Raw genomic sequence first — 57,671 nt, 5'->3', positions numbered from 1 at the left:
AAAATAATAACTAATTGGAAAGCCAATCAACCAATACGCAATAAACGTGATCAATGTTGGTATCTTAACATCTTGAAGTCCGCGTAAAGCACCTAATACCACTACTTGTATTCCATCAGAAATTTGAAAAAATGCAGCGATTAAAAGTAGCTTAGCGGCAATAAAAATCACCTCGGTATTATCCATTTGATTTATTACATCATCCACATCCAAATAAATAGTGGGCAACCAATGTCTTCCCAAAAGAAAGATTGCGGCAAAAACGATTTCCAACAACAGGGTGAGAAAAAAGATGGATTTTGCAATTCTTCTTAATTCGCTAAAGTTTTGCAAACCCTTCTGATTGCCAACTCTTACCATGGCAGCTACGCTCAGTCCCATTCCTACCATAAAGGTCATACTGCTTAAATTCAACGCAATCTGATTGGCAGCTTGTGCATTCTTGCCCAATACCCCACTCAACCAAATCGCCGCCGTAAATATGGCTACCTCAAAAAACATCTGTAATGCGGATGGAAAACCCAAACTGATAATTTTCCTTATTACTTTTTTCTCAATTAGCCTAAAATTAAAGCCGGTTATATATACCTTAAACTTTTCCTTTCGCTTTAACAGGAACCAAATGTATCCTACCATAATGAATCTGGAAACCAGTGTTCCAATAGCGGCACCCACAATTCCAAGTTTTGGAAATCCAAACGAACCAAAAATCAATAAATAGTTAATCGTAATGTTCACCACGTTTGCCAAAATAGTGGCATACATAGGGTATTTGGTTTGGGAAAGGCCTTCAGAAAACTGTTTAAATGCCTGAAAAATAATAAGGGGAACCAGGGAGAAAGCCACCAACTCCAAATACGGAATGGCCAATTCCACCACCTCGGGAGGTTGTTTCATCAAATACATAATTGGCTTACAGAGCAGTATTATCCCAAAAAGTGAGAGCCCCAATAGCGTACATAATACCAATCCATGTTTTAAAGCGCTTTTACCATTTGCAGTATTTCCAGCACCATCTGCTTCAGCTACCAATGGGGTTATTGCCGTTGAAAAACCAATACCTAAGGACATTGCGATAAAAACAAAACTGTTGCCCAAAGAAACCGCAGCCAACTCAGCAGTTCCCAACTGTCCAACCATAATATTATCTGCAAAGGCCACAAAAGTATGCCCCAACATTCCCAAAATTACCGGATAGGAAAGCCTTAAATTATATTTGAATTCTTTGGTGTACCTGCTGAACAAAGCTGAAATTTAAGAAGCGTAAAGATAGTTGGAATGGAAAGATTTAGGGGTTGTTTTTTGGCTTCTTTTTAAAAGGCAGTGAATCATTGTAAACCCTAATCCGTAACCTATAGATATCTATTTACCCTTGAATCTTAACTTAAATTTCCCGAACTTCTCTTATCAGTCGCTAAAGACAATTAAAACAGTCTTTAGTTAACGTTACCATCAATTAAAAAAATAACGCTAAAACTATACATGGTCTTTTGTTATATCTGGGTATAGTAGCATAGTAATATCAATGCTTAATTAATGGTATACAACATTAGATTTGACTAAATAGTCTTATGGTAAATCTATGATTTGTCTTGATTTATAAATCCGTACGCCTGAATTACAAATACAATCCAATCTTCATAATATTATCACGAATTTTCGCTAATAATATAAACAAAATGTGCACTTATCATTCTCTCTTAAAAAATAGACTTATTATTATCCTAGCGCTAACTTCTTTTTATGGAATGGCTCAAAAGCCCTTACACTCTTTGGACAAACAAATAGAAAACATATTTGAGGAGTGGGATAAACCAGGCAAACCAGGAGCATCAGTCGGAATAATTCAAAATGGTAAAATGGTCTATCTGAATAGATTTGGAAATGCCGATCTTGAAAATCCAACTCCTGTTACCAAGGATACAAAGTTTAAATTGATGGCGCTCCGCAATCAAATTGTTGCTTTTGCCGTATTGCTTCTTGAATCTGAAGGTAAGCTATCTATGAATGATGACATTCGGAAATATCTCCCCGAAATGCACGAATTTGAAAAGCCTATAAGAATTCACCATTTACTTACCCATACAAGCGGTCTACCAGATTTCATAATGCTTCAACGACTTACTGGCATGCAAAAGAAAGCTCAAAAAACAAGAGAACAAACACTCAAAATGCTTTATAACCTTACTAATAAAATTTTTAAGTCTGGTGATAAAGCTGACTATACGGATGCCGGAATTTTGTTAGCATCTGAAATTGTTGCAAAAATCGCCCAAACTCCATTTAAAGATTTTGTAACCTCCCGAATATTTAAACCTCTGGGCATGACGAATACTGTTTTTGGAGATATAGATGACACTATCATTCAAAACCGTGCCCAAATATATTCTAGAAATGGTGACACTTATAAAAATGAGAGCTTAAATTTCTATACCATTATTGATTTTGCCATATACTCAAATGGAGAAGATATGGCACGCTGGATGTTAAATTTCAGCAAACCGAAAATAGGAAATAGAACGCTTATAAATAAAATGTTCAAACAAACTAAACTAAACAATGGTCAAACTGTAGACATTGTGCCAGGTCAATACATGAGCAACTATAAAGGCCTTCAAAAGTTTCAGCAACATGGAAGGGTCTATGGAAATACAACCTATATCGCTCATTTTCCTGAACAGGATTTTGGAATAGTGGTATTGGGGAATGCATACGACTTCCGGGCAAAAGAAGCTGCATTGAAAATAGCCGATTTATTCTTGGAAAAAGAATTTAAACAAGCACCAATCACTAAAATAAATATAGAAAAAAAGAAAAGGGAAATTATAAAGTTGACCGATTCTAAACTAAAAAAATTCTGTGGTTATTATTGGAACGATGCTAGTTCCTATTCCAGAAAAATATACTTAAAAGATGGAAAATTATTCTATTTCCGTTCCGATGGAAATGAAAGTGAGCTTGCCCCAATCGGCAAAAACACTTTTGTTCTTACAGAAGACCCTGAAAGATATACCATAACATTTGAAAATCAATCTGGTAAAGAAGTAATGCTTTTTGCTGTTGGAGATGAGTATGAATATAGAAATGAAAAATATGCTCCTGTCGTCTACGATAGCAAACAATTATTGGAGTTTACGGGTTTGTTTTTGTGCAAAAACCTCAAAGCGGTATATAGGGTTGAAATGCAAAACGGAAAATTAATCGCTTCTACCAACAATAATAACGAAATTATTATTACCCCTTATAAAACAGATGCATTTACAAGTAAAATCAGTTACTTTAGCAATCTTGAATATAAAAGAAATGATAATGGTTCAATAATTGGTTTTATCGTTAAAACATCAAATGTTGGAAGTCAATTTTTTGAAAAAATTGATTAACACATTTAGATTTCCCCAGAAAACAGCTTATAAGTAATAACAACCAAATATGAACATTGATATTATCGGAGCAAGAATTGGAGGGTTAACTACTATTATTGTACTTGAGCAAATAACTGGTGGTAACAATGTGTATAATTCATTGCATTTTTGCCTCTTCCCAAAAAACATCCATTTCTGATAAGGTCATGTCTTTCAGGGGTTTTCCCACTTCCTTCGACTTCTTCTCTAAATACTGAAACCGTTTTATAAATTTCTTGTTGGTTCTTTCTAGAGCATTCTCAGGGTTGATATCCAAAAAACGGGCGTAGTTGATCATGGAAAAAAGCACATCGCCAAATTCAGATTCCAACCGATCTGGATTTCCTTGTTCCAATTCTTCCTGAAACTCGGACAATTCCTCTTTTACCTTTTCAAAAACCTGTTCGGGTTCTTCCCAATCAAATCCCACTCCTGCCACTTTTTCCTGAATCCTATTGGCCTTTACAAGGGCAGGCAAACTATTGGGAACGCCTTCCAAAACACTTTTTTTTCCTTCTCTTAGTTTGATGTTTTCCCAATTCTGTTTAACCTGTTCTTCATTATCAACCTTTACATCACCATAAATATGAGGGTGTCTATTGATAAGTTTTTCGCAAATTTCGTTGGCGACATCGGCAATATCAAAATCCTTGGTTTCTGAGCCTATTTTAGCATAGAACACAATATGCAACAACAAGTCTCCCAACTCCTTTTTAACTTCCACCAAATCATTCTCCAAAATGGCATCGCCCAATTCGTACGTTTCTTCAATGGTTAAATGGCGAAGTGATTGCATGGTCTGTTTTTTATCCCAAGGACACCCATTTCGCAACTCATCCATAATGGTCAAAAGTCGGTCAAAAGCCTTAAGCTGTTCCGGTCTTGAATTCATGCATCAAATTTTATCTAAAAGTACAAAGACCCATTAGTAAGGCATTATAGAATTTTAGGTAATTTTAGAAGACTATCAACCATTTTTCAACAGCATTCAAAACAATGAAACACTTTATGAAATATCTTTTGATAATTTCACTTTACTTTGCACCCATCAATAAAAATATTATGGCCCAGGAAAAAACCCTTGAGCAGAAAGTAGATGCATTGTTAGAGTCAATGACCCTTGAAGAAAAAGTAGGCCAAATGAACCAATATAACGGTTTTTGGGATGTGACCGGCCCTGCACCCGAAGGTGGTAATGCTGAAATTAAATACGAACATCTTAAAAAAGGGCTTGTTGGGTCCATGTTAAACGTGGTTGGTGCCGAAGAGGTAAGAAAACTTCAAAAACTGGTGGTTGAAGAAACTCGGTTAGGCATACCCTTATTATTCGGTTACGATGTTATCCACGGATATAAGACTTTAAGCCCCATTCCTCTCGCAGAAGCTGCCAGTTGGGATATGGAAGCCATTAAAAATTCGGCCCGAATTGCTGCCAATGAAGCATCTGCCGTTGGACTTAATTGGACTTTTGCACCTATGGTTGACATTTCAAGGGATGCGCGTTGGGGAAGGGTTATGGAAGGTGGCGGCGAGGATACATTTCTTGGTTCTCAAATTGCAAAAGCACGCGTAAAAGGCTTTCAAGGAGAAGATCTGTCCAAACCAAATACCATTGCCGCATGCTCCAAACATTTTGCAGCTTACGGGTTTGCAGAAGCGGGTCGTGACTACAACACAGTAGATATAGGAACCTCGACTTTGTACAATGTGGTGTTACCCCCTTTTAAAGCTACGGTCGATGTTGGTGTAAAAACCTTTATGAACGGGTTCAATATCCTGAATGGAGTTCCTGTAACTGGGGATAAAATACTGCAACGTGACATTTTGAAAGGAAAATGGGGTTTTGACGGTTTTGTACTTTCTGATTGGGCTTCCATTGGAGAAATGGTCCCTCATGGATTTGCCAAAGGCCTAAAACATGCTGCTGAATTGGGCGTCAAAGCCGGCTCGGATGTTGATATGGAATCTAGTGCATACGTGATGCATTTGGCCGAAAATGTAAGGGAAGGAAAAGTGAACGAAAGTTTACTGGATGATGCTGTCCGTCGCATTTTAAAAGTGAAATTTGAATTGGGACTGTTTGATGACCCCTACCGATATTGTAATGAAAAAAGAGAGGAAGAGCAATTGTACCATGAAGACCATAAAGCCGGTGTATTGGATATGGCAGTGAAGTCCATTGTACTCCTAAAAAACACAAATAGCATACTCCCACTAAAAAAAGACCAACAAAAAATAGCGGTAATTGGTGAACTCGCCAATGATAACAACAGTCCGCTTGGAAGTTGGAGATTGGGTTCAGATAATCATACCGCGGTTTCCTTTTTGGAAGGTTTAAAAAGTTACTCAGAAAACTACTCATATGTCCCAGGACCAAAGGTATTTAATGGAAATCCTAATTTCCTGAATGAAGTAGAAGTCAACACAACTGATACTTCAGGAATTGATGAAGCCGTAGCCCTAGCCAAAAACTCAGATGTTGTTCTAATGGTTTTGGGAGAACATGGTTTCCAGAGTGGTGAAGGACGCAGTAGAACGCAATTAGATTTACCTGGATTACAACTTGACCTATTGAAAGCCGTATATGAAGTCAATAAAAATATTGTATTGATTCTCATGAATGGCCGTCCACTTGCCATTAATTGGGAGGCTGAACATATTCCTGCAATTTTGGAAACATGGCAATTGGGTTCGCAAACGGGAAATGCAATTGCAAAAGTGCTGTTCGGGGATTATAATCCAAGCGGAAAACTACCCATGACTTTTCCTAGAAGTGTGGGTCAAGTTCCAATTTATTACAATCATTTTAGCACGGGAAGGCCCAATCCTGAATCAACCGTATTCTGGTCACATTACAGTGATGAAAAAAATGAACCTCTTTTTCCCTTTGGTTATGGATTGAGTTATACCTCATTCAATTATTCCTACCTACAAATCGATTCCTCCGATCAAGATAGTATTAAAGTTTCCGCAACCATTACAAATACTGGTGAATTAGCTGGTGAAGAAGTGGTTCAACTTTATATTCAGGACAAAGTAGCAAGCGTTGTAAGACCTGTGAAAGAGTTAAAAGGATTTAAGAAAATATATTTGGAAAAGGGTGCTTCCCAAAAAGTGGAATTCAATTTAACTGAAATGGAACTAGGTTTTTACAATCATAATTACGAGTTTACATGTGAGCCTGGGGAATTTGCAGTTATGATTGGCACCAATTCCCAAAGTGGCCTTTCCGGAAGTTTTGTGAAAAATTAAAATTACTGCTTATGAGATATCTATTGTTTCTTTTTTTTCTAACCGGGTTAGCATTGAATGCTCAAAATGTACACCCTTTCGCCAGCGAGGTTGAAGAAATACAAAAAAGGATGGATTCTATATGGGTTCCTTCAGAAGAAACTATAGTTTTTACAGGAAGTTCCAGCATTCGCATGTGGAATGACCTTCAAGAGCGGTTTCTCGATATTCAAATTGCCAATACAGGTTTTGGTGGCTCACAAGCAAAGGATTTAGAACTTTACCAAGATGAATTGATTCTCAACTATAATCCAAAAAAAGTCTTTATCTACGAAGGTGATAATGATATCAATGCCAAACAAAGACCTAAAGCAATTCTGGGGACATTCGAAAGGATTTTAGATAATCTGCATCAGAAAAATCCAGATTTGGAAATTGTGCTGATTTCGGCAAAACCCAGTATTTCTAGATGGCATTTAAGAGGTAAATACAAACGTTTTAATAAGAAATTGAACAAACTGGCCGCTGAAAGAACAAAAGTATCTTATACCGATGTTTGGAATATAATGCTCAATAAAAGGAAGTTAAAAAAAGAACTTTTTATTGAAGATGGCCTTCATATGAACAAGAAAGGTTACGATCTTTGGTATAGCGTATTGAAAGATAGCGTAAATACAAAATAAATTATGAAACAATCTGTAAAAGTGCTTACTCTTTTTTTTGCTATAATTTCAGTGGCTTCTTGCCAATGGACAAAAAAAGAACTGGTTTTTCCAAAAACCAACCTTTCTGAAGCCCCATTGATTCCAAAGCCCTTAAAAACAATAGCTACACATAGTGCTTTTGGATTAGCCGAAAACACAATTATTTATACCTCACAGGTTGACCCGAAATTTGAACAAGTAGGTCATTTTTTAGCCGAAAAGATAAAATCAAAAACTGGATTAGGGATTTCCGTCAATGCATCTAATGGTAAAAATTCTACAGAACGGTTTATTTACATCAATAAATCTGACAGTGTTGAGTTAAAAACTTCGGAATCTTATCAACTTTATATAAAAAAGGATTCCATTTTTTTAAACGCAAAAACTGCAGCCGGTGCATTCAGGGGAATACAGACCTTGCGTCAGCTTATTCCTGAAAAAAGCAATGATACCATTACTGATTATCCTTTATGGCTCATTCCGACAGGGAAAATATTCGACGAGCCCAAATTTGAGTATCGTGGTACAATGCTAGACGTATCCCGACATTTTTTTAGTGTTGACGAGGTCAAAAAATACTTGGACATTATTGCTTATTATAAATTCAATGTACTTCACTTGCACCTCTCAGATGATCAAGGATGGCGTATTGAGATAAAATCATGGCCTAAACTAACTGAAGTTGGTGGCAAAACCGAAGTAGGTGGTGGAGTTGGAGGTTATTACACTCAAGAAGATTTTAAGGAATTGGTAGCATATGCTGCAGAAAGACATATCACCATTGTTCCAGAAATAGACATGCCCGGTCATACAAACGCAGCATCGGTAAGTTATCCTTTTCTAAATGGCAACGGTAAAGTTGTAAAACCATACACGGGTACCAGAGTTGGTTTCAGCACTTTTGATGCCCAAAAGGATCCTGTTTATGCTTTTTTGGATGATGTTATCCGGGAAATTGCTTCAATATCTCCAGGTCCCTATTTTCATATTGGTGGTGATGAAAGTCATGTAACCAAAAAGAAGGATTATATCCATTTTGTTGAAAAAGTTGAAAAAATCGTTCAAAAACACGGCAAACAAATGGTGGGTTGGGATGAAATTGTAGCGGCAAAAATTAGCCCTACCAGCATTGCACAGCATTGGCACACTACGAAAAATGCATTAAAGGGATCAGCTAACGGCAACAAAATAATCCTCTCTCCAGCTAAAAAAGCGTATTTGGATATGAAATACGATTCACTATCCAAGCATGGACTAAACTGGTCGGGGTGCATTCCTGTTGATGTTGCCTATAATTGGAATCCGGAAACTTATGTTCAAGGTTTGCCAAAGGAGACTATTTTAGGGATTGAAGCTCCACTTTGGTCAGAAACCATTTCAAATAGCGCGGAACTGGAATATTTGGCATTTCCTCGTGCCATAGGATATGCTGAATTAGGTTGGTCAACATCAGAAAACTGTGATTGGGAAGATTATAGGAATCGTTTGGCCAAACAAGTGCCATTCCTAAATCGAATGAACATCAATTATTATCCTTCTGAATTGATTGATTGGGAATAAGGTTTATTCTTCCTCAGCGGGGGCGGAAGCTGCGTCTTCGTCATCAGATTCGGAAAAATCAGTGATTTTGTTGTCCAATAAGATGTTATACCATTGTATAATTTTCTTTATGTCACTGGCATACACCCTATCTTCATCGTAATTGGGTAAAACTTCAAAAAAATATTCTTCCAGCTGAATTTTTTCAGCCTTATGGCTAATGGCCGTTTTTTTTCCACCTTCTTTATCTTTCATTTTTTGAAAGACCTCTCTTAGCGGTACTTCTTCTTCTAGGGTATAAATCGCTATTTCGGACAATACGCTTACATTGCTACGCATTCCCACAGTAACGCGCTTTCCATCCAACAATGATTCACCCACAAAACCACTCCTTGTTTGGGTCAATAATCTAAAAAGTCCTGGTTTACCACCAATTGATAAAATCTTGTCCAGTGCCATTTGTTTTATTTTTATGCGCGCAAAAATATACTTTTATCCCAAACGCAGTTTTTTTTAACGTCCTTTTTTGATATTGGGAAATCTCATTTTATAATCCACACTGATTTTTCCCTTGGAAATCTTATCCAATCTACTCTTTAAAAGCCTTTTTTTAAGCGATGATAGTTTATCGGTAAATAGAATTCCTTCAATATGATCGTATTCGTGTTGAATTACCCTTGCCAAAAGTCCATCATACGTTTCGGTATGTTCTTTAAAATTTTCATCGAAATAGGAAATGGTAATTGTAGGTTTTCTTTTTACATCTTCCCTTATATCTGGAATACTCAAACAACCCTCATTAAAATCCCATTCATTACCACTCTCCTCTTCAATCTTTGCATTGATAAAGACTTTCTTGAACCCGTTTAAAGCTTCTTGATCTTCTTTACTTAGTTCTTCATCATCAGAAAAAGGGGTTGTGTCCACTAAAAACAAACGGATGGGAAGGCCTATCTGTGGTGCCGCTAAACCAACACCATGGGCATTGTACATGGTCTCCCACATATTGATGATCAATTCATCCAGTTTGGGATAATCTGTAGAAATATCTTTGGCTACTTTCCGCAAAACAGGTTCTCCGTAGGCAACAATGGGTAAAATCATAACTTTAAACTCTATTTAGATATGCTTGCAAAATTAGCGTGGCGCTTATTTCATCTACCAATGCCTTATTTTGTCTTTTTTTCTTTTTCATACCACTATCCAACATCGACTGAAATGCCATTTTGGAAGTAAATCTTTCGTCTTGGCGCTCCACCTGAACCGTTGGAAACTTAGTGGTCAGTTTTTTTAGAAAGGATTGTATCAATTCTTCGGATTCCGATGGAGTGTTGTCCATTTGTTTGGGAAGCCCCACTACAAACTTTTCCACGGTTTCTTTTTCAAGATACTCCGAAAGAAAAGTCATCAAATCATTTGTCCCAACGGTTGTTAACCCAGAAGCTATCAACTGAAGCTCATCAGTAACCGCTATTCCAGTTCTTACTTTTCCAAAATCCAAAGCCAAAATTCTCGCCAAGTCTAAATTTTTGGCAAAAATAAACCTAAAAATGTTATGCCATTAAAATATAGGGCAATATTCTAATTAGCCGATTATCTTTGTCAAAATTTCAAAAAAAATGACACAGCTTAAAGCACTTATAGAAAAGGCTTGGGATAATAGAGAATTGTTAAAGGAAGAGGAAACCCAAAATGCAATTAGGGAAGTAATCAACTTGATAGATTTAGGAAAGTTACGATGTGCAGAGCCTACGGAAGGTGGATGGCAAATAAATGAATGGGTCAAAAAAGGTGTAGTACTTTATTTTCCAATTCAAAAGATGGAGGTGTTGGAAGCTGGCATTTTTGAATATCATGATAAAATTCCATTAAAAAGAGGGTATAAGGAAAAGGGAGTTCGTGTGGTTCCCCATGCAGTGGCTAGACATGGAGCCTATATTTCCAAAGGAACCATTTTAATGCCCAGTTATGTAAATATCGGTGCTTATGTGGATGAAGGAACTATGGTGGATACATGGGCTACCGTGGGTAGTTGTGCACAAATAGGAAAAAATGTCCATCTAAGTGGTGGTGTTGGTATTGGTGGCGTTCTGGAACCGTTGCAGGCTGCTCCTGTAATTATTGAGGATAATGCCTTTATTGGTTCTAGATGTATTGTTGTAGAAGGTGTGCGTGTTGAAAAAGAGGCAGTTTTGGGAGCAAATGTAGTTTTGACCGCTTCTACCAAGATTATTGATGTAACCGGGAACGAACCTGTTGAGTTAAAAGGAAGGGTTCCTGCGAGATCAGTAGTTATTCCAGGCAGTTATACCAAAAAATTTGCAGCTGGAGAATTTCAAGTACCTTGTGCTTTAATAATTGGAAAAAGAAAAGAAAGTACCGACAAGAAAACCTCATTGAACACTGCCCTTAGAGAACATGATGTTGCAGTATAATTATCTCGTGTGAAGAAATTTTTGGTGATTCAACAAAAGATGATTGGGGATGTACTGACCAGTACCATCCTTTGTGAACATCTTAAAATCCATTTTCCTGAATCACAGGTGCATTTTGTAATCAATGAAAACACCCAAGCCGTTGTAAAAGGTAATCCACATATTGACGAAGTGGTTCTTTTTAAAGATCGATATAAGAAAAGTAAATTGGACTTCTATGGATTTCTTAAATCAATTAAAAAGGAAAACTACGATGTTGTCATAGATGTGTACTGCAAGTTTGAAAGTAATCTCATTAGCTATTTCTCCAAGGCAGCTATTAAGATTTCCTATAAAAAATGGTATTCAAAATTTATTTACACCCATTTATTTACGTATTCAAACAACCCAGACACCAAATTGGGTTTTGCCATTGAAAATAGACTTTTGTTGTTATCTCCGTTAATCCAAGAATTAGATGAAAAGGATTTGGCCCCAAAAATCTATCTTTCTGATTCGGAAATAACGCAAGCTGAAAAATTACTCAAGGAAAGTAAAGTTGATACCACGAAACCTGTTCTAATGATTGGGGTTATGGGTAGTGATTCCAGCAAAAGCTATCCTCTGGAATATTTGAGTCAAGTAATTGATTTCATTTCCAAAGATCTTGATGTCACATTTTTATTCAACTATATGCCCAGTCAAAAAGGTAAGGTAGAAGAATTGATTTCGTTGTGTTCCCAAAAGTCTAGAGATGCTATAAGGGAAGATATTTTTTGTCCCTCTTTGCGTTCTTTTTTAGGCTTATTAGGGCAATGCGATGGTTATGTGGGAAATGAAGGAGGGTCCAGCAACATGTCTAAGGCACTTGGAATACCCAATTTCTCCATTTTTTCTCCTTGGATATCAAAAAAAGCTTGGCTTACCTTCAATGATGACAAGTCCAACCAAGCTGTGCATTTATCTGATTTTAATCCTGAGATTTTAACTATTTCTAAAAAGGAACGAAAAAAAAATGCGCTGGAATTCTATAAGTCCTTGAAGCCACAGCTTTTTGAGGAACAATTAAGAAGTTTCGTTGAGGATGAGATTTTCACGAACAAGTAACACCTGATAAGATTCGATCAGTATTTTCCATCCCCGCTCTAACATATATGCAATGACCAACTTTCCCTTACCTCCATTAGGCAGATCGCAATCGTCTATAAGAACAATTGTAGTATCATGTAATTGTCCTTCTATTCTTTTGAACTCTTCCAAATGGTGCTTTTGACTTTTTTTCTGAACTTCTACATCGCTGCTATAATCGTAGCTATCCAGATATAATAAATCTACTTTTTCATTAAAATTTTCAAGAAATGCAAGAGAATCTGACTGATGTATTTGTACAAATTTTTCTAATCCTTGTCGATCAACTTCTTCCTGTGCATTTTTTACAGATTCCTCACTGATATCAACGGAATGCATGAAAGCCCCATTTTCTTTGGTCCATTTGCCAAAAACTATAGTGGCCGCACCATTACTTTTGGCTCCCCTAAGTCCCTCGCGTGAAGTTCCAGTCTCAACAATAATCTTTGCCCCAAACCTTTTCATTAACTCCATTGTTTTAAGAAAAGTGTCCCGTCTTTTTCTAAAATCATGTTTGAAGGGCATAAATGGATATAGGGATTTGTGCTTTATGAACTTTCCAATAAAAAAACCTACAATACCAATAAGGAGGGTAATTCCGATAATTTTCATGTATGGGGTTATGATTTTTTTCAAATATAAAGCAACCTTTTATCTTTTCGCTATCTGAGAAGTACGAAACAACCTAAATTCTGAAAAACGAAAGGGAAAATCTGAAAAGTTGACAAATCTTCTTTTGTAGGAAAATTTGACCTCCAAAACAATTTTCTCCTCGCTTTTTTGTTATAGTTTTATAGTTACAAACTCGCATACCAATAAATATGTCTGAATTGCACACCCCAAGGCAAAAAATATCGGCATTGATTATAACCTACAATGAAATGGGTTATATTGAAAAATGTATTGACTCAGTTTCATTTGCAGATGAAATAATTGTGGTTGATTCCTTCAGTACTGATGGCACTTACGAATATTTGCAAAAGCGCGACAAGGTCAATGTAATTCAAAACCCCTTTGAGAACTTTACCGCCCAGAAATCATTTGCCCTTAGACAAGCTTCTAATGATTGGATACTTTTTTTGGATGCAGATGAGGTTGTAAACACCAAACTTCAGGAGGAAATTGTTGAAACCGTAAACAATCCGAAGGCATGCGAAGCTTACTGGTTTTATCGCAAATTTATGTTTCAAAATACTAAACTAAATTTTAGTGGTTGGCAGACAGACAAAAATCATAGATTGTTTAGAAAAAGTAAGGCTAGATTTACGGACAAAAAGATTGTACATGAAACTCTGGAAGTTGATGGAAATTCTTGCATCCTAAAAGAAAAACTCACCCATTTTTGTTATAAAAATTACGAAGATTATAAAGGAAAGATGCTCCATTATGGAAGGTTAAAAGCAAAAGAAGCTTTTTATAAAGAGAAACATTTCAACTATCTCTTTATGATTGTAAAACCTTTTTGGAAATTTTTCAATCACTATATACTAAGGTTAGGGTTCTTAGATGGTAAAAAAGGAATAATTATCTGCTATCTAAATGCCTTAGGAGTTTTAGAAAGATACCGGGAGCTTAAACGTCTTGAAAAGAAAAATCAGCTTACGTATTACTTGGTTATGCCATAGTAGCTCCACACCGATCTGCTTTTTTTTGTATCCTTGCGTATTGCCAAATTTTTAGAGATGGACTCTGGTGTTTTATACCCTCTTTTATGATCCAGATGCACACAAACGGCACTATATCTTAATTGTTTGGACTTGAGTCCAAAATTAAACAGACGCTCTCCCAATTCACGATCCTGTCCTCCATACTGCATTCGCTCATCAAAACCATTCACGTTTACAATGTCACGTTTCCAACCCGAAGAGTTGTGCCCATTCCAACTGGCATTGGTTGGGGTAAATGCATTTAAAAACTTTGAGATAATACCACTGGCCGTAAGCTTATTGTTTTTAAAAGTTTTTGGAATTCCTTTTTCTTTTAACCAATTAATATTGAAACAATTTTGTTCTTCGATATCCTCTTTGGTTATCATTTGGGAAATATTCATAGGAAGCATGTAATACCCACCAGAAATAAAGTATCCTTCTTCTTTATTGATATAGTGTACTTCTACGAAATCTTCACGTGGAATACAATCTCCATCCGTCATTATAATATAGTCAGCTCTGCAGGCTTCCACAGCCTTATTCAATATCCTTGACTTCTGAAAACCATCATCCTCCTGCCAAACATGGATTATCTTGTAAAAAACCTCTTTAGAAATAGTCTTTAGTAGTTCTTTGGTCTTGGGACCCGAACCATCATCTGCAATTACTACTTCAAAATCCTTGAAAATCTGACAATTAAATCCCCAAAGCACTTTTTTAAGCCATTCTTCAGAGTTGTACGTGCTTACAATTACTGAAATCTTCGGTTGCTCAACCTGTGATGCTTTCATAAAGGCAAAAATATAAAAGTCTTAAGGTTTATCTCTACTGCTGACTGGTTTTTGACTCCCATTGTCAGAAAGACCAGATTTTTTCTTATTAAAATAACTATATCCACAATAGGCCCAAGTATTCACTAGCAAAGTATAATAATTTATTTAGTAAGCTTAAAAAAACCAAAAGTATAAGATCAAAAGGAGGTACTATCAACTAGGTTCCAAAGAAAAAGAACAATTACCTGTTCTTGTGGCTTTAAACCAGAATGGCTGTTAAAAATATTGACATATCTATTATCACTATAAACTACAACTCAACTGGGTATACCATCCGATGCATAGAGAGCATACTACAGAATACTACCAAAACATTAAACTATGAAGTTTTAGTGGTCGATAATGCTTCAGAGCTTAAAGACCTTCAAACTCTCGAACAGGGTATCAAAAGTTTAAATAATTCAAGAATAAAACTATTAAAAAGTAGAATTAATACAGGGTTTGGAGGGGGCAACATGTTTGGAGTACAGCACGCCCAGGGCAGATATTATGTCTTTTTGAATAATGACACCTTGTTAATTGATGATCCAATTCATAGATGTTACGAATTTATGGAACGTAGTACTCACGTGGCCATTAGTGGTCCACAAATTTACGATGAAAACCATAAAACCACTATTAGCTTCGATTATTTCACATCATTCGCTAGGGAAGTCTTTGGTCGCGAGTTAGTTTCATTTTTATGGAAAAAACCGAAAAGAAGATTTGATTACAAAGAACCCATTGAGATAGATTACGTAAATGGAAGTTTTATGTTCACAAGAGCGGAAGATTTCAATAGTGTTGGCGGATTTGACACCAATATTTTTCTATATTTTGAAGAAAGTGATCTTTGTCACAGGTTAAAAAAAATCGGAAAGCCAACCTATTTCCTGCCCTCAGCTTCTTACCTACATTTTCAAGATAGGAGTGTTAGGAAAAATACAACCTCTATTGCTAAAAAAATAGAATTAAAAACCTCAATGTTTTATGTTATTCGTAAAAACTATGGTTACTTCCATTATCAGGTGCTCCGCATGGTTTTTATATTTAGGTATGGTTGTACTTCATTGGTAAAACCAAAATACTTTGCTTTATTTAAGCATATTTTAATTGGTTTGCCCATTGGAAAATCCCTAAAGCACCAACAAGCAATTAAAAATTGAAAACGCCATATCTTTTGTTTAAGGTTTTAGTTGTATAGTGCCAATTTACTACTGTTTTTGTATTATTGACTAACCTCATTAACAGGCACTAGTTGTTATAAATGTCCTTTTCTTCTAAATTCATCTGGGCAAAAATAACAGAGTCTACAATTTAAAAGATAACTTTGTAAATAGGGTAATTCTTTCCTATATACTTTATGAAAAATGCCGTTCTTATTGAATTAAACTCTTATCATGACGAGTGTCTTTATTCCCAGATCAGATTTCTAAAAGATTCCAACTACACGGTAACGCTAATAATAAATTCCCAAATTTTTGAAAGAGCAGAAGAATATTTACATCTTGCCAAACATGTTATAATTTACGATCACAGGTCAGTAAAAAATTTCTTAAACAAAATCGTCTGGACCCTAAAACAATATTTGTATATAATAAAGAATGGGGCAGATATTGCAATTTTTAATACCGCAAGTTCAAGGCTAGAGGTAATTCTTTTGAGTACCCTACTAAAGCGAAAAGTCAAACTCTTTGGTATTCTTCATAATCTTAAAAAGGTCAATCATAGTTTGTCCCAAAAATTGATCAATAAAGCAATTAAAAAATATTTTGTCCTCAATGATTTTTTAGAAAATTCGGTATTGATAGAAGATAAATCCATTGAACTACAAAGTTTTTATCCTATTTTATTTCCAAAATACAATACAGTTAACCTCCTAAAGCCAAGAGATGAAATTTGGATTAGCATCCCCGGAAAGCTAGATTTTAATAGAAGGGATTATGATTTAATAGTGGAAGCGCTTCTTATGATGAATTCGAGGGAAAATCTAAAATTCGTGATTTTAGGAAATACCAACTCGGAAAATTTACGGAATAGTGTTTTTTTAAAGCAACTAAAAGTTAACAACATTCATGAGAATTTTATATTGTTCGATTACTTTATAGAAAATTCCCTCTTCCATGAATATATTGCTAAATCGGACTATATTTTGCTCCCATTAAAATCAGTTGGTGACAATTATGCAAAATATAAAATAATGGGAAGTTATAATTTAGCTTTTGCGTATAAGAAAAGTTTGATTTGCCCCAAAGGCCTTGAACATATAGACGATATTCATGAACACTCCACCTTTTATGAAAACGGAATCGAATTGTCTAAAATTCTGAACAATATCATTGATGATAGAGAAATTTATAAAACGAAATACGATTCTAAAAAATGGGAGTTCAAGGAACAACAAAATAAGTATATTGGATTTATAGAAAGTAAATAGCGCCAGGAATGACCCAAGAAATCAATAACTGCATAGAAGAGCTAAAAAAAGGCAATCTGATCTTATACCCTACGGATACTGTATGGGGAATAGGTTGTGATGCAACCAACCCAGATGCAGTAAAAAAAGTCTATGACCTAAAACGGAGAGAAGACACCAAAGCACTCATTTGCCTTGTAGCAAACCAAGCCATGCTAGAAAGACATGTGGAACAGGTGCCCGAGGTTGCTTATGATATCATGGATTTGGCAGAAAAACCAACAACAATTGTTTTTGATCAACCCAAAGGCATTGCCAAAAACCTTATCGAAGAGGACAACACACTCGCTATTAGAGTTGCATCGGATAAGTTCTGCCAATACTTGATCAATAAATTTGGAAAACCCATCGTGTCTACCTCTGCCAATATATCTGGAGAAACAACACCAAAACAATTCAAAGAGATCAGTCAAGAAATTTTAAAAGGAGTGGACTATGTGGTAAATTTGCCAGAAGAGAACAAAAACCCTTCACCTTCATCCATTATAAAGCTTAGCTACGATGGACAGGTAAAGGTTATTAGGGAATAAAATGACGCAGGAATTCCATAAAAAGGCAATACAGCATCCTATTTTTAAGCTTATTGGTGATACTTCAAAAGAATTGGGTGTTGAATCCTATGTCATAGGTGGATTTGTTCGTGATTATTTTTTAAAAAGGGGTACACCAAAAGATATTGATGTTGTAGCCATTGGGAGTGGAATTGAGCTCGCCAAAAAAGTCGCCTCAAAACTAAAAGGAAAACCGCAAGTGTCAATCTTTAAGAATTTTGGCACAGCAATGATCAAACACCAAGATCTGGAGTTGGAATTCGTGGGTGCAAGAAAGGAGAGTTATCATCGTGACAGCAGAAAACCTGTTGTTGAGGATGGTTCCTTGGAAGATGATCAAAATAGGAGGGATTTTACCATCAACGCAATGGCCCTAGCATTGAACCCAGAAAATTTCGGACTCCTTTTAGACCCCTTTGATGGATTGGATGATCTCGACAAAAAGCGTATAAAAACTCCATTGGAACCAAACATCACTTATTCCGATGATCCCCTTCGCATGATGCGTGCAATTCGTTTCGCAACCCAACTGGATTTTACCATTGAACCTAAATCCTTGACTGCCATTGCCGAAAACAAGGAACGGATCAAAATCATTTCCAAAGAACGTATTGTTGATGAGTTACATAAGATATTGCTAAGCAAAAAACCATCCATTGGTTTTAAGTTGATGCATCAAACCGGACTATTACCCCTAATTCTTCCAGAATTACATGCCTTGCAGGGAATAGAGGAAATTGAAGGGCAGCGACACAAAGATAATTTTTGGCATACACTGGAAGTGGTAGATAACATTTCGGAAAATACAGATGACGTTTGGCTTAGGTGGGCGGCCTTGCTCCATGATATTGGAAAAGCCCCAACCAAACGCTTCCATAAAAAAATAGGATGGACATTCCATGCGCACGAGTTTGTAGGATCCAAAATGGTCTTTAAACTCTTCAAAAGATTACGCATGCCATTGAACGATAAAATGAAGTTTGTCCAGAAAATGGTCTTGATGAGTTCCAGACCCATTATTCTCTCGGAAGATCATGTAACGGATTCTGCAGTGAGGCGTTTGGTTTTTGATGCCGGGGAAAATGTAGATGATTTAATGACGTTGTGCGAAGCGGACATTACCACCAAAAACCCAAAAAAGCAGAAAAAATATAAGAATAACTTTCAAATTGTCCGGCAAAAAATAAAAGAGGTAGAGGAGCGGGATCATATCCGGAATTTTCAACCCCCAGTTTCAGGAGAGGAAATCATGAAGGCCTTCAATCTAAGACCGTCAAAAGAAATAGGCATTATAAAAGAGGCCATAAAAGAAGCCATATTGGAAGGTGAAATTCCCAATGAACATGATGAAGCCTATCAATTTATGTTGGAAAAAGGAAAAAAAATGAACCTGAAACCTGAAAGTAACAAGTAATGAAAAATAGCAAATATGTCATTTATTGGTTACTTACTGGCTGTGCCCTTATTTTTATTATGGTACTGGTTGGCGGAATAACGCGACTGACCCATTCTGGACTCTCCATGTCCGATTATAAACTCATAAAAGGAACACTGCCCCCAATGAACGAACAAGAGTGGCATGATGCCTTTGAACTTTACAAACAATATCCGGAATATCAAAAACTCAATATCCATTTTGGGTTGGAAGATTTTAAAAGTATTTATTTCTGGGAATGGTTGCATCGGGTTATAGGAAGGTTTATCGGAATCGTTTTTATTATTCCTTTTCTATTCTTTTTGTTAAAAAAGAAACTGGATAAATCCACCATAAAAAAATGCCTCATTCTCCTGATAATGGGAGGGTTTCAAGGGTTTTTAGGTTGGTATATGGTAAAAAGTGGCTTGGTGGACCGACCAGATGTATCGCATTACAGGTTGGCAGCACACCTAACCACTGCCTTTTTGACCTTTGCTTATAGTCTTTGGGTGGCGTTGGACTTAATTTATCCATCAAAAAAGGAAGTTAATGCTGGCATCCGAAATATTATTCGTGTTGGGCTTTTCATTCTTATGATCCAGATTATTTGGGGTGCCTTTGTAGCTGGTCTGGATGCCGGATTTATCCACAATCACTGGCCTTTGATGAATGAAGGCAAGATAATCCATGAAACCGTCTATATAGAGCAACAGCCGTTTCTAAAAAACTTTTATGAAGGCAAAAGTGGAGTGCAATTCATACATCGATATCTTGCCTATATTGTTGTGGGCGTGGTACTTTTTATTTGGTACAGAACTCGAAAGCTAGTGTTGACTCCATTGCAGGATAAAGGAATTAAACTCCTTCTAATATTGGTGTCCTTACAATTTTTATTGGGTGTCCTTACAATAATCTACGCTGTACCTCTTTGGTTGGGGGTTACACACCAAATTGGAGCATTTTTTCTACTTGCCGCAATGACTTTTACTTTGCACAGGTTCACGAAATAAAACACTATTTATTGTAACTTTGCTCCCACTCTAAAAAAAATTGGATGATATATAAAATCAGGATAATACTTGATGCTGAGGAGGATATCTTTAGAGATATTGAAATTGAAGATAGCTGTACTTTAGAAGATTTTCATAATGCAATTACCCAAGCATTCGGTTTTGAAGGTGGAGAAATGGCTTCTTTCTACACATGTGATGAAGAATGGAACCAAGATGAGGAAATTGCCCTTTTTGATATGAGTGAAACGGGTTCCAATGTTAGGTTGATGAATGAAACCATCCTTGACGATATCATAACCGAAAAAAATCCAAAAATGATTTATGTCTACGACTTTTTCAGTATGTGGACGTTTTTTGTTGAGTTGGCGGATATTGTTCCCGAAGAAGACGGTATTACCTATCCAAATTTATTGTTCAGTTTTGGTGAATTACCCGATTCCCCACCTGAAAAAAAGTTTGAATCCAAACCATCCATCGATATTGATGACTCTTTTGACAATTATAACGATTTAGACTTTGATGAAAATTGGAACTGATAAAAAAGTTCAACCTCAAATCTTAAGTCAAAACCCAAGTATACTTAAAACGTGAACTTCAACATTTATACTTAAACCCTTTACTGAAAACTAAAAATGCTAAATCTATATCCTGCCCAAATTGAAAGTGTTTCTCTTCATCGAGTTGGTAATAAAAGTAAAAATGAGTCCATTTTTCTATCAGCAGAACCATTTTCATTGAATGATGAAATGTCTGGATTGTTAAAGGAATATTTTTTCAAGCCTTTCAGGGAAAAAGAAGAGAATTACTTTAAGTTTTCCAATGAGGTGGACGTTGAGTTCAATGAAGTTTATAAAGCGGTTACAGAACTTTTTGAAGACCCTTCAAAATCACATCAGATTTCAAAAAAAATTACAACGCACCTTTTTGAACAATCCAATCATCCGCATATAAAAAGCGGAGAAGTATATATTGTTCATTTTTCTGATATGGTCATCAACAACCAAAAAACGGAAGCTATAGGTATTTTTAAAAGTGAGTTGAAACACGACTTTCTTCAATTTAAGGAGAAAGATCAAAATCTTGAAATTTTAATACGACAGGGCATCAATATCAATAAATTGGATAAAGGCTGTATTGTTTTTAATGTTGATAAAGAAGAAGGTTATAAGGTTTTATCTGTAGACAGCAATCGCTACGATGCTAAGTATTGGTTGGAGAATTTTTTAGGATTAGCACCACTTACGGATGAGAATTTCTACACTAAAAACTATTTGAAATTCTGTCAGAATTTTGCCAAGGATGTGGTTCTTCCTGCGGAAGATAAGCAACAAGAGGTCATGTTCATGAACCGGGCCGTTAATCATTTTGCCAAAAATGATGCCTTTGAGGAAAGTTCCTTTTTAAACGAGGTCATGGAAAATCCAGAACTCATTCCAGAATTTAAGCATTATAAGGTAGAAAAAGGACCCAAGTTCAGTATTGAGGATGTTTCCAATTTTGACATTGCCAATAAAGCGGTTTCCGATGCTCGGAAAAAAATCAAAAACGTCATCAATCTAGATACCAACATCCAAATAAAAATGGATTTTATCAACCCAGAATCCGCAGAAAAATTTGTTGAAAAAGGCTGGGACGAAGAAAAACAGATGTACTATTACCTGGTGTATTTTAATAAGGAGCAGAAGAGTTAAGATTGGTTGTTGTCTAGAATCTGCTTTAAGCTGACATCTTCGTAATTGCGTTTTACAAAATCCAAAGCCAGAGCTAAAACCTGGCCCATAGTGGTACATTTCTTAAAATTCAGGTCTTTGGTGAGGTCGTATATCTGGTGCTTTAACTGATCAATATTTTCGTCTAAAGAAATTGTATCCGTTTTACCAATTCCCACTAACCTTTTTATTCGGTTGCCCGAACTCAGTATCCGTTTAGCTACTATGGATCGTTCTTCTATCTTATATTGATCTACCGAATATTTCTGCAATTTGGTACGAACCAATTCCACCATTTGAAAGTTTTCCTTGAAAAATTGGGGACGGTATACCTTTAATTTGCCTTCAAAACATTGCTGGTCAAAATCTATGGCTCTTATTTTATAGACCACATGATCAAAATCGTGGGTTGGTACAATCACATAATTATATGATCGCATGTCTCCCAACAAACGTATCATACATCGCTCATTGAATTTCACGAACTCTTTTGCCAATTGGGATTTTTCGGCCTCTGTACATTTCGGCAAAACATCATTTATAAAAACATCTCCAGGAATTCCCGCAATATGTTCCTCAATTAAGGTATCACCAAAAACCAAAAAGTTAAGATTATAGGGTGAGAGCATATGCTCCAACTCCAAACCATAAACTCTTGAGGCATCGGTTTTCTTTACATAAAAATAGGTGTAGTTGTCATTCAAAATATTTCGCACTTTGATACGAAATGGTTTTGAGTTTCCAAAGGTGCAATAATCAACGGCATCAACATTTAAATATTCCAAAATGCGATCACCCCCATCAGAATGTAAAATGGAATAGACTTTTTTAAGGCTTAAATCAATTTCCTCACGATCAAATTCGGAATAAAATACCCTTACCCAAAGCGTATCAGCCCCTTCAGAATCATACACAACCACCGAACCAGAGAACCTCAGCAAATCGTCATAAAAAATTGGGATTTCAATTTTTCTATTATATCTATGAAGGTATCCATCCAACTTTTTGTTGATGGGATAGGCCGGTTTTTTCTTTGACATTAATTTTTCCTCGGACATTCTTTCGCTATTTTGTAACAAAATCCATTATACCTCGTCAAGTTACTATAAACAAATCAAAAAACGATTCCGACTTTGGAGACAATACTATCCGTAAGTAATCTTACCAAAAAATTTGGTTACCTCACCGCAGTAAAAGATTTATCATTTACTATAGAAAAAGGAAATGTCTATGGTATTTTGGGGCCAAATGGCAGTGGTAAATCTACTACTTTAGGCATTATTTTAAATGTGGTCAATAGAACTTCAGGTGAGTTTAGTTGGTTCAACGGAAATACTTCCACACATGAAGCCTTGAAAAAGGTAGGCGCCATTATAGAACGCCCCAACTTTTATCCCTACATGACCGCTATACAAAACTTGAAACTGGTCTGTAAAATAAAAGAAGTCCCTGAAACCAAAATCCAAGAAAAATTGGAGCTTGTTGGTCTTTGGGAGCGAAAAGACAGTAAGTTCAGAACCTACTCCTTGGGAATGAAGCAACGCTTGGCCATTGCTTCCGCCCTGCTCAATGACCCAGAAATCCTTATTCTTGACGAGCCCACTAACGGGTTGGATCCTCAGGGAATTCATCAAATTAGAGAGATCATTAAAAAAATAGCTGGTCAGGGCACAACAATTTTATTGGCATCCCACTTACTGGACGAGGTTGAAAAAGTATGTTCCCATGTTGTAATCCTTCGAAAAGGTGAAAAACTCTACTCCGGTCCGGTTGATAGCATGTTGGCAAGTCACGGCTTTTTTGAATTGCGTACCGCCGATATGGAGAAACTGCAGGCACTTTTGGAAAAGAATGCCAGTTTTGGAAAAATCATTAAGGAGAATGGCACTTTAACTGCTTTCTTAAAAGAGGAAATGAATGCCGAAGAGCTGAACAAAATGCTGTTTGACAAGGGCATGGTACTCTCACATCTTGTAAAACGCAAAGAAAGTTTGGAAGAACAATTTTTAACCTTGACCAAAAACAACTAATCAAAAAACGAATGGTACGTTTATTACATATAGAATTCATAAAACTTTGGAACAATAGGGCAAGTAAAATATTGATTACCTCCTATTTTCTTTTATTGACATCTATTGCACTTATAGCAGCAATAAAATTTGACATAGGCCCAGTAAAATTCCATTTGGCGGACCAAGGAATTTTCAATTTCCCTTACATCTGGCATTTTAACACCTATGTAACCGCTTTTTTTAAGTTGTTTTTGGCAATTGTGATTGTTTCCATGATGGCGAACGAATACAGTAATAAAACAATCAAACAAAATTTAATAGATGGACTGTCCAAGAAAGAATTTATTCTTTCAAAGTTTCTTACGGTGATATCCTTTTCCTTCATTTCTACCGTATTTGTTTTTATAGTTTCACTGATTTTGGGACTTATTTATTCTGATTACAACGAGTTTTCGATCATTTTTTCTGACTTGGAATTCTTGTTGGCATTCTTTGTTAAACTGGTTGGTTTCTTTTCATTTTGCCTTTTTCTAGGAATTTTTGTGAAGCGATCTGCGTTTGCTTTAGGCTTTTTGATCCTATGGGTAATTCTTGAACAATTGGTTTTTGGATTGTTGGGATGGAAGGTTATGAGCTGGCCAAACGCAAAACTTGTTAAAGACTTCTTTCCATTGGAATCCATGATGAATTTGATAAAGGAGCCTGTCACACGGCTTTCTGCTGTTCAGAATATAGGAGAGCAAATTGGAGAAAAAATGCAATTTGATTACGCAGTGTATTGGTACGAGTTTTTAATTGTCATCTTTTGGACTGGTGTTTTCATCTATTTATCCTATGCGCTATTGAAAAAGCGTGATTTATAGTATATTGTAGCGTTTGACAAACATCAAATGCTAAGAACACTACTTACTGTTTTTGTATTTTTAATTGTATTTCTTGGATATAGCCAAGGAGAGTCAACCTATTGGTATTTTGGAAATGGGGCTGGCTTGCGCTTTAATGAAGATGGAAGTACCACAGCACTTACAGATGGAAAATTGAATACTCTTGAAGGCTGTGCATCCATATCCGATCAGGAAGGGAATTTGTTATTATATACCGATGGACGTACAGTATATAATGCCAATCACGATGTTATTGCCAATGGTACTGGGCTTTATGGGGATTCTTCAAGTACACAATCTGCCTTGATTGTCCCAAAACCCGAAGATCCCAGCATTCAATATATTTTCACAGTAGATACTTCAACCAATGAGAGTGATAGTAATTTTGGGTTTAACTACTCAGAAGTAGATCTCGAATCCAATGGAGGTCAAGGTTATGTACGTAGAAAGAATATCAATCTTTTGGATTTCAGTTCCGAAAAAATTACTGCCGTACTCAAGGATTGCTCAAATAGGTCAGTATGGGTGGTTACCTTGGCGCCAGCTGGAGACGATGACTTTAACTTTAATACCTTTTACGCCTATGAGGTAGGACCAAATGGCATAAACAGCACACCGGTAATCAGTAGCTTTCCAGAACTTCAAATTACTGATTCTAGAGGATATCTTAAATTTTCACCAGATGGTACTAAGGTTGCATGTGCAAATTCCATGAGTGGTCTTTACTTGCTTGATTTTGATGTGGCTACCGGAACCACATCCAATCCCGTTCAAATCAATATCCCAGGAAGTAACCGATTTCCCTATGGCGTTGAGTTTTCACAGAACCAACAATTTTTATATGTAAATGCCTCAAATAATGCCTCAGGAGAAATAGATGACCCCTACAACTCTTCACTATTTCAATTGGATTTGACAACCTTCCAAGTTGTTGAACTAGATAGAAGGGAAACATTTAGATCTGCCCTTCAATTGGGCTACAATGGTAAAATCTATAGAACCATAGCCGAGGAGTACCTTACAGGAACAAAATTTCTTGGAGTTATCCACAACCCAAATGAGGGAGGTACCGCTGCCAACTATCAACACAATGCCATTTCTCTGGAAGGAAAAATTGGGAATCAAGGACTTCCTCCATTTATTCAATCTTTTTTCTTTAAAGCAGGGCTTTTTAGAAATGAAGATGGAACTCAGGAAAGCTCGGCATCTATTTGTGAAACCGAAGAGCTAAGATTAGGAGTGGATTTTTCATCGGGGGCAGCCTACATTTGGAAAAAGAATGGAGTTTTACTGCCAAATACCTCTCATGAGCTTGTAATACCCTCCGCAAGACTTACCGATTCAGGCGAGTATTCCTTAGAGATTATTCCAGCTGACCCCAAAGAATGTGTAATAAACGGGGAAGCCATAATCGAAATAATTCCTATTCCTATACCCAATCCGGTCAATTTAGTACAATGTGATGTAGACATGGTCAATTCAACCGACGGATTGACTGCAATTAACTTAGAGCAGATAAGTACAAATAGTGGATTCACCTATACTTTTTATGAAAGTATTTCTGATTTAACAAACGACCTTCCAATCTCCGACCCAGTTAGATATCAAAATATAAACCCATTTTCCCAAACGGTTTATTATCGTGTAATGAACGAAAGAAACTGTGGAGATTCATCTGAAATCAATCTGAGCGTTGTTTCTACTGCAATCGGTAGTAGTACCCCAAAAACGTTTTACGGATGTGATGATAATCCAGAAGACGACATTCTAGAGGGAACTTTTGATTTAGACCAAATCAGACAGGCATTCCCCGGTTTGGAAGTAAGTTTTTACGAAACACGGGAAGATGCAGGTTTGAAACTAAATGCACTGCCAGCAAACTATGGGTCCCAGCCAGAAACCATTTTTGCTAGACTAGAAAACAATAATGAATGCCAAAATGTGGAAGAAATTGAATTGATCTTAAACCCTTCTCCTTCGTTTACATTCCCAGAAGAGTTTAACTGGTGCACCAATGGAGAACCATTGCATTTAAATGCTCCATTGGGTTATGATCTATATAACTGGTATTACAAAGATGGTTCTGATTTGGTATCATTAGAAAGTGGTTCCTCGATAGCAGTTGAGCAAGCTGGGGATTTTGTTTTGGAAATAGGGTATTCCTATGTCCAGAATAACCAAACTACAAATTGTTTCACCACAAAGGAGTTTACCATTTTCCCCTCCAGTCCTGCTATCTTTGTATCAATTGATATTACTGACTTTTCAGAAAATAATACTGTAATGGTCATTGTAGAGGGTGATGGCGATTATGAATATTCATTGGACGGTTTAGTTTATCAAGATGATCCATTATTTGAAGATGTCATTGCCGGTTTTAGGACAGTTTATGTAAATGATAAAAATGGTTGTGGCGTTAGTGAAAAACAGATTTCTATATTAGGTTATCCCAAATTTTTTACTCCCAACGGTGATAATGAACATGATACTTGGCAATTGCTAGGAGCAGATGATCAGGTACAGGCCATGAGCCTAATATCTATATACGACCGTTTTGGAACATTAATTACCCAAATTAGTCCAAAAAGTGACGGTTGGGACGGATGTAATAGTTCAGGAGGAGAACTTCCATCATCCAGTTATTGGTTTAAGGCCAGTTTAGAAGACGGTAGGGTCTTTAAAGGTTATTTTGCCCTAAAGCGCTAGATTTTTTTCCCAAGTCTCCATTTTGCTTTGTAATTTTAAGCAATGAAATTCGAAATCGTATCAGAATTCAAACCGACAGGAGATCAACCCCAGGCCATAAAACAGTTGGTAGATGGTATTAAGGAAAAAGAAACACATCAGACCCTACTTGGTGTAACAGGTTCTGGAAAAACATTCACCGTTGCCAATGTTATTGAAACTGTACAGCGACCTACATTGGTGCTGGCACACAACAAAACACTTGCAGCCCAACTCTATTCTGAGTTTAAGCAGTTTTTTCCAAAAAACGCCATTGAATATTTTGTTTCCTACTATGATTATTATCAACCAGAAGCCTACATTCCAACAAGCGGTTTATACATCGAAAAAGATTTGTCTATCAATGAAGATATTGAAAAACTAAGATTAAGTGCCACTTCTTCATTGCTATCAGGCCGTAGAGATGTTCTTGTTGTGGCATCAGTATCTTGTTTATACGGTATCGGAAACCCTGTGGAATTTCAAAAGAATGTAATCTCCATTCATAAAGATCAGGTTATAGCTAGAACAAAATTCTTGAAACAATTGGTGCAAAGTCTTTATTCTAGGACAACTGCTGATTTTAGAAATGGTAATTTCAGGGTTAAGGGAGATGTGGTGGACGTATTTCCAAGTTATGCCGACCATGCCTATAGAATCCACTTTTTTGGAGATGAGATTGAAGAAATTGAAGCCCTAGACCCATTCAACAATAAAGTGATTGAAATATATGAGTCATTAAATATTTATCCGGCAAACATGTTCGTGACCTCTCCGGATATCCTCCAAAATGCCATTCATCAGATTCAAGATGATTTGGTAAAACAAATAGATTATTTTAAAGAAATTGGTAGGCCACTTGAGGCAAAGCGTTTGGAGGAGCGTACCAATTTCGACCTGGAAATGATACGGGAACTGGGTTATTGTTCTGGAATTGAAAACTATTCCAGATACTTGGATGGTAGAGAGCCCGGAACCAGACCATTCTGTCTGTTGGATTATTTTCCGGAGGATTACTTAATGATTATTGATGAAAGCCATGTCACTATTCCTCAAGTTCATGCCATGTATGGAGGCGACCGTTCTAGAAAGGAAAATTTGGTTGAATATGGATTTCGTTTGCCGGCGGCAATGGATAATAGACCTCTGAAGTTTGAGGAGTTTGAAGTATTGCAAAACCAAGCTATCCATGTAAGTGCCACTCCCGCCGACTATGAACTGCAGCTAAGCCAGGGAGTTTATGTAGAACAGGTAATTAGACCAACGGGGTTATTAGATCCTATTATTGAGGTTCGCCCAAGCCAGAACCAAATAGATGATTTGGTGGAAGAAATTCAACAAAGAGTAGAAGCTGATGAACGAACTTTGGTGACCACATTAACCAAACGAATGGCTGAGGAACTGGCAAAATATTTGACTCGAATAGATGTTCGGTGCCGTTACATTCACAGTGATGTGGATACGCTTGAACGTGTTGAAATCATGCAAGATTTGAGGAAAGGTATTTTTGATGTACTTATTGGTGTAAACCTTTTAAGAGAAGGGTTGGATTTACCAGAAGTTTCACTTGTGGCAATATTGGACGCTGATAAAGAGGGATTTTTACGTAGTAACAGGTCATTGACCCAGACCGTGGGTAGGGCCGCCCGTAACCTAAACGGAAAGGCCATTATGTATGCTGATAACATTACCGAAAGTATGCAGAAAACCATTGATGAAACCAATTATCGTAGGGAAAAACAAATAGCATATAATAAAAAACATAATATGGTACCCAAAGCTTTGAACAAAGGCCTTGATAGTGCTTTGGCAAAAAATTCCGTCTCTACATACCATTTTCAAAAAGAAGAATTGCGTGCCGCGGAGCCGGATTTAGAATATCTTACCCAGAATCAAAAAGAAAAAATGATCCGGGATAAACGGAAAGCAATGGAAAAAGCTGCCAAAGAATTAAACTTTATGGAAGCTGCGAAATTGAGAGATGAAATAAAGGTATTGCAGAATCAGGATTAAAGAAAAAAAGCGCGCTTCTAGATATAAACTCTAAAAACGCGCTCCCACCAACTAACCAACCATCATGAAACACTTAACTTGGTGTTCTTTTGATAATTTATGCTTTGTAGCTACTACCCTATCGAAATTAATCGCTTTGGTTTTGGCAATGCCTCATCTTTTTTGGGTAAGGTTAATTTTAAAATTCCATTTTCATATGAAGCGTCTATTTTGGTACCATCTACCGTTTCCGGTAAAGTGAAGGCTCGATTAAATGACCTAAACGAAAATTCCTTTCTGGTGTAATTGTCCTTTGTTTCCTTGTTTTCAGAAGTAATTTCACTGGATATGGTCAAAATATCATTATCCACTTCCACTTTAAAATCATCTTTTTTAAGACCAGGAACGGCTAATTCCAATTCAAAACCTTCTGTATTGTCTTTGATGTTTACTGCCGGAAAGTTGGTGTTCCAATTTTCAGTCCCGCCAAACCAATCCGGTCTTAAAAGATCATTCATTAAGGATGGGAAAAACACATTATTTCTTTTTACTATACTCATGGTGATTCATTTTATATTAAACATTAAAATCAATTACCAATAGTCAAATCATGTACCAATGCATTTATAATGCCATTTTGGCATTATTTGAACCTAAAAACATGTCAAAATGACTTAATTATAATGTGCTTTGAAAATATTGATCAATATATCTGGAGGAACAACCTTATTTGGATATTCATGCATTACACTAAAGACCTGCTCAATTCCAGAAGGTGGAAGTCCCATTGCAAGCCCAATATTTCGAAGGGTGAGCATTTCTTTTTCATGTTGTTCTTGATCTATATTCATTAGAAGCAACAATCTATGGAATTGTACAATCCGCTCTGCCTGCGACTTAAGGAAAGTTTTTGAAGGTTTTTCGTTCAATAGAAATTCAAAAGTGGTCTTATCCACGCCTAAGCTTGAAGCTACGCCAACCAAGAATTGATACTCTGAGTCCTTTAAAGATTGGTCAACCCGTGCGAATGCGATCATCTCAGAAAGAATACTAAGCTTTTCTTTATAGGTATCCATATAGTCAGTTTTGAACAAATTCCTTCATAATAACTCCAAAACCGCTAGTTTTATTACATGAAAAACCCTGAATAATTTCAGGGTTTTCCTAGCTAATTCAAATAATTCCAGCCAATTAAGCTGTAATCCGTACAGAAAGTGTAAATATTTTGCCTTCGCTCATATCTTCTAAATCCACTTTCCTATAGTTCAAACTACCTTTTACAAAATGGTCCAGAGAATCGTCTTCAGTATCAACTGAAAGCACAACCAACTCTCTTTCTTTGTTTATTGTAAAACGTACTTCGGCAATTAAATCTTTCTCCGCTACCTCAAAGGAGTTATCCTTAAGCATTTTTTTAATCTGGGTAACGAGATTTTTTGTTGGGTTGACTGTGTTGATATCGTTTGCAAAAATACTTCCGGATGCAAGTAGCAAAATTGCCACTAATGTGATACTAACTTTTTTCATGATGATTTCGTTTTTTGATTTATAATTGATGTGATGATATATAAAAGACTTTAAATTATTAGGAATGTTACAATAAAATAAGTTTTTAACATATTTTTAATGAATATTCATCTTAAAAACCTGATAAAATGCCAACAAAACCATAAAAAGCTTATTCAACAAATTTTTGAATTTGACAATAAAGAATTTAAAGTGTAGTGTGCTAGTTTGGAGAATTCGTTAAAAAAAGTACAGTACTGTTAGAAATGAGACAAACTAAAAAGCGAGTATTCTCATGAGCAAAACAAAAAATCTAGGATAATAAAAAAGGGGCAACATCAAATTAACGTTGCCCCTTTTTCTTCGTAAACCAGAAAGTTTAAGCCAATACTTCTTTCACTTTATCAGCGGCTTCCTGAAACTGAACTGCTGAATGCACAGCCAATCCAGAATTATCTATAATCTCTTTGGCCAACTCAGCATTGGTACCTTGTAGTCTTACAATAATTGGAACTTTGATGGCATCTCCCATGTTTTTATAGGCGTCCACAACACCTTGGGCAACTCTATCACAACGAACAATACCTCCAAAAATATTTATAAGAATAGCCTTTACATTTGGATCTTTTAAAATGATGCGAAACGCTTCCTCTACTCTTTTAGCATCTGCGGTACCACCAACGTCCAAGAAGTTAGCTGGTTCTCCGCCAGCCATTTTTATCAAATCCATAGTGGCCATTGCCAATCCTGCGCCATTTACCATACAGCCAACGTTACCATCCAAATCGACATAATTCAAGCCTACCTCTCGAGCTTCAACTTCAATGGGGTTTTCCTCACGTAAATCGCGCATTTCCGCATAGGCTTTTCTTCTGTATAATGCATTGTCATCGATAGATACCTTGGCATCCACTGCCATTATCTTATCATCTGATGTTTTTAAAACTGGATTAATTTCAAACATACTTGAATCGCTTTCAACATATGCTTTGTATAATGATGACACAAACTTTGTCATTTCTTTGAAAGCTGTACCTGACAGTCCGAGATTAAAAGCAATCTTTCGGGCTTGAAAAGGCATTAATCCGGTTGCAGGGTCAATCTCTTCAGTAAAAATTAGATGTGGCGTCTTTTCTGCCACTTCTTCAATATCCATTCCTCCTTCGGTAGAATACATGATCATGTTTCTTCCAGAACCTCTATTTAAAAGTACGGACATGTAAAACTCATTCGTCTCACTGTCGCCTGGATAATAAACATCTTCTGCAACAAGTACTTGATGTACTTTTTTACCTTCGGCCGAAGTTTGAGGTGTAATCAAGTTCATTCCGATAATACTTCCCGCCAATTCCTCAACTTCCTTTAGATTTTTGGCCAATTTTACACCGCCGCCCTTGCCTCTACCTCCTGCATGAACCTGCGCTTTGATTACATGCCATCCCGTACCTGTTTCTTGGGTAAGGTGTTTGGCAGCATCTACTGCTTCCTTTGCATTGTGTGCAACAATTCCACGTTGGATTCTAACTCCAAAACTGGCTAAAATTTCTTTTCCTTGATATTCGTGAAGATTCATCTATGAACTGACTTTTATTTGGTGACAAAAATAGAAAACGAAAGGTAATTACCCTAACTATCCTTAGACTTTAAAATCTTCAAAATCCAAAGGATCAAAATTTTTAAAGTGTCCATTCATTTCTATAGTATTTTTGGTTCTATTCACTTCACTTAAAACTAATGCAGTTGTCTCTAAGTGCTTTTTGATATACAACAACCTATCAGTCTCATTTGGAATTTGCAGAAGTTCATACTCCTGCTCAAAGGATAATCCCATTTTATGTGCAAGGGAATAACTATTAAACTGTTTTGGAGAAGTTTTGGTAAAAGGCACGTGCATTAGGTCATATAACTTTTCTACACCCTCCAAAACTTCTTTGCGTAGGGCATCGTCTGCATCATTCTCACTATCCAAAAACTCCACATCGCCACCCGCATAAAGCTTTCCCTTCATTCGATTTTCAAAAGACAGTACCTTAAATACCTGTCTTGCAACTCCAACAACATCCATTTCACCGTTCTCATAGGTTGTAACAACCTCAACCAACTGAACTTCTGTCCCATATACAAGTGTATTATTTATAAACACCGGAATTCCAAAGGTCATAGCCTCCTTTCTACAGTCATTTATTAATTGTTTGTAGCGGTCTTCAAAAATATGTAGAGGTACTGTTTCACCTGGAAAAAAAACCGATTGCAATGGGAATAGAGGTAATATCATCATTGGAATTTGTGTTAAATGTACAATCTGAGTTTCAAAACAGCAAGTTGGAAAATCAAGTTTGTTATTTTTATAACAATTTGTTGTATTTGTATTTTTATCAAATAATATCTTGTACATCTTAATAGCAAGGTTTAGATTTGCCAAAAGACTAATATCAAATGAACTCCCAGAATTTACTAAATATTGCCAAAAAGTTTGGTGCACCGGTATACGTGTATGACGCCGAAAAAATTACGTCACAATTTAACCGTTTGACAAAAGCCTTTAAAGGAGTGGGTAGCCTTAGACTAAACTATGCCACAAAAGCACTTTCCAATATTTCCATTTTACGTTTGATGAACAATTTGGGGAGTGGTTTGGATACGGTATCTGTTCAAGAGGTTAAACTTGGGCTGATGGCCGGTTTTAAACCTGAATCCATTATTTATACACCAAATGGGGTATCGTTGGAGGAAATTGAAGAAGCTTCAGCTCTAGGGGTTCAGATTAATATTGACAATTTATCAATATTGGAACAGTTTGGGAGCAAACATCCCGATGTACCTGTTTGTATCAGAATTAATCCACATGTAATGGCTGGAGGCAACTCCAATATTTCAGTTGGTCATATTGATTCAAAGTTCGGAATCAGCATTCATCAAATTCCACATTTGTTGCGCATTGTTGATCTAACCCAAATGAACATCAATGGGATTCACATGCATACGGGAAGTGATATCCTGGATATTGATGTCTTCCTTTATGCTTCGGAAATTTTATTTGAGACTGCAAAAAACTTCAAGAATTTAGAGTTTATTGATTTTGGAAGTGGATTTAAAGTACCATACAAAGCAGGTGATATAGAAACCAATGTGGAAGAACTGGGCAAAAAACTAACGAAAAGATTCAATGAGTTCTGTAATGAATATGGTAGGGAATTAACCTTGGCCTTTGAGCCCGGAAAATTCTTGGTAAGTGAAGCGGGTCATTTTCTTGCTAAGGTAAATGTGGTGAAACAAACTACTTCTACTGTTTTTGCAAGTGTCGATTCAGGATTTAATCATTTAATACGTCCAATGCTTTATGGATCATCCCATGAAATCAGCAATATTTCCAATCCAAATGGAAAAGAACGCTACTATTCCGTGGTAGGTTATATCTGTGAAACCGATACTTTTGGTAGTAACCGAAGAATCAATGAAATCTCAGAGGGTGATATTTTAAGCTTTAAGAATGCAGGTGCATATTGTTTTACCATGGCCAGTAACTATAACTCAAGATACCGTCCTGCAGAAGTTCTTTGGTATAAAGGGAAAGCGCATTTAATTCGAGAACGAGAGACTTTTGATGATATACTTCGAAATCAAGTAGATGCAAAAGAATTGTTTGAACCCCCTAAAAAAGTAGTTGCCAAATAGTATGGGGGTAATTACTATTCTGATATCGATAGTTTTAATTTTTTTGGCCGTACTTCATTTTTACTGGGCGGCATTTGGCATTAAAGACCCTTCAAAAATAATTCCCACAAGAATCAATGAAAAAAGAGTAATGGCTCCAGGAAAGTTTGGGGCCATAATCGTTGGTATTATTCTGCTCTTTTTTGCCTTTATCTTTATAAACAAGATTCTGATGTATATAGATTCTGATTGGACGGGATACGTGGCTAAAGGTATTGGCATTTTATTTATAGTTCGTGCCTTTGGGGATTTTAAATATGTTGGCTTTTTCAAATCTGCCAAGAATAGCAAGTTTTCGGTTTTAGATACACGCTATTACTCCCCATTGTGTCTACTTTTGGGAGCACTTATTTTAATTTTGGAGTTTTGAACTAAATACTAATTTGGCACAATTTTCGTTAGTTTTGTAATAGTCTATAGACTAAACCCTCAAAATTTAAGGAACAATGCGCGCAGCTTTCACCTATATAACTCAACTAAGCTTATTTCTTTTTCTTTTAATTGGATCTCAAACACAGGCCCAAAGCGTACAATGGCTAAGTTGGGATGAAGCAGTGCAGTTGTCCCAAAATGATTCACAGCCTAAGAAAATGTTCATAGATGTGTACACAGATTGGTGCGGTTGGTGCAAGAAAATGGATAAGGACACATTTCAAAACCCTGAAGTTGCAGCTTATATGCAGGATAATTTCTATATGGTAAAAATGGATGGAGAAGGCAAGGAGCCTATTGATTTTCAAGGCAAAACCTTCAATTTTGTACCTTCAGGAAGAAGAGGTTACCATGAGTTTGCCGCTGCCCTAATGCAGGGTAAAATGAGTTATCCCACGGTCATTTTTTTAGATGAAGACCTAAAGATGCTATCTCCTGTTCCCGGTTATCAAAAAGTGGAACCTTTCCTGCAAATTGCCCGTTATTTTGGTGATAATATTTACAAAGACCAAGATTGGCAAAGTTATGCTGGGATGTAAAGAAACTTAGTTTAAACTTCCTATTTTTTAATTCTTTTAGACTGTCATCACTTTGCTTCCACACGTAGCACTCCCCTCATGATAGTATGATGTCCTGGAAAAGTGCATACATATTGATAAATTCCCGGTTCACTTGGTGCAATAAAGTAAATCGTTTCCGCATCTGATGGAGCTACCATATTGGTGTGCGCTATAATTTCATCTGATTTAGGGATAAAACTCAACTCTGCTCCATCCAATCCTAGTTTTAATGCTGCTTCTCCTACCTCATCTGCTTTTCCTGGATTGACGAAAAGAAAGTTATGAGGCATATCATCACTATTGTTGAAGGTAAGTTTCACCTTGCTTCCCACCACAACTTTCAACTCTTTTTTGTCAAATTGAAGCCCGGGCAGTGTCCCTAATTGAATTTCAGTGTCAATCTGCCCACCCCAACTTTCTGGTAATTCCGTTATTCTACGGTTTGATGCAGTGACCCCAGCTTCATTGGAATTGCTCGTTGAAACAATATTCGTATCCCCTTCTGGCACTTCATTCAACGTATAATATCCATAGTCATTCAATAAAGGTTTTCCCTTAACATTTCTAACCCCTGTAGCCTTGATCTCATAAATAAACCCTTTTCGGAACTTATCCAGTTTAAGTGTCGCGCTCAATCCATCCTCAGACACTTCTATAGCTTTTATGGTTCTATTTTCTTTTTGTACCACAGGGCTACCATAGCGATGATGGTACCGATACGTAAAATCCGTAATTTGATAGGATGTTATAGCTTGGGCTGAAGATTTATTTATTGGTTGCGTAAATTCCAATCGAAACCCATCAGGCTCAACCATTATTTTTTTGATTTCAAATGGTATTTTTCCAGACCATGAAAATCGTTCCAATGCAAAAGGTTCTTTTCCAGTTGACCTCCATCCTCTATTGGTCTGCCCTACATAGACAGCATCCTTTTCTGGGGCATATTGCATACGTAACACTCCTGAGGAAAATCCATCAATAAACGGGAAACATACCCCTTGGTACACACCATTTACTTTCTCTTGAAAAACCCGCATGATCTTACTATGTCCTTGGTCACCAACCATCAATTGACCACTAAATGGTCCCATTTTGTCACTGAATACCGCTATATCCGAAGTAGAAATTCCCATCAATGTATGTGGAAACCAAACTGAAGGTGGTTTTACCGCTTCTATCTCTTCCTGATACTCATACAATGTCAGTTCTTTGGTATCATCAATGTCTTCAAACTTGACACTAATCGGTGAGTCTTCTTCTTGTGACCATCTTAAACCTTCTGGGCTACCTGCAAAATCACCCAACTCCAAATGGGTCATTCGTCCAGAACCCACCCAATCGCCTTGATTTTCAGTATAAAAAATATCACCTTCTTTATTGAGTCCAAATCCAGCAGGAGACCTAAGTCCAGTTGCATATGGTATTACTTCTCCATCCGGAGTGACCTTAAGCATCCATCCACTCCATTTTGATTTACTGACTCCCTTTCCTTCCCAACCAAGATTGAGGGTTACAATCATATCCCCATTATCCATTAATACCGGACCGTAGGAATACTCATGGTAATTGCCATACAGTTCCCAAACAACAATGGTTTCATAGGAATCTGCCTTGTCATCACCGTTCGTATCTGTTAATTTGGTGAGTTCACCTCGCTGGTTACTATAAAAAGAACCATCATTAAAAGCCAGACCTAAAGGTTCATGAAGCCCATGTGCAAAACGCACATATTCAGGCTTATCCTGAGTTGGGTCATCAATCAGCCACAATTCCCCTCTACGGGTAATTACCCCTAGCCTTCCCTTATCATCGAAAGCCATGCCCCCAATTTCCAAAGAAATTTCATCAGGAATATTTATTTTTTCGATGGGATAGTATTGGGAACTATTTTCTTGAGCAAATGTTCCTAAGCTGGTAAGGCTCAAAATAAGGACAAAAACCAAGCTAAGTTTTATGTTTTTCATTCTTCCTTGCTTATTAAGTTTTACTATTACCATAGTATGGAATATTTAGTTTTCGTTCCTTCTTCCAATATATACATCAATTCTTGTCTTCCATCAATCTCTCTTATAAAGGGTTGGTTTGTTCCTTCATTTTTCAAGTAATAATCTCCATCGATGCTATAATAGTTTTTATTTACTTTTTGAATGTAGTTTCCAATACCAACACGACTGTAAAACGAATTCTTGCCTTTTACCTCCAAGGTTCTCACGAGATGTGCACCATCTGCAGATGGGGAATAGCTATCTAGAACCAAGGACTCGTCGAATTTGAATTTAAAAATTGGACAATCCTCTTCATTTAAGTTATACCCTTTAGGTTTAAGTTTGGCATCGATTGCACTGGGATAGGGTTCTTTTTTTGTGGACAGTTCCGCAACAATCATATTTTCAGGCAGTATCATTGACATATTCTGTGGTTCAAGCACTTGTTCTATACCACGCCCCTCCCACATTTCGGTAACATCGGCAAAACCACCTTTCCAAGCCTTTAATAATGCTCCCGACTTTAGGTCATAGGAATAATGGACTCCTTTTGGGTTTCCGACAGAAATGACGTGTGTACGCTTTTCTGTGCCATAGTATATAAAGCTCCGAATCATTTCCGGAGATTCTTCCGCATTTACCAACAATGGCTCTTTCTTGTTATTTGTTGGGTATGGTGATTTACCTTGTAATGTCTGAAGTTCCTGTTCTGGACCTTCATATTGCAATTGCATCCCTTTGCCCGAATTATTGTTGAAATAGTCAATTTGTAATTTATGAGCACCTTCAGATAAATTAACCAGTCCCCGTTTTGATTCAAAACGATGACTCCCACCATTATCTACGATTAATTCTCCATCAATATAGAGCTTAGATCCATCATCAGAATACTGGTGGAAAAGATAATCCCCTGCCTTAGGAACGTTCAAGTCTGATGTAAACTGGAAGGCCACGCCATTTCGCCGTTTGGATAGTTTATCTACATCCATTACATCTATAGTGCCTGATTCGATTACTTGTATTGAATCAAAATTGGGCATTTGTTTTATAGGTGTCTCCACTTCGTAATAGTTGTATTTTACGTTTGAAGTGGTCAAGGTTTCTGAACCATACAACTTGTATTTAATATTTCGGAAAGCCACAGGACCATGATCACCCTGAATCATTAAGGGGGCCTTTGTAACCTCAGAATTATCCTTTGCTGCAGATGACCTGGTTGGTCCTGTAACTTCTACATTTTCATGGATTGTCACACCGTTGTGCACCACCTTTTCAAATCGTGCATTCTCAATTTTAGTTCCATTGGCGTCAAAACGTGGCGCCCTAAATTTTATAAAATAATGCTGCCATAAACCAGGTGCTTTGGTTACATTTTCGAAAGGAGGATGACCTTCATATCCTTTTTCACCTTCAGGTCGTGATTCATCCCATCGCTGATATATACTTCCACAATCTTGAGAGCTCAAATCTTCAACTTGCCAGCTATCCAATAACTGTATTTCATAGCGACTTTGAAAATAGATTCCGGAATTGGATCCTTTTGGTATCATAAACTCAATATCCAACTCCATATCTCCATGTTCAAAAACAGAAAACAAATTCAAGTTTTCTTCTTCATTGGTATTGACAAGCACGCCCGTTCCTTCTTCAACTTGTAAATCATGCTTTTTGGTAAAATCTGATAATGACTTTCCAACAATCTTCCAATTGGGACCATCAGTTCTAAAAGCATTTAAACTCTCTAAATCCAACTTCGAGTATGGAAGCGAAGTGATGACTTCGGTTTCTTCCTCGATAACTTCAGGTACAGTCTTTTTGCAGCTTATGATTATAAGGCCAAAAAAAACAATACTGAAAATTATATTTTTCATAATATCTTAAAACTTAAAATGTAATACTCTAAATATAGTGCCCCAAATTGATTTGACGACTTATTCTTTTTTTGATATAATTTACCATGAACCTGCCAAGTTGCTTCAAAGTAGCTACAAGCAATTGCAAGTGCTTGATTATCAAATTAAAATAAAAAAATATGATTGAAAATATTTGAATTTAACAGCAAAGAAAACGTTTTCGTAATCTCTTTGCATTTCTTACCAAAATCCATCAGCCTTATATCTTAACCCGACTTTAAGGTAAATTGGTAACAAACTTATCTGCTATAATTGGGTGACTCTTTGGTAATGGTAACATCGTGCGGGTGACTTTCATTGATTCCACTGGCAGTAATTTTAACGAAACGGCCGGTCTCCTTTAAAGTTTCAATATCCTTGGCGCCACAATAACCCATTCCAGCTCGCAATCCACCAATAAATTGGTGAACACTTTCAAACAAATCTCCTTTATAAGGTACACGTCCTACAATACCTTCCGGAACCAGTTTTTTAATATCGTCTTCCACATCCTGAAAATATCGGTCTTTGCTACCTTCTTTCATGGCTTCAACAGAACCCATTCCACGGTAGGATTTAAACTTTCGTCCTTCGTAAATAATGGTTTCTCCTGGAGATTCTTTGGTTCCTGCTAATAGTGAACCCAACATTACTGTGTCTGCCCCTGCCGCAATTGCTTTTGGGATATCACCGGTATACCGGATTCCACCATCTGCAATTACAGGTACACCACTACCCTTAATGGCAGCAGCGACTTCCAAGACCGCTGAAAATTGAGGGAATCCTACACCTGCTACAACACGTGTAGTACAAATAGAACCAGGGCCAATTCCTACCTTAACAGCATCCGCTCCTGCTTCCACTAAATATTTAGCAGCTTCACCGGTTGCTATATTTCCTACGATTACTTCTAGTTGGGGAAAGGTCTTTTTTATCTTTTTCAGTACATCCACAACTCCTTTGGTATGACCATGTGCAGTATCAATAACTATAGCATCCACTCCAGCATTGACCAAGGCTTCTGCCCTATCTTCCGCATCTGGTGTAACCCCTATTGCAGCGGCAACCCGTAACCGACCATATTGATCTTTGTTTGCAATTGGTTTTTGCGTCAATTTGGTAATATCCCTAAATGTTATAAGTCCTACCAATACATTGTTGTCATTTACAACCGGTAGTTTCTCAATCTTATAGTTTTGTAAAATTACTTCGGCTTCCTCCAACGAGGTGCCTTCACCAACGGTTACCAAATTCTCTGATGTCATAACCTCCGCTATGGGTCTATCATCATTCTTTTCAAATCGTAAATCTCGATTGGTAACAATTCCAATAAGCTTTTTGTTGCCATCAACAATAGGGATTCCACCTATGCTATGTTCCTTCATATTGGCCTTAGCATCACGAACAAAAGAATCTAAGGGAAGAGTGACAGGGTCCATGATCATTCCACTTTCAGCCCGCTTCACCTTTCTCACCTTAATGGCCTGATGTTCTATAGTCATGTTTTTGTGCAAAACTCCTATACCTCCTTCTTGGGCCATTGCGATGGCCATCTGAGATTCGGTTACCGTGTCCATCGCCGCTGAAACAATGGGAACATTGATAACAATGTTTCTAGTAAATTTTGCTTGAATGTTGACTTCTCTTGGTAGTACTTCTGAATATCCCGGCACAAGTAAAACGTCATCATACGTTAAACCTTCGCCGACAATTTTTTTTAGGTGGGCTTCCATTGCAATTACGGATTAATTGCGTGCAAATATACCATATTTTAATTCAAAATATATTTCTCTTGGGTTTGGGTTGAATTTAATATTATTTTTATTTAGACTTATTATAAATAAATATATCTTTACTATAAAATTGCATCTTATGTGTCACTCCCTTGAAGTTTTGAACCAAACCAAAAATGGCTTATTTACTTTTTGTAACCACAGTAAACTTTTTCAATTGGTTTTCAATAATCTATGTTTTGAGTTTTATGAATGGGAATTGGAAAATTTTAAAAAATATCTTTCCACATTGGATATAACGTATTGGGAGAAGAATATTTTACCTACTATAAATCAACGCAAAATACCCATTTCTGTTGGGAACAAATATTTTGTTATCCTTGTAAACAAAAACGAAATTGCTGAAATTAAAACGCTATTAGCCACTGGCATAACGAAAGTTAGATTGTTAAAACACAAAGACATCAACTATCAATTTATAGAGAACTAGTTGCGCTATGTTTGCAGAAATGAAAGGGTTTGGAAAGTGGATGAATTCAACACTAGTTTTTTTAAGCTTGAACTTTTCTAGGATAAAGACACTGTTTAACCACTAACATTGCAGAAAATGTAAAGGTCAAAGTCATAAGAATACCCGAAAAGACAATTACATACTTAAACCATGTAATACCCTTCCACATTAAATAAATTCCTCCAAAGGTTAGCAGTACGGAAATAAAAGGCTCAATGGTCAAGAAGAGCTTCCATTCTTTTGGAAACTTCGTTAGCCATACCAAACCTCCTAAAAGAAAAAAGATCAATGACATGGAAAGAATATGGGTATGCACTATCGTAAGCATTTCCCTGTCTCCCTTTTTAAACTTCATCACATTTGCATATTCATCTGCTTCATTGCCCAAATAATTTTCTTCAACCCCATCAGGTGTAGTGGCCTCTGTTTGTCTTACAAACGACAATCCCGTAAAAAATCCTATTGAAAGAACAACTACGAATACTGCTATAAAGAATTTGATTTCCTTGGGAAATGTTTGCAAAATACCGTCGTAATCCATAGTTGTCTATATTAATTGGAAGAAGTGCACTTCCTAGTCAAATTTTGATTTGCAGTGTAGTGTAAAAAGTTCTTGGTTCTGCTGGTATAATTCCTGGTCCCGGATAACCAGTTGCCCTTCTTGTGAAATAGGTATTGTCCAATAAATTATTGATTCCGGCTTCTAGTTTTAGTTTCTTAAAGGTATAGGAAAGGGACAAGTCCATGATGTCATAAGAAGGAATTGCGCCCTCAATTCCCCTTTGGTTATCGGTAACATCTTGTGGAGCATTGGTAGCATCAGTGAATTGCTCAGACAAATAGGTATATTGTAGACTACCCAAAAAATTACCATACCCAAAACTAAGTCCAGTCTTAAGATTGACCTTTGGAATAAATTCAACCTTGTTTCCATCTACATTGTTCTCATCAGAAGACAGATATTCGGAATTGGTCAATGCCAGATTGACAAAATAATTTAGTCTTAACTTGTCCTTTTCAGCAAAAAACAATTCTTTTAGACTAATGTCGGCAAAGCTTTCAAGACCATACATGAAGGCCGTTCCAATATTCCCTCTAAAGCGCACTATTCTTCCAGTTTCCACTAAGTCCCCAGCAGCGTTTACACGTGTTTCATTGCGCAGCACTTCTCCTAACCGATCATCATAATACAATCCAAAGGCACTAACATCATAATTTAACACTTCCCCCGACCTACCACGAATACCTATATCAGTCGTAAAACCATTCTCATCCGATATATTTTCATCCACTTGGAAAGATGGATTGACAACACGAATATCATTGAAGGTTACGGAGCGGTAGTTTTGCGAAAAATTGGCATATATCTCCATACTTGAAGACAATTTATAGGAAGCCCCTAGCCCAAAAAGGAAAAAGTTTCGTTCAAAGGTCCTATTATCTGGAATCTCTTCATTTAGCAATGGGTTTCCAGCTAAATCCAGCACAATATTCCTAAAAGTACCCTCACTCTGGGTTTTAATATATTCAAATCGAAAACCAGGGGTCAGAGAAAACTTGTTTGACAGATTAAAGATATTTTCGCCAAATAAGGCCACATTCAAATTGGGAAAAACAAATTGGGACTGTCGTTCATAATTTGGAAATTCATCCGCTGCAAACTCAAAATCAGGGGTTTCCAAATTGTTACCAGGGCCTTGTCTTTGCTTATTTTCCGATTGATAATATTTTGTACCCAACAATAGGACTGCGTCTTTTTCATTGATTTGATAGCGCGTTAACAATCTGCCTTCAGCACCCCAATTCTGAAAATTATCTTGAAGTAGCTCCCTAGGTTCATTAGGATCGTCCGCTTGGGAAACGCGATTGGTCCTAAATCCCAAGGCATTTCTTGTAGCATCAAGGGTAAATAGATTCAAGCTAAAATCGGTCTTAGCAGAAAATTGATGCTCCAGGCGTAAGGAAAACAATTTCCAGTCCACATTGAACCAGTTTCGATCCCGATTACTAAAGGTAGGGTCTTCCAAAAACTGGGCATCCGTTAAACCACCGGGTTGTTTTGTTAGATAATTGAACAAGGTGACCTCGAAGTTCAATTTGGTCTTCTCGGTTATTTGATACCCGAAATTTCCGAAAAAGTTACGGCTATTGTAATTACTATTACATCTAAAACAACTTCCCTCCTTGTAATTAAAATAGCTGTAATAGCTTAATTTTCCTGTAGTTCCACTCAAACTATTAAAACTGGTAAAGGTCCCATATGAGGCTAATGTTTGCCGCGAAATCAATTCTATCTTTTTGTTGGGATTGGGTTTTTTAAATTTAAAATTTATCAATCCGCCAAATTGGGGACCATATTGCAGTGATGCTGCCCCTCTAATTACTTGAATTTCACTTAGCGCCTCTGCTGGAGGAGTATAATAACTTTCCGGATAACCTAGTGGGTCTGCACTAATGTCGTATCCATTTTGGCGAATGTTAAAATTAGCCGACCTATTTGGATCCAATCCCCTGCCGCCAATGTTCAATTGAATCCCTGCATTACAATCCTCATAAATATTCAGACCAACGACCTGACCATACACCTGTCGTGGGTTATTCGCGGCTAAATTTGCCGTTAAAAGATCAACCGCAATCACTTCATTTTTTTTTCCGGCATAAATTGCCGTTCCCTCTACTTTTTTTAATTTCTGAAGCGCAAATACTTTTTCACGTTCCTTGGTGAGTACCACTTCAGAAAGTTGCTCCCCAAGAGGTAAGAGCTGAACGTCAATATTTGTACTTCCATTGATTTCAATTTTTTGCTCATTTACCTGATAGCCAAAGGCAAAGACTACTACAGAGTATGTTCCCGTAGGAACATTGGAAAAATAAAAGTTACCACTATCCGAAGTGGTTTCCAACAAAAGAAGTTCATTGATATATACTTCGGCCTGTGCAACATTGGTACCTTCATTATCAATGATCGTTCCCGTAAAATTATGTTGCCCAAATACCGAAGTGCAAAGCAGCAACAAAAAAATGAGGTTTTTATATTCCCTTGATTTCATCTTTAAATGGTACTATCCAAGTTTTATGTTTAAATGACTCCCTATATTGGGTTAAATCTACATCAGGGTCGATAAAAGTTTCGCTCAACCTACCATTCAGTGTCACATAGCAATCTACATACACTCCCAAATTTTTGTGGCCTTCCCTTTCAAAATGTTCCTTTAAATAATGTGCGTATTCCAAAATGAAATCAGGTTGAAAAGACATCTGTTTTTCTTGAAATGGGGTTAAAAAGTCTTTATTGTCAACATAGAACCATACGTTTGTTTTCTTGTCCACAATCTTAAACTGAGCATATCCCGCTTTCTCCATTAACATAACCCGCCACGAAAACCGATATCCTTCCTCGGTCCAAAACAGCTCTCCTGGATACAGTATATATCGCCATGGGAACAACAACTGCAACGCAAAAAACAGCATAATGACTACATACTTGAGGTTTAGAGTGAAATTCTTTTTTTGGGTTAAAACCTTTCCATTGTCAAAAAAATCCTTGCTGATTTTCAAATACTTTGAAATAAAACCTAAAATCTTGTGGTGCAACCGAGCATCGAAAAAGATAAGTGCGGATATAATCATGATATAGGGGAACATTCCTATAGGAAACAAAACCCGGGTCAATAGATGAAAAACAACGACCAGAAAAAATGCAAAATACCTAGTCCTGGAATAAAGCAAAAGAAAAGGTATGGCAAGATCATATATAGCACCTGACCAACTGAATGCGTAATGCACCCATTCCTCTGCTAGAAAATTTCCAATAAGCGGTATACTAAATTTGGAGGGAAGCCAGATTTTTAGCGGCATAGCCTCAATTAACCAATCTGAGTTCAGTTTGGCGATACCTGCATAAAAGTATACCAATCCAAGCAAGAGTTTAATACTATCCGCGGTCCACTTAGGAATCTGGGCAAATGCTTTTTGAGGATTGTTTTTGGAATCTATGGAAAAGTATGAATTTGCAGGCAGGAAAATTAGGAGAAACGACAGTATACTAATAAAATAATAGTGGTTTAAATAAGTGGTCTTGTCCATTAATTCGATATAGGTAAAGGATAGGAAGAAAACAACAATAGACAATCGGTATTTGAAGCCAAGTGCCACACCCACTGCTGCAATTGCACAAACAAAAAACAACACATAAGTGAAATAACCCAGAGGTCTTACCCATTCGAAACCATAATATGTAAAGTGAAAACTGGGTGTAATATAGAGGGTTTCAATCCATCCATTGGCCCAAAACCTGATAATGCTTCCAAGCATCATTAGACCAAAAAAAATACGAAAGACCGCTAAAGGAGCGGCCTCAATATTCTTCTCAAGATATGTTTTAAAACCATTGACCATTAGTCTCCATCAGCATCCACAAAATCTATATTGATGCTCATTGCGGAAACCATATCCACTTTGAACAGGGGAACCACTTTTTGGACCTCGTCATAAGCCAAGAACATATTTACAGGAGGATCTGCCGCTTCTATTTCCGTTTTAAAATCATTTAAGGACGAAACGATATCCCGTGCCTCATCCATTTGATCGTTGATCAACTTAGCAAGATCAGCCCCATCCTTTAGTGTATTTAGGGCCTCAAGATATGATTCCAAACTTTCTCCAGTTGTTGCGGAACCGTAGTGTTTTCCGTTAAAAAAATCTTGAACAGCATCCAAACCTTCTAAAAACATGGATTTGCTCAATTCGGATTTATATAATACTTCAAGGGTATTGACCTCTGTTGTTCCAGAAAACACACCAATGGGTATTCCTATTTTTCCTGCCCTGAGGAATTTCTCATAGTAAAAAATGAAATCGTTTACGAAACGATCCGTCGTTGCCGTAGCTGAAGAGCCGTTATTATCTACAAAAGTGTTTCTATAAGAACCTTCCCATTGTCCAACCACATCATTGGTAAGGGAAACCATATCGGCCAACAATTCAGAAATATAATCCTGCATACTTGCAGAATTTACACTATTGGTCAAAAGTTCCACCAAAGTTACGTCGTCATCCTCAAGACCATTCAATATATAATCCAAAGCCGGAAACCCTTTAGCATCCCTATTTGAGGGCAACGAAAGGTCAAAGACCCCAGTGGCCAGATATGCATCGATTAAATCAGTGTCAGCGGGATAGGTGTTTATATTCAGGCGGTACCCAATAGACTCAGCCGGTCCAATTTCAAACATGGAAACATGTTGCCATGCCCGATATGCGCTTTCCCATGAGGTCCTAAAAGCTTCCAAATTTATAACACTTTGGTCAGCGACAAAAGCTTCATAAGTTGATTCTAAATCAGACAATTCAGACTGAAAAGCTTTATACGAAGGTATTATAATATTATCCGCCCAATTGGCCAACATAGCTCCCCGATCAAACGTTACTGGAACCTCATCATCACCTCCTCCGCCATCATCCGAAGAAGACCCATCTGAGGAACAGGCCCAAATGAACAGGACAAATGCAGCGATGGAAAGAAGATACCACGTTTTTTTCATGCAATTATTTTTATTTATTCCAAATTAATGATCGCCAAAGATAGCAAAAGAGGCAGGGTTGAACCAAATACCCGCCTCTTTTTATTTCATCCTTAAAAAGTTAAATGAAAATACTTCATTTTAGCTTCCAGCCTCTTCGACAGTAAAACTGAATCGGTCAGCAATCGATGTTGAGATTGCATCCAAGGTGGTAGGGGTCACGTCCCAAAGTCCATTGTCCCCATCATCCAATAAATCGATTAGAAAAGCATCTACTTCAGCTTTCGTAAAATACGGCGCATCGGAATTTGGCTGACGAGTGAATTGTAAGCTGTAAATAAAGCCATAACCTTCTGATAGGTCATGGAAACCACCACCATAGTCGGGGGTTGTTTGATCCAATGCATTTTTACCTTGCTGCAAATAATACACGGCTCTAATACCGATTATTTCTGAAATTAATTCCCTAAGTACTTCTGCCTGTTCGTTTCTTACATCATATTCTTTGGCCACAATTGCAGCACGGCCCAATTTTAGTGCTTCAAAGATATCATCAGTAATACCGGCAAAATCGGTATCGCCCTCAACGCGTCCAATGTATTTGTTCAAGAAATTGTCATCCTCCCCAATAGTAGGTCTAGGATCGGTCAAATCTGCAGCGGTACCAAAGGCATAGCCATAGGCTTCATCCCAGTCATGCTCCATATCCGTGTAATTCTTGTCCGTCACCAAAGTTTCGGAATCATTAGCAGCAGTAAAAGGGTCCAAAACTGAGGAACTGATATAATTATTCAACATTTGGTCCACCATCAAGGCCCCAATCAATGACTTGTTGAATACCTGGTTCATTTCAAGTCCCTTATCCGTAATGTATCTTACAGAGGTGCCATCGGCAATCTGACCGGCAGCTCCCGCCATAGCGGCTACATTCCAGTTTGGATAAACCTCATCTACTTGAGCCTGTATCCAACTTTCAAAATCAGCACGAATCAAAACCTGATCTGTGGCATTATTGGAAAAGAAATCAAAGGAGGCGGCAGTTTTGCCAAGAATATTCTTGTCTGATGCATTTAGGTCAGCATCTGAAAAATCACTTTCTCCTTCAACATGTGCAAACATAGCCGTCAATTCTTCTAAGGTTGTAGTTTCATCCTGAAATTTGGCTATGATTTCTTCTGCCATTAAAATACGAGTAGTCTGACCACTAAAGCTTACTGAAGTTTCTCCTTCCCTTTCAAAAACATATGTAGCAGGGTTGTCTATTCCTATTGGGTCAACATCATCAGAGTCATCACTGGAACAGGAAACAATTAAGCCTGCGGACATACTTAATATGAAAAATCTTTTTAGTAACATTTTTTAAGTTTATTTAGATTAAATGTAAATAGTAAGGCAAATATATCCGTTGTTAATTTTTTTAACAAATTTATTTAGATTAAATTTAAATAAGTTTTGAAATTTAACATTCGGAAGACTTTTAGTGGAAATAAGAAAGTTCTAATGGTATCTGGAAAAGAGCTCGGTAGCCTTGTTAAATGCCGCCTCAAAAACCATCCAATTGACTCCTGTATCCGTTTTTTCTGCAGTAAAATAGGACAGCATTTTTTCAGTTGGCATATTCCCGGTAAGCTCATCTTTTGCCATTGGGCAACCTCCAAAGCCTTGTACAGCACCATCAAAACGACGGCAGCCCGCTTTATATGCAGCATCTACTTTTTCATGCCATTTGGCAGGGGTTGTATGCAAATGTGCCCCAAATTCAATGCTGGGATATTTGGGGATTAAATTTGAAAATAAATAATCAATGACCTCTGGTGTAGAACTTCCAATAGTATCGGAAAGGGATAGAATTCGAACCCCCATTTCTGCCAATCTTTCTGTCCATTCACCTACAATCTCCACATTCCAAGGGTCTCCATAAGGATTTCCAAAACCCATGGAAATGTAGGTGACCACTTCTTTATTCTCGGCACCTGCAATTTCCAAGATACCTTTAAGAGTATCAACAGATTGGGTTATGGTCTTATGGGTATTCCTCATTTGAAAGTTTTCTGAAATAGAAAAAGGATACCCTAAATAGTCAATAGCAGCGTGCTTGGATGCATCAGTTGCCCCCCTAACATTAGCTACAATTGCCAAAAGCTTGCTTTTGGTTTTGGATAAATCCAATTGAGCCAAAACATCTGCAGTGTCAACCATTTGGGGAATGGCTTTTGGAGAAACAAAACTCCCAAAGTCGATAGTATCAAAGCCACACCCCAAAAGTGATTGGATATATTTCACTTTCTCGGCCGTTGGAATATAGGTTTTAATACCCTGCATGGCATCTCTTGGGCATTCTATGAGTTTTATTCTTGACATTGCGCCCATAAAATTACCACTATTTATCTGATAGAAGGAGATACAATGCTATCCCGAGAAAAACAAAAATCTGGAGCCACTTCAAGTACACGCCCGTTCTTGGATTTTTTCTAAGAAAATTAGAAATGGCACCGGCCAAAATAGCAATAAGTCCAAAAATAATTAGTGCAGTCAGCATAAAAAGTAATCCCAGTATATAAAACTGAGAAACGATATTCATTTCATCGCTAAACAAAAACCCTGGAAAAAAAGCCAAAAAGAAAATAGTTACCTTAGGATTCAATACATTCATAAGGAATCCTTTCCAGAACAATTTGGATGATACTTTTTTTGGACTTTTTCCTTTGTCCAATTGAATTGAAGCTTCACTTTTATAAACCATAAAAGCCAGATATAAAAGATAAGCAGCTCCAAACAATTTGATCCCAAAGAAAATAGTATCACTTCTCTTTATAACTTCCGAAACACCAAAAGCCAGTAAGGTCGTATGAACCAAACAACCGCTTACCAAGCCTGCTACCGTTATCAGGCCTGCTTTAACACCATTGGTCATACTCTGCGTCAACACAAAGATATTGTCGGGGCCTGGAAATATCGCCAAAACTGAAGAGCCTAAAATGAAAGCAGTTAGAATTTCATAGTTCATTCCATAAATTTGGTTGAAAATGAAAATTACAAAATAATATATCTTCTATCTACCAGATTAAAGGTAGCTTGTTTGGATAACCCACCATCTAAAGTCATAATTCGTATCGATAACCAAAATAAACCTATATTTAACCTTGGCGGTTACTCTATTTTACCTAGTCATGGCTCGAAAAATTGTTCAGTTTTGTATTCTATTCCAAAGTATATTTTGTTTAGGACAGCAAATTATGGTAGACCAAAATTACACTGTTGAGGAACTTGTCAAGGACATCCTGGTAGATAGTGGTTGTGCGCAAACCTTTAATTTTCAATCATCCACCGGAACAATCGAAGGCATTAACGGAATTGGTTATTTCAATTCCAACGGCAGTAATTTTAGCTATGGGGAAGGTATAGTTATCTCTTCAGGTAACGTTTTAGATGCTGTGGGGCCAAACAATTTTACTGGAAGTTCAGGGTCCGAAACCTGGTTAGGAGATAGTGATTTGGCAAACATCACTGGCACTAGTAATCTTTTCAACGCTTCCTATATAAGTTTTGATTTTATATCATTAACAAACCGCATAAGTTTTAATTTTCTTTTTGCCTCGGAAGAATACCAAGATGATTTTCAATGCACGTTTTCGGATGTTTTTGCTTTTATTCTAACAGATTCAAATGGAAACTCCACTAACCTTGCCCTTGTTCCTGGCACCGAGGACCTTGTTTCTGCTACAACAATAAGACCAGGGGTGTCGGGAATATGTGAAGCACAAAATATAGGGTTTTATGGCCGTTCCAACAATGATGATTCAGCTATCTCTATGGCCGGAATGACCAGAAGTATGGTTGCAGCCTCAGAAGTTACACCTGGAGAGGTTTATAGTATTAAACTGGTTATAGCTGATAATTTGGACTCCGCATTGGATTCAGCAGTCTTTCTGGAAGGTAGTAGCTTTTCTACTGATGTTGGACTTGGGGAAGATAGAACCGTCCAAAATGGACAACCATTGTGCATCGGTGAAACTTATGAATTGGATGCCACTTCCACAGGTGCCCTGTCCTATCAATGGTATAGAAACAACCAGAGACTTCCCCAGTTTGATGATACACCGGTTATAAATATTTCACAAGATGGAACTTATGACGTTATTGTTGATTTTTCATCAACCTGCTCCTTTTCTGGAATGATTGAAATTGAATATGTTCCTGCACCCCATGTGGAAAATACGCCTTTAGATCTCACTACCTGTGATTTTGATAACGATGGGGAGGAAGCCATCGACTTAACTCAAAATAGTCCACTTATTCTAGGCAATCAAGACGCTGGAATCTATCAGGTCAATTACTACAGGTATAATAGGGATGCTGAAAATTTTGAAAATGAAATTGAAAGACCCAATAGATATTTCCCTTCACAAACCCAAGAGACAATTTATGCTCGTATTTCATCTGGAAACAGCTGTTATGAAATTGCATCCTTTATAGTAAACCTTAGACAAATATCTTTTGAGGCATCTTTGGAAGAAGAGTATATGATTTGTGTTGATGAAGAAGGGTTTCCCATAGGCGACCTACCAGTCTTAGATACTGGTTTATCAACTATAGATTATTCTTTTACTTGGTATTACAATTCCTATGATTCTGAAGGCCAAATACAGAATGAGAACGATAGCACCCACTCAGCAATGTCACCGGGCCTATATTTGGTGGAAATTACCAACTTGCAGTATGGATGTTCCAACTTACTCCTAACCTCAGTTTCAGCAATTCCTCCCCCCACACTTTTTGAGATTGATATTTTAAGTGACCTCTTTTCTGATGTACATACTGTTTCCATTAGAACGGAAAACAATGATTCTTACATGTTCGCAATTGACAATGGTACATTTGTGGAAAATCCCATTTTTGAAAATTTAGTCGGTGGAAAACATACGGCCCATATTCAGAATATTTATGGATGTGAAATTTACTCCCAAGATTTGTTTTTTGTGGATTACCCACGTTTTTTCACTCCCAATGGTGACGGAATCAACGACACATGGAAAATAGATGGCTTAACAGAGATACAGAATCCAGAAATCACCATTTACGATAGATTTGGAGTCATTCAACAGCAATTTCAAGGCGAAGTTGAATGGGATGGTACCCGAAATGGAAATCAGGTTTTAGCTTCCGACTACTGGTTTAAAATTTCTTATGAAAATACTGAAGGAGTTCCAAAGGAATATAAAAGCCATTTCACACTAAAAAGATAATTAGTGTTAACCTCGTTCCAAAATAGCTCTGTTAATTTTCTTGATAAGTGCTGGGCCTTCATAGACAAAACCAGTATACAATTGAATAAGGTCAGCGCCTGCATCCAATTTTTCCAAAGCGTCTTCCGGGGAATGAATCCCCCCTACTCCAATTATAGGAAACGCCTTATTGCTTTTTTCTGATAAAAATCGAATTACCTCCGTGCTTCGCTTTGCAAGAGGTTTTCCGCTTAACCCTCCTTTTTCCTCGGTCAATATTAGATGTGAACTTAGATTTTTTCTAGAAATAGTGGTATTGGTGGCAATAATTCCCTCAATCGCGGTATCAGCCATAATGGCAACAATATCCAATAATTGGTCATCACTTAAATCAGGTGCAATTTTTAGTAAAATCGGTTTTTCTTTAGATTTGTATTTCTGTGCCAATTTTCCGTTCTGCCTTTTAAGTTTTTTCAATAGATTGGTCAACGGTTTTTTATCCTGAAGTTCGCGAAGCCCCGGAGTATTGGGAGAACTTACATTGACTACAAAATAGTCCACATGTTCAAAAAGTGCTTCAAAACAGATCAAATAATCTTTTATGGCATCTTCATTGGCTGTTACTTTGTTCTTTCCAATGTTACCACCAATAATCACACGGTGTTCTTTTTTCAGCTGTTCCACAGCTTCAAAAACTCCCTTGTTGTTAAAACCCATTCGATTGATAATTCCCTGGTCTCCAACTAACCTGAATAGTCTTTTCTTTGGGTTTCCCTCTTGAGGTTTTGGTGTAAGCGTTCCAATCTCTACAAATCCGAATCCAAAGTCGGAAAACTCATTATAAAGCTTTGCATCCTTATCAAAGCCTGCTGCAAGTCCAACTGGGTTTCTAAATTTTAGGCCAAAGATTTCTTTTTCCAATTTGGGGTCATCTAAGACAAATAATTTTCTGAACAATCTATTCAACCCTAACTTAGAAAGTATCCGTATAGATGCAAAAGAAAAGTGATGTGCAGTTTCAGCGTCAAGCAAAAAGAGTATTGGACGAATTAGGAACTTGTACATTCAGAAAATTTTAAACAAAAATATAAACTCTTAAATGAGAATTTAACTATTGGACTATTTTTCGTCAAATGACCTATTTATATGTATGGGCTGCATTGAAATCCCACTACATAGTTCCATATAAAGATTGTATTGCCGGTTATTAAAAATGGATAGCAATTTGGTATCCAATATTTTCAGGTTTTGCCTCATACTGTCCAAAAGGATTCGGTACTTATAGGACATGACCATTAAATCTTCCGGAGGACTTTGCTCATGCTTTTTCAAAAGATATTTTGCCTGATCTTTCAAGATTCCGTTTCTGATTTTAAGTTCTGCCACTCCAATTCATCATTTTTTCCTTTTGGGTATCATCCAGTTGGAAAATCTCCATAATATTTTCATCATTTTGACCTCCTATGCCCAAAAGACACTCTTGACCATGGCCAAAAACACAAAACAGGTAAACTATAAAACAGATTAATTGTTTCAATTTGGTTGATTTTCAGAACGTGGAAGATACCTTTTCGCAACCTTTTTTTATTAAAATCACGATTGAATAAACGTTATTTTTGATGAAAAGCACTTTATGGAAAAATTACTACCCCGATTTCTAGAATATGTTGCTATCGACACCCAAAGTGACCCGTATTCCAAAACCACGCCCAGCACAAAAAACCAATGGGACCTTGCAAAAAAAATAGTTTTGGAACTCCATCAAATTGGCATGCAGGAAGTTTCTATAGATGAGCATGCCTATATCATGGCAATCTTACCCAGTAATATTGATAAAAAAGTGCCGACCATCGGTTTTATTTCCCACATGGATACTTCGCCAGATTTTACCGGAAAGAATGTCAAACCACAGGTAATAAAGGATTATGATGGTAAAGATATTGTGCTCAATAAAAGAAAAAAAGTTGTGTTGTCTCCAGATTATTTTGAGGATTTGTTACAATATAAAGGACAAACAATAATTACCACGGACGCACAACATTGTTGGGCGCTGACGACAAAGCTGGTATCGCTGAGATTATTACAGCTATGGAGTACTTGGTAAATAACCCGGAGATTAAACATGGTGATATTAGGATTGCATTTACACCTGATGAGGAAATAGGTGAAGGCGCACATAAATTTGATGTCAAAAAATTTGGTGCCCAATGGGCCTACACCATGGATGGAAGCCAGATTGGGGAATTGGAATTTGAAAACTTTAATGCGGCAAGTGCGAAAATAACAATAGAAGGTAAAAGTGTTCACCCAGGCTATGCCAAAGACAAGATGATTAACGCAATTGGCATTGCCAATGAGTTTCTAAGTTTTCTTCCTGTTACGGAAATACCTGAAAAAACCACCGGAATGGAAGGTTTTTTCCATGTTCACCATATAAAAGGCGAAATTGAAAAAGCAGAAATCGAACTTATTATTCGAGATCATGATAAAGAGCATTTTGAAGCCCGAAAGGAATTATTACAGGATATTTCAGATAAGCTTCAAAAGAAATACGGCGACTTTATTCAACTTGAAATCAAAGATCAATATAAAAACATGCGGGAAAAGATTGAACCCGTGTTCCATATTGTAGAAATTGCACAGGAAGCTATGGAATCCCCTGGGTATTGAACCTATTATTAAACCCATTCGAGGTGGAACGGATGGATCCCAGCTAAGTTTTATGGGATTGCCGTGCCCCAATATTTTTGCAGGAGGGCATAATTTTCATGGAAAATATGAATATGTTCCTCTGGAGAGCATGGAAAAAGCTGTTATGGTCATTGTTAAAATCTGTGAGCTTACGGCAATTCAAATTAAGTGAGATGGAAAAATCAGAAAAAACTGGATAGCTATTTTCAGGAAGAACATCATTTTAGGCAAGGAATCTGCATTCTGCGAGAATTAGCTTCACAAACAAAAAGTGTGGAAGACTATAAATGGAATATACCTGTTTATACCGTAGGAGGCAAAAATGTATTTGGTATTTGTAAGTTTAAAAATCATTTTGGTGTTTGGTTCTTTAATGGCGTTTTTCTTAAAGATCCACAAAAAGTGTTGCGCAATGCTCAGGAGGGTAAAACCAAAGCAATGCGCCATTGGTATTTTTCATCTGAAAAAGATATTGATAAAGCATCTGTTCTAACTTATATGGTTGAAGCTATTGAAAACCAAGAAAATGGTATGGAAATGGTTGCTGCCAAAAACACAAAAAACCATTAAACCACCTACATTGCTCCAAACCAAATTAATAGAAAGTGATGCTCTTAAAGCTTCTTTTGATGCACTCTCTCCCTACAAGCAAAAAGGAATATTGTGAATACATTAATGAGGCCAAACAAGAAAAAACAAAAATCAAAAGGCTGGAAAAAATTATTCCAATGATTGAAAAAGGCATAGGACTCAATGATGCCTATAGATAAAAAAGCACCTAATGTTAGGTGCTTTTTTATTTGAAACATTTGTACTATTATTTTTTTTACCGGAGCTGATAATTTTTTTGCTCATTTCCATTGAAATGGCCGGAGCGATCAAACTTTAACTTACCTGCCATGGTCTCAATAACGCAAGACGAATCTTTGTCATTCAAACTCCATAATCTTTCCATGAAGTCCACTTTTGGTTATGATTCGGTCTCCTTTTTTAAGTTCAGAGGTAAATTTTTTCTCATCCTTCTGACGTTTAATCTGTGGGCGAATCATAAAAAAATACGCAACCACAAAAATCAATATCAGCGGTAAAAACTGTCCAATATTTTCCATTTAATTTAATGCTAGTTTAACAGGCCCTGCAGTTTGTGCAGCATCTTTAGGGTTAACAAAAGCCTTGATTCTTAAAAGCTCAGTGCCTTTTTCCGTGTTGGCCGTAACGGTAACCGTTTTTGTAACTTGATTTTGGCCAGAACCCATTAAAACTTAACCAATAATTCACCAGTTGCTCCTGGTGCAATAGGCGTATTTTTTGGATATTCAGGGATTGTACAGCCACAGCTACTTTTAGCATCCGTGATTATCAAAGGTGCATTTCCGGTATTGGTAAAGGTAAACACGGTCTCTTGGGGAGTACCCTGTGCTATTGTTCCAAAATCGTGCTCTGATTTATCAAAACTCATAACAGGAAGTTGCTTTTGTGCCTCATCTCTGTCCGTGGCACTTTCCACATTGTCAGCAACTATCTTACTTGCAGCTTTATCCTTGCAGGAAACACTTACAAGGGTAACAGCCATAATCAAACTTAAAACTGTTGTTATTTTTTTCATACTAAAAAATTGTTTTTTCAAAATTAATCAAATAATGTTTATTGCAAACCTCTTCCTATCTTTTGTAATTTTCCGTCGGATTTATACTCCTTTGCCAACTTGTCCAAAACCCCGTTAATAAATATGCTGCTTTTTGGGGTTGAATATTCCTTGGCAATTTCCAAATATTCGTTTAGGGTAACTTTTTCGGGAATGGATGGGAAGTTGAGCAATTCACATATCGCCATTTTTAAAATAATGGAATCAATCTCCGCAATTCGGTCATTGTCCCAGTTTGGGGTTTTACCTTCAATCTCCTTTTCCCACTTGGCATCGTTCAATAGGGTTTTTGTGAGCAAGTCATTGGCATAGACCATATCTTGTTGATCCTTGAGTAGGTTTGGCAAAAAGAAACCTTCATTTGTAGAGCTTGTGGCCTTACGCATTCGTTTTACTAAATAGGTATTCACAATTGGAATATCATCTACCCAAGTTAACTTATCATCTTCAAAATATTCATAGATTTTTTCGTTGGGCGCTATAATGCTCTTAAAAAGTTGAATAATAAATTCTTTGTCATTTTCATAACCGCTTTTTCCATTGGTCATGTATTCCTTGTAAATATCGCTTGCAACAATTTTCCTTATAGATAATCTTTA

At 36.9% G+C, this 57,671-nt stretch carries 51 protein-coding genes and 4 pseudogenes (1 of these 55 running past the window's edge); 26 read left to right on the top strand and 29 right to left on the bottom strand.

Annotation, left to right across the window (positions count from 1 at the left end; all coding sequences use genetic code 11):
- On the bottom strand, window positions 1–1,245 hold the 5' portion of the coding sequence (locus AAY42_RS00340; protein WP_055392028.1) for an MATE family efflux transporter. It extends 123 nt beyond the left edge of the window; 1,245 of the gene's 1,368 nt are visible here — the first part of the coding sequence; its start codon is at window positions 1,243–1,245; its stop codon lies off the left edge, out of view.
- Between the two features lie 434 nt (window positions 1,246–1,679).
- On the opposite strand from AAY42_RS00340, the gene AAY42_RS00335 reads away from it, so the two are divergent.
- Complete coding sequence (locus tag AAY42_RS00335; protein ID WP_082433277.1) at window positions 1,680–3,380, top strand: serine hydrolase domain-containing protein; 1,701 nt, start codon at window positions 1,680–1,682, stop codon at window positions 3,378–3,380.
- Between the two features lie 139 nt (window positions 3,381–3,519).
- Here AAY42_RS00335 and mazG read toward each other — a convergent pair whose 3' ends face one another.
- Window positions 3,520–4,293 (bottom strand): nucleoside triphosphate pyrophosphohydrolase, encoded by a 774-nt coding sequence (gene mazG / locus AAY42_RS00330; RefSeq protein ID WP_055392026.1) that lies wholly within the window; start codon window positions 4,291–4,293, stop codon window positions 3,520–3,522.
- A gap of 116 nt (window positions 4,294–4,409) precedes the next feature.
- Between mazG and bglX the strand changes: the two genes are divergently transcribed.
- From bglX to AAY42_RS00315, 3 genes are read left to right on the top strand one after another with little or no spacing between them, the layout of a single operon-like run.
- Entirely contained in the window at window positions 4,410–6,653 is a 2,244-nt protein-coding gene (gene bglX, locus AAY42_RS00325; RefSeq protein WP_245625569.1) for a beta-glucosidase BglX, read from the top strand.
- Window positions 6,654–6,664: 11 nt separating this feature from the next.
- Window positions 6,665–7,315, top strand: a complete 651-nt coding sequence (locus AAY42_RS00320; RefSeq protein ID WP_055392024.1) for a GDSL-type esterase/lipase family protein — start codon at window positions 6,665–6,667, stop codon at window positions 7,313–7,315.
- 3 nt (window positions 7,316–7,318) lie between these two features.
- Window positions 7,319–8,896, top strand: a complete 1,578-nt coding sequence (locus AAY42_RS00315) for a family 20 glycosylhydrolase (RefSeq protein ID WP_055392023.1) — start codon at window positions 7,319–7,321, stop codon at window positions 8,894–8,896.
- Window positions 8,897–8,899: 3 nt separating this feature from the next.
- Here the strand turns inward: AAY42_RS00315 and AAY42_RS00310 are convergent, their stop codons facing one another.
- Genes AAY42_RS00310 through ruvX form a run of 3 tightly spaced genes read right to left on the bottom strand, consistent with a single transcriptional unit; the run spans window position 8,900 to window position 10,394 of the window.
- Complete coding sequence (locus tag AAY42_RS00310) at window positions 8,900–9,334, bottom strand: DUF5606 family protein (protein ID WP_055392022.1); 435 nt, start codon at window positions 9,332–9,334, stop codon at window positions 8,900–8,902.
- Between the two features lie 54 nt (window positions 9,335–9,388).
- Complete coding sequence (def, locus tag AAY42_RS00305) at window positions 9,389–9,979, bottom strand: peptide deformylase (RefSeq protein WP_055392021.1); 591 nt, start codon at window positions 9,977–9,979, stop codon at window positions 9,389–9,391.
- A 4-nt stretch (window positions 9,980–9,983) separates the two neighbouring features.
- Window positions 9,984–10,394 carry a Holliday junction resolvase RuvX gene (ruvX, locus tag AAY42_RS00300; protein ID WP_055392020.1) on the bottom strand — a complete coding sequence of 137 codons (411 nt, stop codon included), beginning with the start codon at window positions 10,392–10,394 and terminating at the stop codon, window positions 9,984–9,986.
- 100 nt (window positions 10,395–10,494) lie between these two features.
- On the opposite strand from ruvX, the gene AAY42_RS00295 reads away from it, so the two are divergent.
- Entirely contained in the window at window positions 10,495–11,310 is an 816-nt protein-coding gene (locus tag AAY42_RS00295) for a 2,3,4,5-tetrahydropyridine-2,6-dicarboxylate N-succinyltransferase (protein ID WP_055392019.1), read from the top strand.
- Between the two features lie 9 nt (window positions 11,311–11,319).
- Complete coding sequence (locus AAY42_RS00290; RefSeq protein WP_139063583.1) at window positions 11,320–12,396, top strand: glycosyltransferase family 9 protein; 1,077 nt, start codon at window positions 11,320–11,322, stop codon at window positions 12,394–12,396.
- On the opposite strand, the gene AAY42_RS00285 is transcribed toward AAY42_RS00290, so the two are convergent.
- On the bottom strand, window positions 12,355–13,029 hold the full coding sequence (locus tag AAY42_RS00285) for a class I SAM-dependent methyltransferase (RefSeq protein ID WP_055392017.1): 675 nt from the start codon (window positions 13,027–13,029) through the stop codon (window positions 12,355–12,357). The two genes, AAY42_RS00290 and AAY42_RS00285, sit on opposite strands and share 42 nt — an antisense overlap.
- Before the next feature lie 209 nt (window positions 13,030–13,238).
- On the opposite strand from AAY42_RS00285, the gene AAY42_RS00280 reads away from it, so the two are divergent.
- Complete coding sequence (locus tag AAY42_RS00280; RefSeq protein WP_055392016.1) at window positions 13,239–14,042, top strand: glycosyltransferase family 2 protein; 804 nt, start codon at window positions 13,239–13,241, stop codon at window positions 14,040–14,042.
- On the opposite strand, the gene AAY42_RS00275 is transcribed toward AAY42_RS00280, so the two are convergent.
- The gene (locus AAY42_RS00275; RefSeq protein ID WP_055392015.1) at window positions 14,024–14,857 is read right to left on the bottom strand and encodes a glycosyltransferase family 2 protein; all 834 of its coding nucleotides are present in this window, start codon (window positions 14,855–14,857) and stop codon (window positions 14,024–14,026) included. The two genes, AAY42_RS00280 and AAY42_RS00275, sit on opposite strands and share 19 nt — an antisense overlap.
- Window positions 14,858–15,108: 251 nt before the next feature.
- Between AAY42_RS00275 and AAY42_RS00270 the strand changes: the two genes are divergently transcribed.
- The 7 genes from AAY42_RS00270 to AAY42_RS00240 all read left to right on the top strand — a co-directional run bounded on the left by AAY42_RS00270 (window position 15,109) and on the right by AAY42_RS00240 (window position 22,026).
- A complete protein-coding gene (locus AAY42_RS00270) occupies window positions 15,109–16,044 on the top strand; it encodes a glycosyltransferase family 2 protein (RefSeq protein ID WP_055392014.1) in 936 nt (311 codons plus the stop codon).
- 197 nt (window positions 16,045–16,241) lie between these two features.
- A complete protein-coding gene (locus AAY42_RS00265; protein WP_055392013.1) occupies window positions 16,242–17,315 on the top strand; it encodes a glycosyltransferase family protein in 1,074 nt (357 codons plus the stop codon).
- Between the two features lie 8 nt (window positions 17,316–17,323).
- Window positions 17,324–17,884 (top strand): L-threonylcarbamoyladenylate synthase, encoded by a 561-nt coding sequence (locus AAY42_RS00260; RefSeq protein WP_055392012.1) that lies wholly within the window; start codon window positions 17,324–17,326, stop codon window positions 17,882–17,884.
- A 1-nt stretch (window position 17,885) separates the two neighbouring features.
- The gene (locus tag AAY42_RS00255; RefSeq protein WP_055392011.1) at window positions 17,886–19,319 is read left to right on the top strand and encodes a CCA tRNA nucleotidyltransferase; all 1,434 of its coding nucleotides are present in this window, start codon (window positions 17,886–17,888) and stop codon (window positions 19,317–19,319) included.
- Window positions 19,319–20,332 (top strand): COX15/CtaA family protein, encoded by a 1,014-nt coding sequence (locus AAY42_RS00250; RefSeq protein ID WP_055392010.1) that lies wholly within the window; start codon window positions 19,319–19,321, stop codon window positions 20,330–20,332. The genes AAY42_RS00255 and AAY42_RS00250 overlap by 1 nt, the downstream gene beginning before the upstream one ends.
- Before the next feature lie 44 nt (window positions 20,333–20,376).
- On the top strand, window positions 20,377–20,871 hold the full coding sequence (locus AAY42_RS00245) for an IS1096 element passenger TnpR family protein (protein ID WP_055392009.1): 495 nt from the start codon (window positions 20,377–20,379) through the stop codon (window positions 20,869–20,871).
- A 96-nt stretch (window positions 20,872–20,967) separates the two neighbouring features.
- On the top strand, window positions 20,968–22,026 hold the full coding sequence (locus AAY42_RS00240) for a nucleoid-associated protein (protein ID WP_055392008.1): 1,059 nt from the start codon (window positions 20,968–20,970) through the stop codon (window positions 22,024–22,026).
- Here the strand turns inward: AAY42_RS00240 and AAY42_RS00235 are convergent.
- Window positions 22,023–23,102, bottom strand: a complete 1,080-nt coding sequence (locus AAY42_RS00235; RefSeq protein ID WP_055392007.1) for a hypothetical protein — start codon at window positions 23,100–23,102, stop codon at window positions 22,023–22,025. The genes AAY42_RS00240 and AAY42_RS00235 overlap by 4 nt on opposite strands.
- A 75-nt stretch (window positions 23,103–23,177) precedes the next feature.
- Here AAY42_RS00235 and AAY42_RS00230 point away from each other — a divergent pair, with 75 nt between their 5' ends.
- From AAY42_RS00230 to uvrB, 4 genes are read left to right on the top strand one after another with little or no spacing between them, the layout of a single operon-like run.
- A complete protein-coding gene (locus tag AAY42_RS00230) occupies window positions 23,178–24,074 on the top strand; it encodes an ABC transporter ATP-binding protein (RefSeq protein ID WP_055392006.1) in 897 nt (298 codons plus the stop codon).
- An 11-nt stretch (window positions 24,075–24,085) separates the two neighbouring features.
- Window positions 24,086–24,919, top strand: a complete 834-nt coding sequence (locus tag AAY42_RS00225) for an ABC transporter permease (RefSeq protein ID WP_055392005.1) — start codon at window positions 24,086–24,088, stop codon at window positions 24,917–24,919.
- A gap of 27 nt (window positions 24,920–24,946) precedes the next feature.
- A complete protein-coding gene (locus AAY42_RS00220) occupies window positions 24,947–27,646 on the top strand; it encodes a T9SS type B sorting domain-containing protein (RefSeq protein ID WP_055392004.1) in 2,700 nt (899 codons plus the stop codon).
- A 42-nt stretch (window positions 27,647–27,688) separates the two neighbouring features.
- Window positions 27,689–29,677 (top strand): excinuclease ABC subunit UvrB, encoded by a 1,989-nt coding sequence (gene uvrB / locus AAY42_RS00215; protein ID WP_055392003.1) that lies wholly within the window; start codon window positions 27,689–27,691, stop codon window positions 29,675–29,677.
- 113 nt (window positions 29,678–29,790) lie between these two features.
- On the opposite strand, the gene AAY42_RS00210 is transcribed toward uvrB, so the two are convergent.
- From AAY42_RS00210 to AAY42_RS00190, 5 genes are all read right to left on the bottom strand, one after another.
- On the bottom strand, window positions 29,791–30,216 hold the full coding sequence (locus AAY42_RS00210) for an Hsp20/alpha crystallin family protein (protein WP_055392002.1): 426 nt from the start codon (window positions 30,214–30,216) through the stop codon (window positions 29,791–29,793).
- Between the two features lie 114 nt (window positions 30,217–30,330).
- A complete protein-coding gene (locus AAY42_RS00205) occupies window positions 30,331–30,732 on the bottom strand; it encodes a hypothetical protein (RefSeq protein ID WP_055392001.1) in 402 nt (133 codons plus the stop codon).
- Window positions 30,733–30,847: 115 nt separating this feature from the next.
- Entirely contained in the window at window positions 30,848–31,183 is a 336-nt protein-coding gene (locus AAY42_RS00200; RefSeq protein ID WP_055392000.1) for a hypothetical protein, read from the bottom strand.
- 358 nt (window positions 31,184–31,541) lie between these two features.
- Window positions 31,542–32,735, bottom strand: a complete 1,194-nt coding sequence (sucC, locus tag AAY42_RS00195; RefSeq protein ID WP_055391999.1) for an ADP-forming succinate--CoA ligase subunit beta — start codon at window positions 32,733–32,735, stop codon at window positions 31,542–31,544.
- Between the two features lie 63 nt (window positions 32,736–32,798).
- Window positions 32,799–33,440 (bottom strand): LON peptidase substrate-binding domain-containing protein, encoded by a 642-nt coding sequence (locus AAY42_RS00190; RefSeq protein WP_245625568.1) that lies wholly within the window; start codon window positions 33,438–33,440, stop codon window positions 32,799–32,801.
- Between the two features lie 158 nt (window positions 33,441–33,598).
- Here AAY42_RS00190 and lysA point away from each other — a divergent pair, with 158 nt between their 5' ends.
- The 3 genes from lysA (at window position 33,599) to AAY42_RS00175 (ending at window position 35,847) form a co-directional block, all read left to right on the top strand.
- Complete coding sequence (gene lysA, locus AAY42_RS00185) at window positions 33,599–34,837, top strand: diaminopimelate decarboxylase (RefSeq protein WP_055391998.1); 1,239 nt, start codon at window positions 33,599–33,601, stop codon at window positions 34,835–34,837.
- Between the two features lies 1 nt (window position 34,838).
- Window positions 34,839–35,246, top strand: coding sequence for a DUF3995 domain-containing protein (locus tag AAY42_RS00180; protein WP_055391997.1), 408 nt, complete (start codon window positions 34,839–34,841; stop codon window positions 35,244–35,246).
- A 76-nt stretch (window positions 35,247–35,322) separates the two neighbouring features.
- Window positions 35,323–35,847 carry a thioredoxin family protein gene (locus tag AAY42_RS00175; protein ID WP_055391996.1) on the top strand — a complete coding sequence of 175 codons (525 nt, stop codon included), beginning with the start codon at window positions 35,323–35,325 and terminating at the stop codon, window positions 35,845–35,847.
- Window positions 35,848–35,894: 47 nt separating this feature from the next.
- On the opposite strand, the gene AAY42_RS00170 is transcribed toward AAY42_RS00175, so the two are convergent.
- The 3 genes from AAY42_RS00170 to guaB all read right to left on the bottom strand — a co-directional run bounded on the left by AAY42_RS00170 (window position 35,895) and on the right by guaB (window position 41,478).
- Window positions 35,895–37,832 carry an auracyanin family protein gene (locus AAY42_RS00170; RefSeq protein ID WP_055397650.1) on the bottom strand — a complete coding sequence of 646 codons (1,938 nt, stop codon included), beginning with the start codon at window positions 37,830–37,832 and terminating at the stop codon, window positions 35,895–35,897.
- Between the two features lie 26 nt (window positions 37,833–37,858).
- On the bottom strand, window positions 37,859–39,724 hold the full coding sequence (locus AAY42_RS00165) for a 3-keto-alpha-glucoside-1,2-lyase-like domain-containing protein (RefSeq protein ID WP_055391995.1): 1,866 nt from the start codon (window positions 39,722–39,724) through the stop codon (window positions 37,859–37,861).
- A gap of 281 nt (window positions 39,725–40,005) precedes the next feature.
- The gene (gene guaB, locus AAY42_RS00160) at window positions 40,006–41,478 is read right to left on the bottom strand and encodes an IMP dehydrogenase (RefSeq protein ID WP_055391994.1); all 1,473 of its coding nucleotides are present in this window, start codon (window positions 41,476–41,478) and stop codon (window positions 40,006–40,008) included.
- A 139-nt stretch (window positions 41,479–41,617) separates the two neighbouring features.
- On the opposite strand from guaB, the gene AAY42_RS00155 reads away from it, so the two are divergent.
- Entirely contained in the window at window positions 41,618–41,968 is a 351-nt protein-coding gene (locus AAY42_RS00155; protein ID WP_055391993.1) for a DUF6686 family protein, read from the top strand.
- Window positions 41,969–42,029: 61 nt separating this feature from the next.
- Here AAY42_RS00155 and AAY42_RS00150 read toward each other — a convergent pair whose 3' ends face one another.
- The 7 genes from AAY42_RS00150 to AAY42_RS00120 form a co-directional block, all read right to left on the bottom strand.
- Window positions 42,030–42,530, bottom strand: a complete 501-nt coding sequence (locus AAY42_RS00150) for a hypothetical protein (RefSeq protein ID WP_055391992.1) — start codon at window positions 42,528–42,530, stop codon at window positions 42,030–42,032.
- Window positions 42,531–42,567: 37 nt separating this feature from the next.
- Window positions 42,568–45,039, bottom strand: coding sequence for a TonB-dependent receptor domain-containing protein (locus AAY42_RS00145; RefSeq protein ID WP_055391991.1), 2,472 nt, complete (start codon window positions 45,037–45,039; stop codon window positions 42,568–42,570).
- Window positions 45,020–46,387, bottom strand: coding sequence for an HTTM domain-containing protein (locus AAY42_RS00140; RefSeq protein ID WP_055391990.1), 1,368 nt, complete (start codon window positions 46,385–46,387; stop codon window positions 45,020–45,022). The genes AAY42_RS00145 and AAY42_RS00140 overlap by 20 nt, the downstream gene beginning before the upstream one ends.
- Complete coding sequence (locus AAY42_RS00135; protein WP_055391989.1) at window positions 46,387–47,532, bottom strand: imelysin family protein; 1,146 nt, start codon at window positions 47,530–47,532, stop codon at window positions 46,387–46,389. Before AAY42_RS00135 ends, AAY42_RS00140 begins: the two co-directional genes overlap by 1 nt.
- A gap of 120 nt (window positions 47,533–47,652) precedes the next feature.
- A complete protein-coding gene (locus tag AAY42_RS00130) occupies window positions 47,653–48,837 on the bottom strand; it encodes a DUF4856 domain-containing protein (RefSeq protein WP_222836826.1) in 1,185 nt (394 codons plus the stop codon).
- 171 nt (window positions 48,838–49,008) lie between these two features.
- Window positions 49,009–49,872, bottom strand: coding sequence for a hydroxymethylglutaryl-CoA lyase (locus AAY42_RS00125; protein WP_055397649.1), 864 nt, complete (start codon window positions 49,870–49,872; stop codon window positions 49,009–49,011).
- Between the two features lie 19 nt (window positions 49,873–49,891).
- Window positions 49,892–50,518, bottom strand: coding sequence for a LysE family translocator (locus AAY42_RS00120; RefSeq protein WP_055391987.1), 627 nt, complete (start codon window positions 50,516–50,518; stop codon window positions 49,892–49,894).
- A 229-nt stretch (window positions 50,519–50,747) separates the two neighbouring features.
- On the opposite strand from AAY42_RS00120, the gene AAY42_RS00115 reads away from it, so the two are divergent.
- The gene (locus tag AAY42_RS00115) at window positions 50,748–52,757 is read left to right on the top strand and encodes a T9SS type B sorting domain-containing protein (RefSeq protein WP_055391986.1); all 2,010 of its coding nucleotides are present in this window, start codon (window positions 50,748–50,750) and stop codon (window positions 52,755–52,757) included.
- 6 nt (window positions 52,758–52,763) lie between these two features.
- On the opposite strand, the gene AAY42_RS00110 is transcribed toward AAY42_RS00115, so the two are convergent.
- The 3 genes from AAY42_RS00110 to AAY42_RS18200 are packed head-to-tail and all read right to left on the bottom strand — an operon-like array spanning window position 52,764 to window position 54,273.
- Window positions 52,764–53,801 carry a quinone-dependent dihydroorotate dehydrogenase gene (locus AAY42_RS00110; RefSeq protein WP_055391985.1) on the bottom strand — a complete coding sequence of 346 codons (1,038 nt, stop codon included), beginning with the start codon at window positions 53,799–53,801 and terminating at the stop codon, window positions 52,764–52,766.
- A gap of 54 nt (window positions 53,802–53,855) precedes the next feature.
- Window positions 53,856–54,122: a hypothetical protein gene (locus AAY42_RS00105; RefSeq protein WP_055391984.1), complete on the bottom strand. Its 267-nt coding sequence runs from the start codon at window positions 54,120–54,122 to the stop codon at window positions 53,856–53,858.
- On the bottom strand, window positions 54,109–54,273 hold the full coding sequence (locus tag AAY42_RS18200; protein WP_175288704.1) for a hypothetical protein: 165 nt from the start codon (window positions 54,271–54,273) through the stop codon (window positions 54,109–54,111). The genes AAY42_RS00105 and AAY42_RS18200 overlap by 14 nt, the downstream gene beginning before the upstream one ends.
- 96 nt (window positions 54,274–54,369) lie before the next feature.
- Here AAY42_RS18200 and pepT point away from each other — a divergent pair.
- From pepT to AAY42_RS18455, 3 genes and pseudogenes are all read left to right on the top strand, one after another.
- A pseudogene (pepT, locus tag AAY42_RS00100) lies at window positions 54,370–55,599 on the top strand (peptidase T).
- Window positions 55,596–55,997, top strand: coding sequence for a DUF1801 domain-containing protein (locus AAY42_RS00095; RefSeq protein ID WP_101956434.1), 402 nt, complete (start codon window positions 55,596–55,598; stop codon window positions 55,995–55,997). Before pepT ends, AAY42_RS00095 begins: the two are co-directional and overlap by 4 nt.
- A gap of 59 nt (window positions 55,998–56,056) precedes the next feature.
- Window positions 56,057–56,197 carry a YdeI/OmpD-associated family protein gene (locus AAY42_RS18455; protein ID WP_245625567.1) on the top strand — a complete coding sequence of 47 codons (141 nt, stop codon included), beginning with the start codon at window positions 56,057–56,059 and terminating at the stop codon, window positions 56,195–56,197.
- Here the strand turns inward: AAY42_RS18455 and yajC are convergent.
- The 3 pseudogenes from yajC to nusB all read right to left on the bottom strand — a co-directional run.
- A pseudogene (gene yajC / locus AAY42_RS00090) lies at window positions 56,178–56,536 on the bottom strand (preprotein translocase subunit YajC). The gene AAY42_RS18455 and the pseudogene yajC overlap by 20 nt on opposite strands.
- Window positions 56,537–57,033: pseudogene (locus tag AAY42_RS00085) on the bottom strand (DUF1573 domain-containing protein).
- Window positions 57,034–57,071: 38 nt separating this feature from the next.
- A pseudogene (gene nusB / locus AAY42_RS00080) lies at window positions 57,072–57,671 on the bottom strand (transcription antitermination factor NusB); the annotation flags it as partial.

The sequence above is a fragment of the Flagellimonas eckloniae genome, from assembly GCF_001413955.1.
Lineage (GTDB): Bacteria > Bacteroidota > Bacteroidia > Flavobacteriales > Flavobacteriaceae > Flagellimonas > Flagellimonas eckloniae.
The sequence above is the reverse complement of the archived record's forward strand: the minus strand, read 5'-3'. Positions and strand labels throughout refer to the sequence as shown.

Coding starts and splice junctions, on each gene's coding strand:
- AAY42_RS00145 (WP_055391991.1), bottom strand. CDS start 45,039: ATGAAATCAAGGGAATATAAAAACCTCATTTTTTTGTTGCTGCTTTGC.
- AAY42_RS00220 (WP_055392004.1), top strand. CDS start 24,947: ATGCTAAGAACACTACTTACTGTTTTTGTATTTTTAATTGTATTTCTT.
- AAY42_RS00200 (WP_055392000.1), bottom strand. CDS start 31,183: ATGAAAAAAGTTAGTATCACATTAGTGGCAATTTTGCTACTTGCATCC.
- AAY42_RS00210 (WP_055392002.1), bottom strand. CDS start 30,216: ATGAGTATAGTAAAAAGAAATAATGTGTTTTTCCCATCCTTAATGAAT.
- AAY42_RS00295 (WP_055392019.1), top strand. CDS start 10,495: ATGACACAGCTTAAAGCACTTATAGAAAAGGCTTGGGATAATAGAGAA.
- AAY42_RS00270 (WP_055392014.1), top strand. CDS start 15,109: ATGGCTGTTAAAAATATTGACATATCTATTATCACTATAAACTACAAC.
- AAY42_RS00120 (WP_055391987.1), bottom strand. CDS start 50,518: ATGAACTATGAAATTCTAACTGCTTTCATTTTAGGCTCTTCAGTTTTG.
- AAY42_RS00165 (WP_055391995.1), bottom strand. CDS start 39,724: ATGAAAAATATAATTTTCAGTATTGTTTTTTTTGGCCTTATAATCATA.
- AAY42_RS00155 (WP_055391993.1), top strand. CDS start 41,618: ATGTGTCACTCCCTTGAAGTTTTGAACCAAACCAAAAATGGCTTATTT.
- uvrB (WP_055392003.1), top strand. CDS start 27,689: ATGAAATTCGAAATCGTATCAGAATTCAAACCGACAGGAGATCAACCC.
- AAY42_RS00260 (WP_055392012.1), top strand. CDS start 17,324: ATGACCCAAGAAATCAATAACTGCATAGAAGAGCTAAAAAAAGGCAAT.
- AAY42_RS00130 (WP_222836826.1), bottom strand. CDS start 48,837: ATGTCCGCAGGCTTAATTGTTTCCTGTTCCAGTGATGACTCTGATGAT.
- AAY42_RS00310 (WP_055392022.1), bottom strand. CDS start 9,334: ATGGCACTGGACAAGATTTTATCAATTGGTGGTAAACCAGGACTTTTT.
- AAY42_RS00175 (WP_055391996.1), top strand. CDS start 35,323: ATGCGCGCAGCTTTCACCTATATAACTCAACTAAGCTTATTTCTTTTT.
- mazG (WP_055392026.1), bottom strand. CDS start 4,293: ATGAATTCAAGACCGGAACAGCTTAAGGCTTTTGACCGACTTTTGACC.
- AAY42_RS00110 (WP_055391985.1), bottom strand. CDS start 53,801: ATGTACAAGTTCCTAATTCGTCCAATACTCTTTTTGCTTGACGCTGAA.
- AAY42_RS18455 (WP_245625567.1), top strand. CDS start 56,057: ATGCACTCTCTCCCTACAAGCAAAAAGGAATATTGTGAATACATTAAT.
- AAY42_RS00115 (WP_055391986.1), top strand. CDS start 50,748: ATGGTAGACCAAAATTACACTGTTGAGGAACTTGTCAAGGACATCCTG.
- AAY42_RS00245 (WP_055392009.1), top strand. CDS start 20,377: ATGATATATAAAATCAGGATAATACTTGATGCTGAGGAGGATATCTTT.
- AAY42_RS00135 (WP_055391989.1), bottom strand. CDS start 47,532: ATGAAAAAAACGTGGTATCTTCTTTCCATCGCTGCATTTGTCCTGTTC.
- AAY42_RS00235 (WP_055392007.1), bottom strand. CDS start 23,102: ATGTCCGAGGAAAAATTAATGTCAAAGAAAAAACCGGCCTATCCCATC.
- AAY42_RS00250 (WP_055392010.1), top strand. CDS start 19,319: ATGAAAAATAGCAAATATGTCATTTATTGGTTACTTACTGGCTGTGCC.
- AAY42_RS00285 (WP_055392017.1), bottom strand. CDS start 13,029: ATGAAAATTATCGGAATTACCCTCCTTATTGGTATTGTAGGTTTTTTT.
- AAY42_RS00125 (WP_055397649.1), bottom strand. CDS start 49,872: ATGTCAAGAATAAAACTCATAGAATGCCCAAGAGATGCCATGCAGGGT.
- AAY42_RS00275 (WP_055392015.1), bottom strand. CDS start 14,857: ATGAAAGCATCACAGGTTGAGCAACCGAAGATTTCAGTAATTGTAAGC.
- bglX (WP_245625569.1), top strand. CDS start 4,410: ATGAAATATCTTTTGATAATTTCACTTTACTTTGCACCCATCAATAAA.
- AAY42_RS00320 (WP_055392024.1), top strand. CDS start 6,665: ATGAGATATCTATTGTTTCTTTTTTTTCTAACCGGGTTAGCATTGAAT.
- guaB (WP_055391994.1), bottom strand. CDS start 41,478: ATGGAAGCCCACCTAAAAAAAATTGTCGGCGAAGGTTTAACGTATGAT.
- AAY42_RS00225 (WP_055392005.1), top strand. CDS start 24,086: ATGGTACGTTTATTACATATAGAATTCATAAAACTTTGGAACAATAGG.
- lysA (WP_055391998.1), top strand. CDS start 33,599: ATGAACTCCCAGAATTTACTAAATATTGCCAAAAAGTTTGGTGCACCG.
- AAY42_RS00265 (WP_055392013.1), top strand. CDS start 16,242: ATGAAAAATGCCGTTCTTATTGAATTAAACTCTTATCATGACGAGTGT.
- AAY42_RS00255 (WP_055392011.1), top strand. CDS start 17,886: ATGACGCAGGAATTCCATAAAAAGGCAATACAGCATCCTATTTTTAAG.
- AAY42_RS00335 (WP_082433277.1), top strand. CDS start 1,680: ATGTGCACTTATCATTCTCTCTTAAAAAATAGACTTATTATTATCCTA.
- AAY42_RS00190 (WP_245625568.1), bottom strand. CDS start 33,440: ATGATGATATTACCTCTATTCCCATTGCAATCGGTTTTTTTTCCAGGT.
- AAY42_RS00205 (WP_055392001.1), bottom strand. CDS start 30,732: ATGGATACCTATAAAGAAAAGCTTAGTATTCTTTCTGAGATGATCGCA.
- AAY42_RS00315 (WP_055392023.1), top strand. CDS start 7,319: ATGAAACAATCTGTAAAAGTGCTTACTCTTTTTTTTGCTATAATTTCA.
- AAY42_RS00170 (WP_055397650.1), bottom strand. CDS start 37,832: ATGAAAAACATAAAACTTAGCTTGGTTTTTGTCCTTATTTTGAGCCTT.
- def (WP_055392021.1), bottom strand. CDS start 9,979: ATGATTTTACCCATTGTTGCCTACGGAGAACCTGTTTTGCGGAAAGTA.
- sucC (WP_055391999.1), bottom strand. CDS start 32,735: ATGAATCTTCACGAATATCAAGGAAAAGAAATTTTAGCCAGTTTTGGA.
- AAY42_RS00180 (WP_055391997.1), top strand. CDS start 34,839: ATGGGGGTAATTACTATTCTGATATCGATAGTTTTAATTTTTTTGGCC.
- AAY42_RS00240 (WP_055392008.1), top strand. CDS start 20,968: ATGCTAAATCTATATCCTGCCCAAATTGAAAGTGTTTCTCTTCATCGA.
- AAY42_RS00140 (WP_055391990.1), bottom strand. CDS start 46,387: ATGGTCAATGGTTTTAAAACATATCTTGAGAAGAATATTGAGGCCGCT.
- AAY42_RS00150 (WP_055391992.1), bottom strand. CDS start 42,530: ATGGATTACGACGGTATTTTGCAAACATTTCCCAAGGAAATCAAATTC.
- AAY42_RS00280 (WP_055392016.1), top strand. CDS start 13,239: ATGTCTGAATTGCACACCCCAAGGCAAAAAATATCGGCATTGATTATA.